This is a genomic window from Mesorhizobium sp. M0522 (assembly GCF_040321085.1).
In the GTDB taxonomy this organism is placed as follows: Bacteria; Pseudomonadota; Alphaproteobacteria; order Rhizobiales; family Rhizobiaceae; genus Mesorhizobium.
This window is the reverse complement of sequence record NZ_JAMYQW010000024.1, coordinates 1-57671: the sequence shown is the minus strand read 5'-3', so window position 1 is coordinate 57671 and position 57671 is coordinate 1. Positions and strand designations below refer to the sequence as shown.

General features: G+C 61.9%; 52 protein-coding genes and 1 pseudogene (1 of these 53 running past the window's edge). 16 read left to right on the top strand and 37 right to left on the bottom strand.

Features of this window, described 5'->3' with window-relative positions; translation table 11 throughout:
- From NKI58_RS23150 to NKI58_RS23140, 3 genes are all read right to left on the bottom strand, one after another.
- A protein-coding gene (locus tag NKI58_RS23150) for an LPS glycosyltransferase (protein WP_023674987.1) crosses the window boundary here: on the bottom strand, positions 1–181 show its 5' end (the start). Its footprint begins 542 nt before the window's first position; only the first 181 of its 723 coding nucleotides appear in the window; its start codon is at positions 179–181; its stop codon lies off the left edge, out of view.
- A 108-nt stretch (positions 182–289) separates the two neighbouring features.
- Positions 290–1063, bottom strand: coding sequence for a glycosyltransferase family 2 protein (locus NKI58_RS23145; protein ID WP_023674986.1), 774 nt, complete (start codon positions 1061–1063; stop codon positions 290–292).
- Positions 1064–1176: 113 nt separating this feature from the next.
- Complete coding sequence (locus tag NKI58_RS23140; RefSeq protein ID WP_210164203.1) at positions 1177–2232, bottom strand: glycosyltransferase family 4 protein; 1056 nt, start codon at positions 2230–2232, stop codon at positions 1177–1179.
- Here NKI58_RS23140 and NKI58_RS23135 point away from each other — a divergent pair.
- A complete protein-coding gene (locus NKI58_RS23135; RefSeq protein WP_156937290.1) occupies positions 2149–3546 on the top strand; it encodes a glycosyltransferase family 2 protein in 1398 nt (465 codons plus the stop codon). The genes NKI58_RS23140 and NKI58_RS23135 overlap by 84 nt on opposite strands.
- A 30-nt stretch (positions 3547–3576) precedes the next feature.
- Here NKI58_RS23135 and NKI58_RS23130 read toward each other — a convergent pair whose 3' ends face one another.
- From NKI58_RS23130 to NKI58_RS23075, 12 genes are all read right to left on the bottom strand, one after another.
- Positions 3577–4272, bottom strand: a complete 696-nt coding sequence (locus NKI58_RS23130) for a sulfotransferase family protein (protein ID WP_352785155.1) — start codon at positions 4270–4272, stop codon at positions 3577–3579.
- 14 nt (positions 4273–4286) lie between these two features.
- The gene (locus NKI58_RS23125) at positions 4287–5081 is read right to left on the bottom strand and encodes a sulfotransferase domain-containing protein (RefSeq protein WP_084640957.1); all 795 of its coding nucleotides are present in this window, start codon (positions 5079–5081) and stop codon (positions 4287–4289) included.
- A 301-nt stretch (positions 5082–5382) separates the two neighbouring features.
- Entirely contained in the window at positions 5383–6561 is a 1179-nt protein-coding gene (locus tag NKI58_RS23120) for a glycosyltransferase family 9 protein (protein ID WP_352466247.1), read from the bottom strand.
- Complete coding sequence (locus NKI58_RS23115) at positions 6551–7738, bottom strand: glycosyltransferase family 9 protein (RefSeq protein ID WP_352785160.1); 1188 nt, start codon at positions 7736–7738, stop codon at positions 6551–6553. The genes NKI58_RS23120 and NKI58_RS23115 overlap by 11 nt, the downstream gene beginning before the upstream one ends.
- Before the next feature lie 9 nt (positions 7739–7747).
- Complete coding sequence (locus NKI58_RS23110; RefSeq protein WP_352785163.1) at positions 7748–8929, bottom strand: glycosyltransferase family 9 protein; 1182 nt, start codon at positions 8927–8929, stop codon at positions 7748–7750.
- Between the two features lie 6 nt (positions 8930–8935).
- Positions 8936–10723, bottom strand: a complete 1788-nt coding sequence (locus NKI58_RS23105) for an ABC transporter ATP-binding protein (RefSeq protein WP_352785166.1) — start codon at positions 10721–10723, stop codon at positions 8936–8938.
- A gap of 237 nt (positions 10724–10960) precedes the next feature.
- Positions 10961–11503 carry a class I SAM-dependent methyltransferase gene (locus NKI58_RS23100; RefSeq protein ID WP_352785169.1) on the bottom strand — a complete coding sequence of 181 codons (543 nt, stop codon included), beginning with the start codon at positions 11501–11503 and terminating at the stop codon, positions 10961–10963.
- Between the two features lie 466 nt (positions 11504–11969).
- Entirely contained in the window at positions 11970–12224 is a 255-nt protein-coding gene (locus tag NKI58_RS23095) for a DUF6894 family protein (RefSeq protein ID WP_023674976.1), read from the bottom strand.
- Positions 12225–12337: 113 nt separating this feature from the next.
- A complete protein-coding gene (locus NKI58_RS23090) occupies positions 12338–12562 on the bottom strand; it encodes a hypothetical protein (protein ID WP_023674975.1) in 225 nt (74 codons plus the stop codon).
- A gap of 263 nt (positions 12563–12825) precedes the next feature.
- Positions 12826–13353, bottom strand: coding sequence for a hypothetical protein (locus NKI58_RS23085; protein WP_352826627.1), 528 nt, complete (start codon positions 13351–13353; stop codon positions 12826–12828).
- A gap of 27 nt (positions 13354–13380) precedes the next feature.
- Positions 13381–13629 carry a hypothetical protein gene (locus NKI58_RS23080; protein WP_352681174.1) on the bottom strand — a complete coding sequence of 83 codons (249 nt, stop codon included), beginning with the start codon at positions 13627–13629 and terminating at the stop codon, positions 13381–13383.
- 535 nt (positions 13630–14164) lie between these two features.
- On the bottom strand, positions 14165–14467 hold the full coding sequence (locus tag NKI58_RS23075; protein ID WP_084640966.1) for a DUF982 domain-containing protein: 303 nt from the start codon (positions 14465–14467) through the stop codon (positions 14165–14167).
- A gap of 255 nt (positions 14468–14722) precedes the next feature.
- Here NKI58_RS23075 and NKI58_RS23070 point away from each other — a divergent pair, with 255 nt between their 5' ends.
- The 4 genes from NKI58_RS23070 to otsB all read left to right on the top strand — a co-directional run bounded on the left by NKI58_RS23070 (position 14723) and on the right by otsB (position 20708).
- Positions 14723–15784 carry a glycosyltransferase family 4 protein gene (locus NKI58_RS23070; protein ID WP_352616111.1) on the top strand — a complete coding sequence of 354 codons (1062 nt, stop codon included), beginning with the start codon at positions 14723–14725 and terminating at the stop codon, positions 15782–15784.
- A gap of 47 nt (positions 15785–15831) precedes the next feature.
- A complete protein-coding gene (locus NKI58_RS23065; protein ID WP_352785178.1) occupies positions 15832–17994 on the top strand; it encodes an amylo-alpha-1,6-glucosidase in 2163 nt (720 codons plus the stop codon).
- A 174-nt stretch (positions 17995–18168) separates the two neighbouring features.
- Complete coding sequence (locus NKI58_RS23060) at positions 18169–19950, top strand: alpha,alpha-trehalose-phosphate synthase (UDP-forming) (protein ID WP_023674969.1); 1782 nt, start codon at positions 18169–18171, stop codon at positions 19948–19950.
- Positions 19947–20708 carry a trehalose-phosphatase gene (gene otsB, locus NKI58_RS23055; protein WP_352785182.1) on the top strand — a complete coding sequence of 254 codons (762 nt, stop codon included), beginning with the start codon at positions 19947–19949 and terminating at the stop codon, positions 20706–20708. Before NKI58_RS23060 ends, otsB begins: the two co-directional genes overlap by 4 nt.
- Positions 20709–20725: 17 nt before the next feature.
- Here the strand turns inward: otsB and NKI58_RS23050 are convergent, their stop codons facing one another.
- From NKI58_RS23050 to NKI58_RS23040, 3 genes are read right to left on the bottom strand one after another with little or no spacing between them, the layout of a single operon-like run.
- Positions 20726–21397 carry an ABC transporter ATP-binding protein gene (locus tag NKI58_RS23050; protein ID WP_352616120.1) on the bottom strand — a complete coding sequence of 224 codons (672 nt, stop codon included), beginning with the start codon at positions 21395–21397 and terminating at the stop codon, positions 20726–20728.
- Positions 21394–22635: an ABC transporter permease gene (locus NKI58_RS23045; RefSeq protein ID WP_352825204.1), complete on the bottom strand. Its 1242-nt coding sequence runs from the start codon at positions 22633–22635 to the stop codon at positions 21394–21396. The genes NKI58_RS23050 and NKI58_RS23045 overlap by 4 nt, the downstream gene beginning before the upstream one ends.
- 6 nt (positions 22636–22641) lie before the next feature.
- Complete coding sequence (locus NKI58_RS23040; RefSeq protein ID WP_502896933.1) at positions 22642–23652, bottom strand: efflux RND transporter periplasmic adaptor subunit; 1011 nt, start codon at positions 23650–23652, stop codon at positions 22642–22644.
- 135 nt (positions 23653–23787) lie between these two features.
- On the opposite strand from NKI58_RS23040, the gene NKI58_RS23035 reads away from it, so the two are divergent.
- The 3 genes and pseudogenes from NKI58_RS23035 (at position 23788) to NKI58_RS23025 (ending at position 26527) form a co-directional block, all read left to right on the top strand.
- Positions 23788–24480, top strand: a complete 693-nt coding sequence (locus tag NKI58_RS23035; protein WP_352621803.1) for a TetR/AcrR family transcriptional regulator — start codon at positions 23788–23790, stop codon at positions 24478–24480.
- Positions 24481–24507: 27 nt separating this feature from the next.
- The gene (locus NKI58_RS23030) at positions 24508–24900 is read left to right on the top strand and encodes an MmcQ/YjbR family DNA-binding protein (protein WP_352474256.1); all 393 of its coding nucleotides are present in this window, start codon (positions 24508–24510) and stop codon (positions 24898–24900) included.
- Between the two features lie 194 nt (positions 24901–25094).
- Positions 25095–26527, top strand: a pseudogene (locus NKI58_RS23025) (NCS1 family nucleobase:cation symporter-1).
- Positions 26528–26556: 29 nt separating this feature from the next.
- On the opposite strand, the gene NKI58_RS23020 reads toward NKI58_RS23025, so the two are convergent.
- The 5 genes from NKI58_RS23020 to tpiA form a co-directional block, all read right to left on the bottom strand.
- On the bottom strand, positions 26557–27096 hold the full coding sequence (locus NKI58_RS23020; protein ID WP_352458119.1) for a DUF1697 domain-containing protein: 540 nt from the start codon (positions 27094–27096) through the stop codon (positions 26557–26559).
- An 11-nt stretch (positions 27097–27107) separates the two neighbouring features.
- On the bottom strand, positions 27108–28736 hold the full coding sequence (gene pyrG / locus NKI58_RS23015; RefSeq protein ID WP_352458118.1) for a CTP synthase: 1629 nt from the start codon (positions 28734–28736) through the stop codon (positions 27108–27110).
- Between the two features lie 147 nt (positions 28737–28883).
- Positions 28884–30005 carry a L,D-transpeptidase gene (locus NKI58_RS23010; protein ID WP_352448838.1) on the bottom strand — a complete coding sequence of 374 codons (1122 nt, stop codon included), beginning with the start codon at positions 30003–30005 and terminating at the stop codon, positions 28884–28886.
- A 199-nt stretch (positions 30006–30204) separates the two neighbouring features.
- Complete coding sequence (gene secG / locus NKI58_RS23005; RefSeq protein WP_352853778.1) at positions 30205–30657, bottom strand: preprotein translocase subunit SecG; 453 nt, start codon at positions 30655–30657, stop codon at positions 30205–30207.
- 163 nt (positions 30658–30820) lie between these two features.
- A complete protein-coding gene (gene tpiA / locus NKI58_RS23000) occupies positions 30821–31588 on the bottom strand; it encodes a triose-phosphate isomerase (protein WP_352448837.1) in 768 nt (255 codons plus the stop codon).
- 142 nt (positions 31589–31730) lie between these two features.
- On the opposite strand from tpiA, the gene NKI58_RS22995 reads away from it, so the two are divergent.
- The 5 genes from NKI58_RS22995 to NKI58_RS22975 are packed head-to-tail and all read left to right on the top strand — an operon-like array spanning position 31731 to position 37161.
- A complete protein-coding gene (locus NKI58_RS22995; protein WP_352785197.1) occupies positions 31731–33623 on the top strand; it encodes a peptidyl-prolyl cis-trans isomerase in 1893 nt (630 codons plus the stop codon).
- Positions 33620–34630 carry an anthranilate phosphoribosyltransferase gene (gene trpD, locus NKI58_RS22990; RefSeq protein ID WP_023674955.1) on the top strand — a complete coding sequence of 337 codons (1011 nt, stop codon included), beginning with the start codon at positions 33620–33622 and terminating at the stop codon, positions 34628–34630. The genes NKI58_RS22995 and trpD overlap by 4 nt, the downstream gene beginning before the upstream one ends.
- A gap of 4 nt (positions 34631–34634) precedes the next feature.
- On the top strand, positions 34635–35447 hold the full coding sequence (trpC, locus tag NKI58_RS22985) for an indole-3-glycerol phosphate synthase TrpC (protein WP_023674954.1): 813 nt from the start codon (positions 34635–34637) through the stop codon (positions 35445–35447).
- Positions 35448–35449: 2 nt separating this feature from the next.
- Positions 35450–35956: a cyclic pyranopterin monophosphate synthase MoaC gene (moaC, locus tag NKI58_RS22980; RefSeq protein ID WP_023674953.1), complete on the top strand. Its 507-nt coding sequence runs from the start codon at positions 35450–35452 to the stop codon at positions 35954–35956.
- Positions 35956–37161: a molybdopterin molybdotransferase MoeA gene (locus NKI58_RS22975; RefSeq protein WP_023674952.1), complete on the top strand. Its 1206-nt coding sequence runs from the start codon at positions 35956–35958 to the stop codon at positions 37159–37161. The genes moaC and NKI58_RS22975 overlap by 1 nt, the downstream gene beginning before the upstream one ends.
- A 7-nt stretch (positions 37162–37168) precedes the next feature.
- Here the strand turns inward: NKI58_RS22975 and NKI58_RS22970 are convergent, their stop codons facing one another.
- Together NKI58_RS22970 and kynU are read right to left on the bottom strand one after the other, a co-directional pair.
- A complete protein-coding gene (locus tag NKI58_RS22970) occupies positions 37169–37999 on the bottom strand; it encodes a hormone-sensitive lipase (RefSeq protein ID WP_023674951.1) in 831 nt (276 codons plus the stop codon).
- Positions 38000–38094: 95 nt separating this feature from the next.
- Positions 38095–39342, bottom strand: coding sequence for a kynureninase (gene kynU / locus NKI58_RS22965; RefSeq protein ID WP_023674950.1), 1248 nt, complete (start codon positions 39340–39342; stop codon positions 38095–38097).
- 448 nt (positions 39343–39790) lie between these two features.
- Between kynU and lexA the strand changes: the two genes are divergently transcribed.
- The gene (gene lexA / locus NKI58_RS22960) at positions 39791–40525 is read left to right on the top strand and encodes a transcriptional repressor LexA (protein ID WP_023674949.1); all 735 of its coding nucleotides are present in this window, start codon (positions 39791–39793) and stop codon (positions 40523–40525) included.
- On the opposite strand, the gene NKI58_RS22955 is transcribed toward lexA, so the two are convergent.
- Positions 40519–42984: a ComEC/Rec2 family competence protein gene (locus tag NKI58_RS22955; protein ID WP_352785205.1), complete on the bottom strand. Its 2466-nt coding sequence runs from the start codon at positions 42982–42984 to the stop codon at positions 40519–40521. The genes lexA and NKI58_RS22955 overlap by 7 nt on opposite strands.
- Positions 42985–43080: 96 nt before the next feature.
- Here NKI58_RS22955 and gltX point away from each other — a divergent pair, with 96 nt between their 5' ends.
- Together gltX and gltA are read left to right on the top strand one after the other, a co-directional pair.
- Positions 43081–44502 carry a glutamate--tRNA ligase gene (gene gltX, locus NKI58_RS22950; protein ID WP_352785208.1) on the top strand — a complete coding sequence of 474 codons (1422 nt, stop codon included), beginning with the start codon at positions 43081–43083 and terminating at the stop codon, positions 44500–44502.
- A gap of 179 nt (positions 44503–44681) precedes the next feature.
- Positions 44682–46010, top strand: coding sequence for a citrate synthase (gltA, locus tag NKI58_RS22945; protein ID WP_023674946.1), 1329 nt, complete (start codon positions 44682–44684; stop codon positions 46008–46010).
- 99 nt (positions 46011–46109) lie between these two features.
- Here gltA and lpxB read toward each other — a convergent pair whose 3' ends face one another.
- From lpxB to pyrH, 11 genes are all read right to left on the bottom strand, one after another.
- Positions 46110–47276, bottom strand: coding sequence for a lipid-A-disaccharide synthase (gene lpxB, locus NKI58_RS22940; protein ID WP_023674945.1), 1167 nt, complete (start codon positions 47274–47276; stop codon positions 46110–46112).
- Positions 47266–48165: an LpxI family protein gene (locus NKI58_RS22935; RefSeq protein WP_023674944.1), complete on the bottom strand. Its 900-nt coding sequence runs from the start codon at positions 48163–48165 to the stop codon at positions 47266–47268. Before NKI58_RS22935 ends, lpxB begins: the two co-directional genes overlap by 11 nt.
- 6 nt (positions 48166–48171) lie before the next feature.
- Positions 48172–49005: an acyl-ACP--UDP-N-acetylglucosamine O-acyltransferase gene (gene lpxA / locus NKI58_RS22930; protein WP_023674943.1), complete on the bottom strand. Its 834-nt coding sequence runs from the start codon at positions 49003–49005 to the stop codon at positions 48172–48174.
- 13 nt (positions 49006–49018) lie between these two features.
- Positions 49019–49483 (bottom strand): 3-hydroxyacyl-ACP dehydratase FabZ, encoded by a 465-nt coding sequence (fabZ, locus tag NKI58_RS22925; RefSeq protein WP_023674942.1) that lies wholly within the window; start codon positions 49481–49483, stop codon positions 49019–49021.
- A complete protein-coding gene (lpxD, locus tag NKI58_RS22920; protein WP_352448823.1) occupies positions 49476–50534 on the bottom strand; it encodes a UDP-3-O-(3-hydroxymyristoyl)glucosamine N-acyltransferase in 1059 nt (352 codons plus the stop codon). Before lpxD ends, fabZ begins: the two co-directional genes overlap by 8 nt.
- Positions 50535–50713: 179 nt before the next feature.
- Positions 50714–53068 (bottom strand): outer membrane protein assembly factor BamA, encoded by a 2355-nt coding sequence (bamA, locus tag NKI58_RS22915; RefSeq protein ID WP_352785216.1) that lies wholly within the window; start codon positions 53066–53068, stop codon positions 50714–50716.
- Between the two features lie 217 nt (positions 53069–53285).
- Positions 53286–54428, bottom strand: coding sequence for an RIP metalloprotease RseP (gene rseP, locus NKI58_RS22910; protein ID WP_023674938.1), 1143 nt, complete (start codon positions 54426–54428; stop codon positions 53286–53288).
- Positions 54429–54532: 104 nt separating this feature from the next.
- Positions 54533–55366 carry a phosphatidate cytidylyltransferase gene (locus NKI58_RS22905; RefSeq protein WP_023674937.1) on the bottom strand — a complete coding sequence of 278 codons (834 nt, stop codon included), beginning with the start codon at positions 55364–55366 and terminating at the stop codon, positions 54533–54535.
- 3 nt (positions 55367–55369) lie between these two features.
- Complete coding sequence (locus NKI58_RS22900; RefSeq protein ID WP_023674936.1) at positions 55370–56092, bottom strand: isoprenyl transferase; 723 nt, start codon at positions 56090–56092, stop codon at positions 55370–55372.
- Positions 56093–56124: 32 nt separating this feature from the next.
- Complete coding sequence (gene frr, locus NKI58_RS22895) at positions 56125–56679, bottom strand: ribosome recycling factor (RefSeq protein WP_084640965.1); 555 nt, start codon at positions 56677–56679, stop codon at positions 56125–56127.
- A gap of 91 nt (positions 56680–56770) precedes the next feature.
- Positions 56771–57493, bottom strand: a complete 723-nt coding sequence (gene pyrH, locus NKI58_RS22890) for a UMP kinase (protein ID WP_352785221.1) — start codon at positions 57491–57493, stop codon at positions 56771–56773.
- Positions 57494–57671: the final 178 nt, after the last annotated feature.

Here is a 57671-nt window from a genome sequence, read left to right as displayed (position 1 = left end):
CCGTTGAGGCGAGCGGATCTTTTTCCCGCCAATATAGCCCGCGGGCACGCATCTCGTCCTGTTTGATCGGAATGACGGAGACAGGCGCCGACGCATGTTTGAGCAGGGAGTGTCGCGCGACGTCGTACGCGATCGGCTCACGGCTGTCCCATCCGATAAATACCCTAAACGCATCAGTCATATTCACTACCCTGGCTTTCGATTTTTACGGTCGTACACTAACTAGTTGGCGATGGCTCGGCAACAATTGCGGTCAACCAAGCCGGTTTCTCACAGATTTGTCCTGGCCTCAGCGTTGCTTTTTTGGGTGGACTGGGCCTCGCATTCCCAATGCGACACGGGCCCATTTCTGATAGGTGTAGCTGGCCGAATACGCGGCCACCATCGCACCAATGGAACCGTCCAGAAATCCCAGCCGGAAAATATAGCTGCGCACATAGGCCCAGACCGAGCGCAAAACCGCCTTGCCTATCGAGCTTTTTTTGCCCTCGGCAAGCAGTTGCGCGGCGGACGCTTCTGCGTACCGGCCGATCTTGTCGTGGGCATCTGCCAAGTCGGTAATGGAATCGTGCTCGATCGGCCGGGACAATCGGCTGACCTTCCCGTTCACCAATACCTTCTCGTGCACGGTGTCGTCGCTGAACCGCCCGGAGCGGCGACGGAAGAGCCTGAGCACCAGATCGGGCGACCAGCCGCTATGGCGGACAATGTGCCCGCAAAAGCGCGATCTTCTCGGTATTTCGAAGCCGTCATTGGCTTTTGGGTCGGCGATTGCGGCCCTTATTTCCGCGCCGAGCGGCGCCTCCACCCACTCATCGGCATCCAGCGAGAGGATCCAATCCCCCGTTGCCGCGGCCAGCGCACGGTTTTTTTGCGCACCAAAACCGGGCCAATCAACGGTCATCAGAACCTTTGCTCCCAGAGCACCGGCAATCTCCCTGGTTCTGTCGCTGCTGTTGTTGTCGAGAACGACGATCTCATCGGCAAAATGGACCGACCGAAGGCATTGCGCGATGGATGCCTCCTCGTTGCGGGTGATGATAATGACCGAGAGCGCCGGCACGGTCAGAATGCTCCGGCATCAAAGCTGCCACTGTCATTCGAATGCATCTGCAGCATCGGCTCCCGGCCCGTTAGCACACTGAGGGTACTAACCTAATTCAACAAAGTCGAAAATCATTTCAGATCAAGGCCTTCATACAGCGCCATCATTCGCTTGATCATGACATTGAAATCATAGTGTTCGGCCGCCGCTCTCACCCGGGCTGCGGTCTCAGGTCGTGACGACAACTGCAGCGCGTGCGCGAGCGCTGCAGCGAGGTCGCTTTCGCTGGCCGCATCGCAAACGAGCGTCGGCTCGAACCGCTCGACAAGCTCGCGCGCTCCACAGCCGGTGCTTACCACGGCGGGCAAGCCGCTGGCCATCGCTTCGATGACCACTGTGCCGAAAGGATCATAGATGGAAGGCAGCACGGCAATATCGGCCGCGCCGTACCACGGCAGCATGTCTTTCTGCGGCCCCAGCATCTTGAGCCGTGCGCCGAGACCGAGCCTGTCACCGGCCTGCCTGAAGGCGTTGGCGCGCGAATCATGGCCGATGACCCACAATTCAGGCTCGCCATCGAGCCTAGCGACCGCCTTCATCAGTGCAAGAAGTCCTTTTCGCGCAAAGCCCGAGCCGACAAACAGGACGACCGGCCTGTTTTCGTCGACGTCGAGCCGCGCGCGGATTGTCGCCCGATGCTGCTGGCGCAGCTGCGGGTTGAAGCGGTCGAGATCCACCCCGTTGGGAATATGGTGCACATTTTCCGCCGGATAATCGTAGTGACGGACAATGTCCTCTGCCACCATCTTCGAAATGGCAATGACAGCTTTGAGCCTCGGGCTGGCGTAGGTTGCACGTTCAAGGCGCAGCGTCTGGCGGTGAAAGGGGCTCAGCGCCATTGCCGCCCTGCCAAGCCGCGTCTCGAAACGCCGCCGCTCGGCAAGATAGGCGGCATGAACGCCCTCCCCGGCCCGGAAGACATCGCAGCACGGGAGGCGATCGTTGCTCTGCACCAGCGCCGGCGGCATCTCGGCGATCTTGCGGCAGGCAGCTTGAGCAAAGGACGTCGCCCGCAGCGAACGCGGAAACCGGCGGCCGGCACAATGGATGAACTCGATGCCTTCATAACGCGGCCAGTCGCCGGACAGCACGGCCACCCGCCGCTGACGCGCGGCGAATGCGGCCATGATGTTTTCCAACATGATCTCGCCGCCACCGAAAGGCGCATAACGCTGGCGCACGAACAGGAGCGGCCTGTCGAATTGAATTTCGGTGCCACGAATGCCGGCGTACATGGGGTCTGGGCTCCGGCCTTGTTGCCATCTGACGATGTCTATAGAGGCCAGCTCGCATCGGCAACACTTGGAAAGCTCACCCGCCGGAACTCAGAACAGGCCTGTGTCCATTGTCCGCAACTGCTTGCGATTTGCCTAACGGTGCTGCATGTAGAAATTAACTGCAAACAGCGGATCAGCGCCAGCTCCAGCCGGGCGGTGACCGCCATGAGGGGAATCGATGGCTTGAGCAAAGCAACCTGGCCCGCCATTGTCCGCCGGACGATTACCGACACCGCCATATATCGGCTGAGACACACCTTCGGAAGACGGGCAGAAGTGTCATCGCTGCGGCCGATAACGCCCCTTAAAGCGAATGACCTGCCTTTGATCCTCGTCATCCGCAACGAGGCGGACAGGCTACGCCCGTTCCTGAAGCACTATCGCGAACTCGGCGTCACCAGATTCGCCGTCCTCGATGACCGCTCGACAGACGGAACAGCTGAGCTTCTGGCCGAGCAGCCAGATGTCGATCTATTCAGCTCGCCGATCACCTATTCGCAGTCGGACCTGGGAAACCTTTGGCGTCAGCGGATTGTGCAGATCTATGGTCAGCCTCGCTGGTATCTGACCGTGGATGCGGACGAATATCTTGTCTATGACGGTATGGATCAGCATCCGCTCGGTGCGATGGCCGACTGGCTCAAGCGGCGCGGAATGACACGCCTGCTGGCGCCGATGATCGACATGTATCCGAGCGGAAACATCTGGGACGTACCCTTCGATCCCATCGTGCCGCCATGGCAAGTTGCGGACCATTTCGACGGCAGCGGCTATGAGGTGACGAGGAGCCCCCGGCATCTCAAGATCACAGGCGGCCCGAGAACCCGGCTTTTCGCCAGGCAGCACAAGTTGACCAAGTTTCCTCTGATATATGTTGATCGCCAGACGATTTTTACGTCGATTCACTCACCGCTGCCCTACTGGCGAAACTATATAAAGGGATTGGCTGGCCTGCTTCATTTCAAGTTCTTCGCCGATTTCAACGACAAGGCGCAGGTCGCGGTGGCGGAAGGTCAGTATTGGAACGGCGCTTCCAAATATCGCCAGTATCATGAGGTATCGAGCGGTAAAGCCGCTCTCAGCGCGATGAGCGAACAGTCAATGCTGTACGAAGGAGCTCACAGCCTGTTCAAAACGGGTTTGATCGACAAAATTGATTGGTAGACGGCATTTCAAGCAGATGCCGAACCGACATCATGCATAACCGAATGCTTTCATAAGCTGGGCACCTCGTCCTTGGACCAGGTCCTGTAGCTCGGCGTTTCCAAGTTCGGAGCGCCATCTTCCGCTCCCGTCATAGATCGGCTGATTGACCTGTTGGTTCCGGAGCACCGCATGCGGCGTCTCGCCGCTGGCGTCGGTCGGCTTGAACCACTGCTGCGGGTTCTTGTGATAGTCGAGGAGATCCGGGCTGAAGGTTACATCGAGAAAGCCGCATATCTGCTCGACGACTTTGGGGGGATTCTCGACCAGGTCCTCATAGCGATAGATCAGCACATCCGGCTTTCCCCGTTCCGCAAGAACCAGCGCATTGTCGTTGATCCAGCGGTCGAGAGCCTCCGTTGGGTCGCCAAGTCGTTTGATCAGGGACGCTACGACGTCGCGCCCATCTCGCACCGGCATGACGAAACGCGCGCCGGGCACGAGCCGGCGAATGCGGGCGACACGGCGGATATGCCGCGGTGTCTTTTCAAGCAGCACGTTCTTTCCAGCATCGAGCGCCGCCCGCTTCAGTTTCCAGAAGCGGAACATGGCCAGTGGCGTCCACTTGAAGAAAATGTTGGTTTCCTGGAGCGGCAGGTAGACGTTGGGATGCGACGCAAGGATCGTCGCAATCAACGTCGTCCCGCTATGGCCGCAGCCGCAAATGAATCCGGTCCGCATCACCATGTCGGCAATGCTCCCTAACCCAAGGCGACCCGGACGCGGTTATCGACGCGAGCGTAGCACAAGCCGTTCGTGCTAAAAACCTTGTCCAGCTTCTCCCAATATTCGAACTTAGCCAACTGCTCGTCACAATAGGCCACGTCGTCCTCGGAAAGATATTCGCCGTAACCGCCTATCTTGCCCTTGCGCACCTTGAAGCTTTCGGGATCATTCGCATCGCGCGGCTGTAATATCTTGCCGTATCGATCGGACAGATCACCGGTCGATTCACTCACTTTCATCTTGTCGAACGTTCGGTTGTTCGCCACCTCGACAAGCGTCCGATCGTCAGCCTGCTGGTTCAGGAATCCAAGGATCGCGCGAAGGACACCAGCCGTATCCCGATGCATATCTTCATATTGAAGATACCGGATTTCGCGCATCCGGGGCATGGCCGCGAACCAATGCAGATTAAATCTGATGATCTTTTCAATCCCATGATTGTCGCTTCTGATAAAATCGCTGAACGATCCCGCTGGAAGCATGTGGCGCTTCTGAACCTGAAAGTACCCTGAGACCACCGTATCTCTTGGATCGCGAACAAGCATTATTGTTCTTCTCTTCTTGTATCGAGATTTATTCTCCTTGAGGCCCGATATCGGTCGAAGTAACTTGTGGTCGGTTCCGTCGTGAATGTATTGAACTTCAACTCCGAGATCGTCCAGCATGACACGTAGCCAGGTGCGCCCCGATTTTGGAAAGGATACGATAAGAGGAAGAGGCGGCGCTTTGGCCTGGAAAAATTTTAGAAAGGACATGTTTAGAAAGGACATGGAGAGACCTCCTTTAGATTATCAGAGCTGGCGCCCGAACCGCTGCCGGCCAGACCAACCCCATTACTGGGCGCCTAAGCCTACGGCTAATTCGAACACAAGGCAGAAATGCCAGCAAGAATTGCGATCCTCTGCGGGGCGAATTGGCCTTTACTATATCCCGGTTCGGAATGCCTTATGTTTTTTGGCCTGTTGCGACGACTGTTCGACACGGGCGCTCCATTCCGCGGTCCGTCGGCCGAACTCCTTAATGCGCATCGCGTCGAAGCGTATTCAGTGACGCGCTTTTGGACGACATGCATTAGCCACTCACTTTTGTGAGCCATGGCGCCAGAATGGACTCGGCCTCGCCCATCACCACGGACCAGGGGCGTTCCCGTTTCGAGACCAGCACGGCCGATGGATAGTAGGGCGTGCGGTCGCCCTCGACCGGCCAGGAGCGCTTGAAGCCGTCGCCCAGAATGAAAACCGAGGGGATGCCGAGCGCGCCGGCCAGATGCGCTCCGGTATTGCTGATGGTCACCACGGCGTCCATCGCGGCAACCTGCGCGGCGAAAAGATCCATGTCGACGAGCTGATCGACCGATCTGTCATGAAGAATGCGCTCCGGCTCACCGTCGGTCAGGATCTTCAGATCGGTCTCGATCTGGCCGTACTGCAGCGAGACGAACCGGAGGTCCGGTCGGCCGATCAGGTTTCGCCAGGCGGCAAGCGGCGGCAGGTCTTTGCCGGGATTGGAGCTGCCCCATGCGATACCGACCAACGGCCATCCTTCCTTCCGGTAGCGGGCGCGAAGTTCAGCGACCCGGGCCGGATCCGGCTTAAGGGGCACGAAATGCTCGCGGATCGTCGCCTCGTCGGTTTCGAAAACGGCAGTCAGATGCTGGACGCCGGCGAAGGCCTGCGCCTCGGCATAGGCGGCCTTGCCGCCAGCGCCGACCGGCCGCACATCGGCGGTCGGAAAAGTGCGCTGAAAGAGCGGTACCAGGCGGCGCTCGACCAGCACGATCGAGCGGGCGGCGCGCGCCAGGGCACAGCCGACGGAACTCGCATGATGGATCGCGGTGGCCAGACCCTGCTTTTCGGTTTCCATCAGATCAATCAGCAGTGTCTGGCCAGAAATATCCTGGCCCAGCCACTCGCCATCGACGCGGCCGTTGACGATGTGGCGTCGGGCGATCCTGAGTTCGGCGGCTGCGCCATAAGCGCCCATCCGCATCAGCGCCTTGCTGAGCTCGTCGATCAGGTGGACCTCGCCCCTCGACTTCGCAATGGATCCAAGAGCCAGGGCTTTCGGCAGTGCCGCCGGCCAATCGCGGGACTCGACGCTTCGCCGATAATCCGCCATCTGATCGGCAATGTCGCCGTCGCGCCAGCGAAGAAAGAGCTGCCGCCGGTGACGTCGGAACCAGACCTTGTATTTGTAGCCTGCAAGCGCGACAGCGCGGCGCAACCGGCCGAGAAGTAGGCTACCTTCCATCGCCAGCTCCGCCGATGATTTGCATGACCCGTCCGCCTGCTTCCTGCACTGCCGACGCCCAGGCTCGGCCGCCTTTTCTGACCAGTCGAACGCTCGGATATGCGGCGACGGTCTCGCCGAAGGCAGGCCAGGACAGTCGAAACCCGTCGTCGAGCATGATAATCGTCGGCACGCCGAGCGCTCCGGCCAGGTTGGCGCCGGTATTGCTGATCGTCACCACCGCGTCCAGCGCCGCAATTTGGGCGGCAAAGCGGTCCATATCCGTCAACTGGTCGACGGAAGCGTCATGGATGATGCGCCCCGGCGCGTGGCGCTCGAACTCGGAGAGGGCCGGCCCGACATCGCCATATTGCAAGCTGACGAGGCGCCCCGGCAGGCTGCTGAACAGCGTCCGCCAATCGTCCAAGGCCGGCAGATCCTTGCTCTTGTTGAGGCTTCCCCAGGCAAATCCGATCAGGGGACCTGGGCCGCCATCGAGATAGGTGCCGCGCAGCTCGGCAACCAGTCGGCGGTCCGGCTCCAGCGGAACGAAGGGCGCGCGTGCCGCCGGGTCGTCCGGCCAGAAATGCTTTGCGAGTGTCTCGAAACCGGCAACGACATCGGCGTCCACCGCCGCCATGTCCTCTTCCCCTTCAATCCTGACATCGAGCGCAGGATATGTTCTGCGATAAAGCGGTGCCAGTCGGGGCTCGACGAAAACGATGCATCGACCGGCAGCCGCAGCTGCTGGACCAAGCAAAGACGCGAACTGGAAAAAGATCGCTAGGTCGCCTTCGCGACGATCGACGAGAAGCGTGCGACCCGCAAGATCACTGCCATCCCAATCGGGCCTGCCGCGCAGCTGCTTGCTCGCCGCCATCAACTGCCAGATGCGATTTCCTCCGTCGAGACGCCTCAGTCCACGCCCCGCTTTCTTGATCAGGCCGAGATCGCCAAGCTGCTCACCAAGCACGCCAAGCGCCAGTGCATGGTCGCGAGCAGTTTGCCAGTCACCACGCTGCACGCTTTCCTCCATCAGCCTCATATGCCTTTCGGCACTTTCGTCGGCGTGGCGCGAAGGACGTCTAAGAAGTTCCTTTGCCCGCTCGAGAACCTTCTGCAGCCGCTTGCCGACGGCGCCTTGCGGGCGCAGATCGGCGGTTTTTGCCTTCTGAAGGATGGTTCGTCTGTTCTGCACGGCGATGTTCTATCGTCCTCGGGGAGCGTCGGAAAGCGTCGTCAGGATCGACGAGAGCCGCCGGCCGGCCTCGTCGAGCACCAGCGACCAAGGGCGCCCCTCCTTGCGAATGACAATGCCCTTCGGATACCAAGGTGTCCGGTCGCCGGTCACCGGCCATGCCGTCTGAAAATTATCGTCGATGAGGAAAACAGTCGGCACGCCAAGAGCTCCGGCAAGATGGGCCGCCGTATTGCTGATCGTCAGGACAGCATCGAGTGCAGCGAGCTGTGCGGCGAAACGGTCCATGTCGACCATTTGGTCGACACTGTCGTCAAAGATCAGACGCGCGTCGTTGCCGTTGCGAAGGCGCCGCAACGCCGGCTTGATCTGTCCGTACTGGAGCGAAACGAATGTCGCTTGTGTCTGGGCGATGAACCGTGCCCATTCAGGAAAATCAGGCACGTCCTTGGTGTGGGACTTGCTGCCCCAGGAGAGACCGACCAGCGGCAGATCCGTCATCGAGCGATAGCGCTTGCGGAATGCCTCGACGAGTTCAGGATCTGCCCGCAGCGGTACGAAGTCGGCAGCAAGCTTTTCGGCGTCGCGTCCGAACACCCAGGCGAGATCTTCGAAAGTCGCGTGTTTGTCGCCGACCACATCCCGCTGCGCCGGGACCACGGTCGCCTTCGGGAACGTTCGCTGCAGAATTGATACCAGGCGCGGCTCGACCCGAATTGTTGCGCTTTGGGCATAGGCAGCGGCAGCGCCGGCCAGTCGCGCGTGGCGGATAACCCGGCCAAGGCTGCGCGGGTCATCCTCCACAAGATCGATCAGCAGTGTATCCGATCCGAGATTCTCGCCGGTCCACTCGTTGGCGCTCTTCCCTTTCCGCAGCCGGCGAGCGGAAAGCCGAAGCTCAGCTGCCCGCGCAAAGTTGCCAAGGCGTTCGAACGCCTGGCCCGCCTTCTGCATCAGCTCCGGGTCGCGATTATGATCGGCCGTGACAGCCATCTCATTGGTACCGGCTTCAAGGCCTTTCCAGTCCCTGCGCACGATCAGGGCCTCAACCTTGGCCTGTAGCTCAAGAATGGAACGAGGCTGCTTGGGACTGAAAAACAACCTGCGCACCGCCTTTTTGTACCGGCGCACCTGAAGGCCCAGTCCACCAATCACATACCGGACATAGGAACCGTGATAAAAGCTGGTCATCGGCCTTCAGCGCAATACGCTCTGCCGCAGCTTTTTGCCGCTTTCGACCATCGGATCGGGCGTCTCCAGGTGGAATATCGAACGATATATCTCGCTGTGCTTGGCAAGCTGGTCATGCGTTCCAGAATCGACGAGCTGTCCGGCGTCAAACACGAGAATACGATCGGCCGCCTTGATTGTAGACAGCCTGTGCGCAATGCAGATCACCGTGCGCTGAAATGTGTTGTCGAAGGCTGCCTCCATAACCGCCCGTTCGTTTTCACCGTCAAGCGCGGATGTCGCTTCGTCATAGACGATTACCGCAGCATTCTTGAGCAGGGCGCGCGCGATGGCAACGCGTTGTTTCTGGCCGCCGGACAGGTTGGTGCCGCTTGGCCCGACAAGCGTGTCGAGCCCGTTTTCGAGCGCCGAAGCAAAGCTGGTGACCCGGGCGAGGTTCGCAGCAGACTCGATTTCCTGATCCGTGGCATTCGGGCGGCCGTCGCGAATGTTGTCGCGGATCGAGCCTTCGAACAGGAAGACGTCCTGGGATACCAGTGCGATGTTATCGCGAACGTCGGCCAGGCTGATCTTCGAAATGTCCTTTCCGTCGATCAGGATCCTGCCCTTGTCCGGCTCCATCAGGCGCAGGATCAGATTGACGATGGTGGTCTTGCCGGCGCCGGAGCGGCCGACGATCGCCAGCTTCTCACGAGGTCGCACGTCGAAGGAAACACCCTCGAGCGCGGGGCTGTTGCCGTCATAGGAAAAGGCCACATCTTCAAAGCGGATACCACCATCGACGTCGGTCAGACGCTCGCCCGCAATCGCGAGTCGCCGTTGCTCGGGCGTGTCGATCAAATCATACATCTGCTCGACGGCGACCATTTGCTTCTGGATGTCGACATTGACCCGGGCCAACCGCTTGGCAGGCTCATAGGCAAGCAGGAACGCGGTAATGAAGGCCATGAATTCGCCGGGCGTCTTGCCGTTGCCGAGGGTCTGCCAGCTGGCGTACATAACGAAAAGCCCGATGATCACGCCGCCGCCGGTCTCCATCAATGGGCTCATCAATGCTGACGTCCGGTTGATCTGGATGCCACGTCTTTCCATCTTGCGGACGGCCTTTGCAAAGCTGGCAACGGCCTTGTCCTCGAGCTGGAAGGACTTGATGGTGCGGATGCCTTCGACGGCTTCCGTGCCGATCGACTGGACTTGTGCCGCCAATTCCGTCTCGCCCCTCGCCAGCGCCTTGAGCTTCCTTGTTATCGCGCCGACTGACAGGAACAGCATCGGCAGAACCGCCACGGATATCAGCGACATCACCGGGTCCTGCTTGACCATGACGCTGGCCAAGGCAATCAGGGTCAGCAGATCAGAGACGGCGCTGCTCGTGAGGGTGAGAATAACGGTCGCCCCGGCGCGCGCGTTGAACATGATTTTGGAGATGAATTTTGCCGGATGCTGGTTCGCGAAACGGCTGATGTCGAAATACACCATTCGGGAAAATTGCCGGTTTTGCAGGTCCGAAACGATAGCCCGGCGAATCTTTCCCGTCGTGATGGTCTGGCAGTAGGCAGCTATGCCCTTGACCAAGAAAATGCCGATGATGACGGCGCTGATACCCGATACAGCGGCGGCGTCTCGCTCGACATAGATGGTGTTGATCATGACTTTCATGATCCAGGCCGCCGCGCCGGTCGCCGCAGCGGCGGCGATCGAGCACAGCAAACCTGTCACATACAGCATCTTGTGCGGCGGCAGATTTTCGCCAATCAGACGCTTGATCAGCGGATATGCTGGGGCCGTTGACACTCGTTTCTTTGTAATCATCTCGTCGCCGCCCGTTGCGATCCCGTCCGGTCTTCGCGTTATCTTGAAGCGCGAGACGGTTTCGATCACCTGTCTGTGGCTTCGTTCCCGACCGCAGTCAATGCCGAACCGGATCCTTGCACGTCATCGGCCTATGACCGTCGGTTCCTCGCATCCGAGCATAGCGGACCCCAGCCACGCGGCTCTTGCGCCATTCGTCGTCGGCCGCGCTATGCCTGGTCAGTGTTTCGCGAGGACCATGAGATGGCTTCCAAGAGGCGATGTGTGATTGCTTTTGATTGAAAAGCCCACATCCGAAAGCACCGCGATCATCTCCTTATCCTTGCCAGGAGGGACGCGGGCAACGATCGTTTGAGCACGCCCGGCGATATCGCACAGCACGCTTCGCGCCTTGTCCGCGCCGAGGCTCCACTGCATGTGGTGGTAGACTGCCAGCAGCATGACGATGTCGTATTGCGGTTGGAGAACATTTTGCAGCTTCCGGCTGCCAAGATCGAGACAATCGAACCGGCTTTGGACCGGACAACCCAGGAAGATCATCCTGGCCGTCTCGATATGCGGCTTGAGAATGTCGATCCCATGGATCGAACTCGGTCCTAGCTTGGATATCTCATAGGCGACAACACCCATGTTGCAGCCAACATCGAGAATGGATTTCCCGGCGTAGTCGACCTCTGCTGAGAATAGGCCGTCCAGTCGGTCGTCCCACGTTCCCTTGAATCTCTTTTGCTTATTTGACCACCACAAATCATTGTTCTCCAAAAACGGCGCCGGACTGGTTACCTTGACGGAGGGGGACTGTGCGCCCGGCCTAACTCGGTCCAGTTGCTGGCGCGCAAACGACACTGTCCTGAGCGTCCTGTAAACGCAACCGCGGGAGAAAGGAACTCCTGATCACAGCATCCTGCGAAGACGTTTCGGTAAGTTGACGAACACCCGGCCCGACAAATCGACATATGGGTTGGAAATGGCAACGTCGCTTGGCGCCCCCTACCCGTGCCTGCCCTCGAGTTCCTGAAACGCACGATAGCCCGGGCCGGCACCACGCAGGGACATAAGTAATGCCCCCGTCGGCAAGGCAAGCCATATTTGTTCTTGCTTTGTGCCGGCAGCTATGCTACTAATTTGCCTATGGTGCTGATTTGCACCAACGACCGTCTTGCCGCGACATGCGGTTTTTCAGCCAGGCTCGATCAAAGCTCGCCCGCATCGCGGGGCCTTCGGCGAATCACGGCCGAGTGCCAGCCTTTTCGGCAGCTTCCGAGAATGGAAATCGGAAAAGCAGGTTCCGGTTCTCGTCGCAGATTTCGAAGGAAAGACCTGTCAGGACCGGGCTGCCGCTGAGCAGACCCTCGGCCAGGATTTCCTTGGCCGAAGCCATGGCGTTGTCCTGGGCGGCAGACAGGCCATCCAGCTCCTGCCCCTCGAAATCTTCCGTCAAGCGGCCGTCATTGTTTCGGAAATGAAAAAAATATCTCGGCATGCCTGCTCCGGTTGGTTGGTTTATCTAGTCGCAAGCGGTCTCAGGAACAGCGTCGGATTTGTGCACGACAGCACCGTGCGATTTTGGCGTTGGGATTCATGGCGTTTAGGCCTTCATGCGTCAGGTCGATCGAACAGTACCCCCAGCCCGTGTTCGAACGCACATGCCGCAATCATGTCGTCCAGGGCTTTTCCGGAGGCCGGGCAATTCGGCATGACGGCCCTGATCGCGATCTCAGCCGCTGCGGTGGAAACCGCATCGTGGCGCCTCTTGCTGGTCTCCATGTACTGCTCGAGCAGAATTTTCAGGCGCCGCGCGGCAATCTCGTCAACGACCATCGTTCTCCCTCGATTCGGCACAATGTCCGTCTTCCGGGTCTGTCCTCCGGATGAAGGTCCGCTGCCATTGGGTAGCAGCGGACCACTCGGCTGGGTGAGCCAATGACCCGAGGCGGGGGTGTCTCGGACCGCCACCACAATAGCTTCGGCAGGCCACTCGTTCCACAGAACGCTGTCGTTGGTAATTTTCGTACACTGAGCATTGCCACAGACAGTCTGCGACCGTGGGATTTTTGCGCTATGCCCGTAGCCTGATAACCGGATCAGCTTCGGCTTCGATCGACATAGGTGTAGATGCCCGCGCCGATCGCGACCGCTCCTACAGTGATCAGAATCGATGGCACCCCCATCGACGTGGCGACGATCCCCCAGACAATGGCGACGGCAATTGCGCCGACCGTTCCCAGCACCAGTCTAAGCCGTTTCGACATTATCCATTCCCCCAAAAGTGCATCTTTGGCCTTTTCCGGTCGAAATACCGCAATGCGGCACCATTGTCTGCGCTTCGTCCAACTTTTTATGCCGCCCCTGAGCCCCGATCGCTGAGGCGTAAGCGATCCGTGTGCGGCCTTGTTGCAAACACCCACTCGACAATCAGGAAGCTTGGGCGCGGGCCCGAGAAGCGAGGCGTCAGAAAGCGAGGTATCTATGCAAAATTTTCGGAATTTACTCCGGTTCTCGATCATGGCCATGGCGGCCACGACAACCGCAATAGTCATCACCGGGCTTACCCCCGAGACAACCGAAGCGACTTTGATTTGCCATGGGTTGGTCTGCCAGAAGGCGAGCAATGAAGGCAGTGCCTTCGGCGCCAAATATCAGCGCAAATGCACATGCGAAAATGTAAGCGAGGGCGCTAACAACCATCCCTCCCCGCACAATGTCAACAAGGGGCCCATCGGCGGCTCAAGCAGCAGCAGCGGATCGAGCGGCGCCAGCAGCTCAAGCGGCACCACCAGTTCGAGCGGCAGCAGCGGTTCGAGCGGCAGCAGCGGATCCAGTGGCGGCAACGACGGAACAAGCAGCGGCGGGTCTAACGGCAGCGGCGGAGTGTAGCGGCTGCTCAAGCGGCTCCGGTGGCGGCGCCACTCGAGTTGAACCGTGGCGGCGACCACGCGGCCGGCAACGACGATCGATCCTCACGACAACGGGAGTAGTAGTATGACGCTCCGACCGAAATCGGCGACCGCGCCCCTCACCGACCTTGCAGGATTGCTTGGTCTTACGCTCACCGTCGCGATGCTCGCCGACAGAAGCTGGCCTGTGCATTTGCAGGCCATGACTGTCATTGCAGCTACTACTGCAGCAATGATCGCGGTCGACACGGCTTATTTCCAGACGTTTCGAAGGCGTTCAACGGGATTGCAGGCGAAGCCGATGCGAGCGCTTGAAGTCGAGCGTGTCGTGCGCAAGCTCATCGGCTTCATCGTTACGCTCACGACCATTGCCGCAGTCTACTGGATAGTGCCGGAATACCGGCGTGAGTTTTACGCCCCCTACTGGGCAGCGCTCTACGACACCTTGCCGGCGCTGCTCGTCGGTCGCCGATCGGGCGCTCCGGCTGAATGCCACCCTTGCTCGGACCATCTGCGGCAGTCGGCGCTATCGCCTCAAGGCGTGATCGCGATGCCGATCCTCGCCGCTCATCGGCAACGGCCGATCGCCCTCGAGCAGGCGGGTGATCCGGGCGAAGCCGGCAAAAGCCTTTCTCGCTTCCTCGGCCGACATCCGGCCGGCCATGGCCGCAGCGCAGCAATTCACGGCGCACTGGTAAACCGGCCCGCGCCGCCCCGCCGGCCATTTTCGCAAGAATGCCATTGCTTCGGCAACGCTGTCGATCTCCTCCACAGGCTGTCCCTGTCCGCGCAAAACCCGCACGGGCGAAAAGAATTGCAAGCGGTCCATCATTTCCTCCCCGTCGACCGGATGCGTGCGATCGAACCCCACTAAACTCGCGAACCCGACTTTGGTTCCCGGCAAAAGAGGGCTTGGCCTGAAAAATGTTGGCTGCACGAGACGAGCAGCGGTGGACGCGCCCGGCAGCTCCAATTGGGTGACATCTTGCCCCAATTGGGTGACATCTTGCCATTGTACGGGAACGTTAGCGCGGCTGATGCATTTCGATGCCACGAGCAGTCTTTTTGAGGGAAATGCCAAAACATGAGAATAGCCCATGTGGCGCCGCTCCATGAATCCGTGCCACCCCGGTTCTATGGAGGGACGGAGCGCATCGTCTCCTATCTGACCGAAGGATTGGTCGAGCTTGGCCATGACGTGACCCTGTTCGCCAGTGGCGATACCAAGACGTCGGCGAAATTGGTGGCGTGTCGCGAGCGTGCGCTCCGTCTCGATCCGCGCCCGCACAAATCCGAAACCGCGGCGCATCTCTCGATGCTCGCCGAGGTGAGGAGCCGTGCGCAACAGTTCGACATCATCCATTTCCATCTCAGCCACTTCCTGCATTTTCCTTTCTTCGAACACATGCCCGACCGGACGGTGACGACACCGCATGGCAGGCTCGACTATGTCGACCTGGCCCCGGCCTACGAACATTTTCCGCGCTTTCCGATGATCTCGATTTCGCGCAGCCAGAGAACCGGGCTACCCAGGGCCAATTGGCTGGCGACCATCCATCACGGGCTACCGATCAACATGTACAAGCCGACTTTCGAGACGGAGGTGGACGAGCCGTATCTGGCCTTTCTGGGCCGGCTGTCGCGCGACAAGCGCCCGGAGCGTGCCATTGAGATCGCCTTGCGCTCCGGGCTGAAACTGAAGCTCGCAGCAAAGATCGGCGACGACGACCGCCCTTTTTTCCACGACACGGTCGAGCCGCTGATCGACGGCGACCGTGTCGACTATATCGGCGAGATCGAAGAGGACAGAAAAGCGGAATTCCTCGGCAAGGCGGCCGGCCTGCTGTTTCCGATCGATTGGCCGGAGCCGTTCGGTCTTGCCGCGATAGAGGCTATGGCCTGTGGCACGCCGGTAATCGCCTGGAAATGCGGTGCCCTGCCGGAGATCATCGACCACGGTGTGACCGGTTTCCTTGTCGATACGGTCGATGCCGCAGTCACCTCGATACCGGAATTGCTGCGCCTCGACAGGCGACAGGTGAGAGCCGTGTTCGAAAACCGTTTTTCTGCCACGAGAATGGCCCACGACTATGTGGCTGCCTATGCGCGCCTGATCGGTACTCCCGGTGAAGCGAGAGCGTCCTGATCGGCGTTATTGTGGACGTTGGAACGAAACGACAGAGCTTGTGACGTATGAATCAACTCGACGAGCGTAAGCTTGATCCCGCCGTAGCCCTTGCCTCCCTCGACGAGGTTGCGCCCCGGGAGCCGCACCGGCTGTTCGCCCTCAAGCAAGCCGACTGCTTCGCGGTGGCCGACGCCTATGGCGACATCCGCGGCGCCGGCGATGGCTTTTTCCGAGACGACACGCGTGTGCTTTCGGAATTCCGGCTGACGGTCGGTGGCCGGCAAATGTCGTTGCTCGGCGCCTCGCTCAGCCAGGACAATGTGCTTTTCACCTCGAACCTGACCAATCTGCCGATCCAGAGTGTCGGTGGTCGCGACATTCCGCAGGGCGCGATCCACATAGAACGCGTCAGGCTGCTTTGGCAGGACCGGCTGTTCGAGCGCATCACCCTTTCCAACTACAGCCAGGAATCGTCGGCCATTCGGGTTTCCTTGCATTTCGCAGCAGATTTCCGCGACATGTTCGAGGTGCGCGGTTCGACCCGGCTCAAGCGCGGAATAGCCCACGCCGCCGAGACCAGTCCGACATCCGTGGTGCTTCGATATGACGGGCTGGACCAGCTCGTGCGCCTGTCGGCGATCTCGTTCTCGCAGGCGCCGGACAATTTGACCGCCAGCCGCGCGGATTTCCTGGTTGCGGTGACGAAGCGCAGCAGCGAGGTCCTCTATATCGAGGTCGGCCCGGAAGTGGCGGAGACACCCGACCGCGACCGTTTTCGGGCTGCCGCCGCCCGCGCTCGCTTCGGCATGCGCGCCAAACGCCGCCACGGCGCGACGGTGCACAGCTCCGGCCGCGTCTTCAACGACTGGATCGAACGCGCGCGCGCGGACGTGGCGTTGCTGACCACCGAGCTTTCAACCGGACCTTACCCCTATGCCGGCATACCCTGGTTCTCGACGGCATTTGGCCGTGACGGGGTGATTTCCGCACTGCAGATGCTGTGGTTGAATCCTGGGCTGGCGCGCGGCGTACTCGCCTTTCTCGCCCAGCATCAGGCGACCGAAACGTCGCCGTTCAGCGATTCGCAGCCGGGCAAGATCATGCACGAGACCCGCAAGGGCGAGATGGCGGCACTGCGGGAGCTCCCGTTCGGCCGCTATTACGGCGGCGTCGATACCACGCCGCTCTACATTCATCTCGCTTGCGCGTATGCGGATCGTACCGGCGACATGGCGTTCGTCGACAGCCTGTGGCCATCGCTCTGTGCAGCGGCCGAATGGACGGAGGAGACAAGCCGCGCGACCGGCTTCGTTACCTACCAGCGCGGCGCCGAGACCGGCCTTGCCAACCAGGGCTGGAAGGACAGTTTCGATTCCGTCTTCCATGCCGATGGCCGCATGCCCAAGGGGCCGATCGCCCTGGTCGAGGTGCAAGGCTACGTCTTTGCCGCGTTCCGTGGGCTGGCGGCGCTCGCCCGCCGCCGCGGCGAGGACGACAAGGCCGATCATTGGGAGGAACGCGCCGAAACCATGCGCGCCGCGGTGGAACGCCATTTCTGGATGGACGATCTCAATTTCTATGCACTGGCGATCGATGGTGCAGGCGAGCTCTGCAAGGTACGGACGTCGAATGCCGGCCATCTTCTCTTTGTCGGGCTGCCCGAGCCGGAACGGGCGCAGATGGTCGCCGATCAGCTGCTCTCTGCGTCGTTCCACTCTGGTTGGGGAGTGAGGACGCTGGCCGACGATGCGATATTCTTCAATCCGATGTCCTACCACAATGGTTCGATCTGGCCGCACGACACCGCCATATGCGGTGCCGGCCTGGCACGTTATGGGGTGCGCGAGAGCGTAGTCAGGCTGATGAGCGGCACGTTCGAATCGGCTGTCCATTTCAACATGCGGCTGCCGGAACTGTTCTGCGGCTTTACCCGGTCGCCGGGCGAAGCGCCCATCGCCTATCCCGTCGCGTGCCTGCCGCAGGCCTGGTCGGCGGGATCGGCCTTTATGCTGATGCAGGCCTGCCTTGGGCTCGAAATCGACGGCTGGAACAGCGAAATCCGGGTCACCCGCCCAAGGCTGCCGATCGGCATCGACACGCTGACATTGCGGCATCTAGGTGTCGGCTCGACAGTGGTCGACCTCACATTCCAGCGTGTCGGCGACCGGGTCGTCGCCTTTCTCGCCGATCGGTATGAGGGGATGGTGCCGCTCATCGTGCGCACTTGATACCGCCGCGCTGCGGCGCATCGAAAATGACGCGCGGCATTGCAATCGTCCGGAACCGATAGCCTCTTTGTGCGTTGCAAAAATGGGCGGCGGACGTTGTCGTTGTCATACGGCGGCGAACCAGAAAACAAATAAAAAACGGCTATCGGCCAGCCGGAGGCGAGATCACATTCCATGTCAGATTATACTGTAAACCTGCTCTGGGTTTTGCTGATTGCAAGTTTTGGCTTTTCCGCTTTTGCCATTCTCCTGTCGATATCCCGCCAGCGTCGCGGCCGCGCAACGGCGGCGGCATACACGCCGAGCGAGGATGTCGCGTCGGAAGCGGCACGCAAGGTGCTGCGCGAGTTCGAAAAGAACGGCCAGTCGGCCGATGCGGCACTGGTCACATGGTCGCCCGACACTTTGCGCAAGATCCTGGCCGACGACCTGCCGGACGCACAGGTCATCGTGGTGTCCAACCGCGAACCCTACATCCACAACATCAAGGATGACGGGGTCCAACTTTTGGTGCCGGCCAGCGGCCTGGTTTCGGCACTCGAGCCCATCACCCGCGCCTGTGCCGGCACCTGGATCGCCTATGGCGGCGGCACGGCAGACCGCCTCACCGTCGACAAGGACGACCGGGTGCAGGTGCCGCCAGGCAATCCGTCCTACACGCTGCGCAGGGTCTGGCTGACGGAGGAGGAATATCAGGGTTATTATCTGGGCTTCGCTAATGAGGGCCTATGGCCGCTTTGCCATATCGCCTTCACCCGCCCCGTGTTTCGCGCCTCGGACTGGGACGCCTACGAGGCCGTCAACCGCAAATTCGCCGATACGGTGGTTGCCGAAGCCCGCAACGAACGGCCGATCGTGCTGGTGCAGGACTACCATTTTGCGCTGCTGCCACGCATGATTCGCCAGCGCCTGCCGGACGCGATAGTCATTACCTTCTGGCACATCCCTTGGCCCAATTCGGAAGTGTTCAGCATCTGTCCGTGGCGTGAGCGGATCCTGGAAGGACTGCTCGGCAGTTCGATCATCGGCTTTCATACCCAATTCCATGCCAACAACTTCACCGAAAGTGTCGACCGCTTTCTGGAGAGCCGGATCGAACGGGCAGACGCGGCAATCTCCTATGGTGGGCAGACCACATTGGTCCACGCCTATCCCATTTCCATAGAATGGCCGGCCCAATTGCTGGCAAAACTGCCGTCTGTGGAGGAGTGCCGCGCCAGCGTGCGCGACAGATTCGGCCTGTCTGCGGATACCAAACTATGCGTTGGCGTCGAGCGCCTCGACTACACGAAAGGCATTCTCGATCGCTTCCATGCCTTGGACGAATTGTTCACGAGATATCCCGAATGGATAGGCAAGGTGGTTTTCCTGCAGATCGCCGCGCCGAGCCGGGGGACATTGCCCGCCTACCAGCAACTCCACGACGAATGCCGCCGCTGTGCCGAGGAGCTCAACCGGCGCTATGGCAGCGAGACATACAGCCCTATCCTGATGGTCGCCGAACATCATCGGCAGGAGCAGGTCTACGAGGTCTATCGCGCCGCCGACATCTGTATGGTCACCAGTCTGCATGACGGCATGAACCTTGTCGCCAAGGAATTCGTCGCAGCGCGCGACGACGAACAGGGCGTGCTTTTGCTCAGCACCTTCGCCGGTGCCTCGCGCGAACTGCTGGAGGCGCTGATCGTCAACCCCTACGATGCGGCCATGATGAGCGAGGCGCTGTTGCAGGCGCTGACGATGACGCCGGAAGAGCAGCGCGAACGTTTGCGGCCGATGCGCGAGATGGTCCGCGACAACAATGTCTACCGCTGGGCCGGCAGTATGCTGCTGGACGCCGCGCGCCTGCGCAAACGCGGCGATCTCGACAGGGTGACCGGAACCGGCGAGCGCCCGCCATCGAACACCAACAACGTCATCTCGATGTTCGAGCGGGCTCGGAAGGCAGCGTCGTGAAAAGCTTTGAACAACCGCCGGCGTTGAACCTGTCGGAAGGGCAATGGGCGCTCTTCCTCGACATCGACGGAACCCTGCTGGAACACGCTGCCCATCCCGACGTGGTGTTCGTCGGCGAGGAATTGCGCAATCTGCTCGAACGCATCGAGCGGCGGCTGGATGGTGCGGTCGCCTTCATCACCGGCCGATCGATTCCCGCCGTGGACAAGCTGTTCCATCCGCTGAAGCTGCGGATCGCCGGACTGTATGGGCTGGAGCACCGGCTGACGCCGAGCGGTCCGATCGATGCCGCCGACGCGCCGGCCGACATCGCCGCCCTTGCGGACGAGATCGAGGCCGAACTGGGCAGCGGCAAGGTCTATGTCGAGCGCAAGGGGCCGGTCCTTGCCGTTCATACAAGAGCAGCACCGCAACTGCTTGCACCCGCAATCCAGCTCGTCGAACAGGCATTGGCCCGGCTTCCGAAGGGGTATCGGGTGCTTCCGGGAAACGCCGGCGTCGAGCTCATGCCTTTGGAAGCCGTCAAAGGTGCTGCCATCCGGCGTTTCATGGACATTCCGCCGTTTGTCGGCCGGCGGTCGATATTCCTCGGAGACGATACGTCGGACGAACACGGTTTCGAGGCGATCAATGAAATTGGCGGCATCTCCATCCGCGTGAAGCCGAACGGACCGACGGCCGCAAACTATGCCCTCGACGACGTGACCGGCGCAATAGCCTGGCTCGAGGCCAGTTTCGAGACGTCGGCGGTGGCCTGATCGCGCCGTGGCCCGGTTCAGCTGATCTTCCCGTCCACCATGTGAATGCGGCGATCCATGCGTGCGGCCATGTCGAGGTCATGCGTGACTGCCACGACCGTCTTGCCGCGTTCGCGCACCAGATTCTGCAGGATTGTGAACACCTGCTCCGAGCTCTTGCTGTCGAGGCTCCCCGTCGGCTCGTCTGCCAGGATAAGCGGCGGGTCGTTGGCGAGCGAGCGTGCCACCGCGACGCGCTGACGCTGGCCTCCCGAAAGCTGGTCCGGCCGCTTGTCGAGATGTTCGCCGAGCCCCAGCGATGACAGCAACTCGCCAGCCCGTTCGCGCATCACGGGTCGGGCCAGCCGACCAAGCTTGCGCATTGGAATTTCTACATTTTCGCGCGCCGTGAATTCCGGCAGAAGGAAATGAAACTGGAAGACGAAGCCCAGCGTCGAAAGCCGTGTCTGCGCCCGCTCCCTTTCATTCATAGGCTCGCTATCGCGTCCGCCTATCCTCAAGGTCCCGCCTGTCGGCCGGTCGAGCAACCCAAGCAGATAGAGCAACGAGGACTTACCGGAGCCGGAGGGACCGGTCACGGCGACGAATTCGTTGTCGTTGATCGTGAGCGTGATGTCCTTGACCAGCGTAACGGGGACCGTCTCTGGCAAGATGCGGGTCAGTCTCTCGGTCTCGATGAGTGCGCTCATGTCGCGCCTCTTATTATGTCGACCGGATTCAGGCGCGCTGCACGGCGCGCCGGCAGGTAGCCAGCCACCGCCGCCGAGCCCAGTGCGAAGGCCGAGGCGATGATATAGTGGGTCAGGCTCCAGGCTATCGGCAGCCGGGTCATCTCCTGGCCGGTCGCGGCGATCTCGAAACGCACCAGCGACAGTGCATAGGTCATGGAGAAGCCAAGCAGCCCGCCGAGAGCGGAACCGGCAGCGCCGATCACCAGGCCTTCGAGCAGAAAGAGCCGGCGCATGTCGGACTCTGGGAAGCCGAGCGATTTCATGATGGCGATGTCGCGCGCCTTCTCATGCGTGATGGTGGAGATGATGTTGTAGATGCCGAAGCCAGCAACCAGCATGATCGCGCCGACCACCGTGTACATGATGACGTTGCGCACAACGAGCGCTTCGAGAATCGATTCGTTGGCTTCTTGCCACGCCACGGCCTTGTAGCCCAGTTCAGCCTCGGCACGGCGCGCCACCGCTGGGGCGCGATTTGGATCGTCGAGCTTGATGCGTATCTCGTTGATGGCGTTTGGCCGCGCTGAGAGAATCTGCGCGTTCTTCAAAAGCACATAAGCTTCGCCTTCGTCGCGCGCGGTGGTGCCGGTGTGGAAAAGGCCGGCGATCTTGAAATTGCGCGTCAGCCCTTCCGAGGAGACCGCCGTTATCGTATCGCCGAACCCGGCACCGAGCCGGCTCGCCATCGTGTTGCCGATCAGCACGTTGTTGCCGCCCGCGGCAAGTGCCGAAAAGCTGCCTTCGACGAACTCTCCGACGATCGGTGAAACGCCGGTCTCGCGCTGCGGATCGACCCCTATGATAGCTGCGCCCACTTCGCGGCTGGAATAGCGGATCACGCCCTGCGTCTTTAGGCTTGCCGCGAAGCGGCCGGGAACCCAGCTCTCGAGCCAGGAGGTCGCGGCCGTCGGGTTGATGATGCCGCGCCGATCGTCGCGTGGCCGGAGCCCCGAGATGGCGGCGGTCTCGAAGTAGTCCTCGGCCGGCTGCCGGCGGGCGGTGCGCTGCTCGTCGGTGATGTCGACATGCGGCATCGTGTCGACGAGCTGCCTGACGAAATCGTTCTGCCCGCCCTGCATCAGCGCCGCCATCGCAATTGAGAAGCCGACACCCACCGCGACGCCGACTATGGCGACCAGCGTCTGGCGGCCGCGGCCGGCGATATGCGTTACGGCAATGTCGACGATCAGCGCCATCGTTGCCTATCTCTCCTGCGCGGCGGCGATGCTCACGCGCGCACCGTCGCCGAGGTCAGCGGGATAGGGCGAGACGATGCTGGCCTTCTCGTCGATGCCTGACCGTACCTCGACGCCATTGGTGCCACGAATGCCCGTGCGGATTTCACGCCGCCAGGCCTTGTCGCCTTCGACTACGAACACCTTGTTCCCATCCACCGCAACCGACGGGATCAACAGCGCATTTTTCGAAACGCGGATGACGATGTTCACGTCGGTCGACATGCCTATACGAAGCGGCGTATTGTCCGGCAGGCGGAAGCGGACGCGATAGGTCTTCGTCACCGGATCTCCCTTGGGCGTGATGCTGTCGACCACCGCTTCCAGATTCTGCCGAGGGAACGCATCGGATTTAAGCAGCGCGCGCTGGCCGATCTCGACCCGTGGAATGTCCTCCTCGTTCACCTCGGCGACCACCAGTAGCGGCTTCGGCTCGCCGACCCAGAACAACACGGCGCCGAGTTCGGCGATCTCACCCACCTCGCCGTCCTGCCTGAGCACGATACCGGCGCTCGGCGCTCGTAAGACGTAGGTGTCGAGCCGCGCTTTCTGTCCGGCAACCAGCGCTTCGATCTGGCCAAGCTCGCTTTGCGCGCGATCGAGCGCCTGCTGGCTTGCCGCACGCCTTTCGGCAAGCACGGTCAGCCTCCGGAGCTCTTCCTGGGCAAGTGCTTGACGCGCTTCGATCTCGCCAAGCACGGCCCGGGCCTCGCTGTCGTCGAGCTTGGCGAGCACATCGCCTTGTGCAACCCTCGACCCTTCGCAATTACACTGCTCGACGATCCTCTCACGGACAACGGGAGTCACCTTGGCCCAGGTTCGCGGCTCGACCGAGCCACTCGCGTAAACGATCTCCGCCGCGTCGCCGCGTTGTGGCGTCACGACCGAAACCTTGGCCGGCTGCAACACATACCAAGCGCCGAAAGCAGCAGTCGCCGCGACAAGAACGATGCCGACAGTCCAACGTATCCGTCGCAAGAAGCTCTCCTTCCACCATCGAATGCGAACGTCGGAGCGGTGGCAGACATAGCATTAGACCGACCGTCGGTCTATAAAAGTTGCATAAAGAAACGGTTCGTGCTCCTCTTGCCCCTGTACTTTGCGAGGTTGATTTTGCCCCGAGTGATAAAGCCGCCGGAGATACGATCCGCCGAGCTCCTCGACTGTGCCCAGCGGCTTTTCTTCGAGCATGGCTACGACAACACGACGGTGAACGACATCATCCGCGAGGCCGGCTTGTCGAAGGGTGCGTTCTATCACTATTTCGCGTCGAAGGAGGCCCTGCTGGAGGCGCTCGCCAGACGTCTCGCACGTGACAGCCTTGCCGAGCTGCAACCTCTCCTCGACGACCCGTCACTCGATGGGATTGGCCGGCTCAATGCACTCTTTGCCGGCTCGCGACGGCTGAACATCGAGCTTGCCCCGCAATTGCGAAAAACGTTCTTCGTCGTGTTCCGGCCCGAGAACCTTGCCCTCTTCCATCGGGTCGACCAGGCGGCCAGGGAACTGGCCGAGCCGATAATCACAAATCTGCTCAGGAAGGGAAGCGAGGAAGGCATTCTCGACGTGCCCGACCCGGAAGCTTTTGCCGAGATGTTCCTGCAACTCCGGCTGACCTTTCGGGACGTGATGCACCGCGCCCTGCTACAGGCCGAACAGGGTAATATAGACGAAGCAGCGCGGCTGCTCGAGGGCCGATTGCGGCTCTACGGCATCGCAATCGACCGGCTTTTGAAGTTGCCCGATGGAACGATAGAAGCCGTGCAGCCCGGTTTTGCCCGGGCTTTTCTCGAAGCCGGACCGTAAGCCGCTGACAGCGATGGAGGAGAGTTGATGAGTAGGAAATCGCGCGCTTCGACCGATGCCGTTCTCAAGGAACTGCGCGCCTTCGGCCTTACCTATCCAGGCGCAGAGACAAAGAGTCCGTGGCCTGGTCACGACGATCTCGCGGTGAAAGGCAAGACCTTTGCTTATTTGAGCCTGGAAGGCGAACCGTTCAGCATCTCCCTCAAACTCCCCTACAGCGGCGACGAGGCGAGAAAGCTCCACTATGCGTCGCCGACGGAGTACGGCCTTGGCAAGAGCGGATGGGTGACGTTCGAACCAGCACCGGACGAACTGCCACCGATGGGACAACTGAAGTCATGGCTCGATGAGAGTTATCGCGCACAAGCGCCCAAAAAGCTTGCCGCCCTGATCACGCACAAGGTGGACTCTGGAGCTTAGGTCGAGCGATCGGTGTCACCCCACGAATCGTCGGCGCTAGAAGCTCAACGACGCCACGCCGATAAGCGCGTTTCTCATTGAATGACTTTTAAGCCCAAAGCCGGCAAATCGTCTGCTGGCCGGTTCCCCTGCGTCAGGCTTAACCTGCGTGCCATGCGTGGAGGCGCGTGCGGTAACAAGGGGAGGACATAGCAATGACCATACAAGGCGCATCACCGGACCTGTACAATGAGGATCTCGCACCGGCGAAGGTTCGAAACTGGGGACCGTTCTCGATCTTCAACGTCTGGACGTCGGACGTCCACAGCCTGTGGGGCTGTTCTGCGGCGGCTTCGTCAACTTCATCATCGCCATCGGTATCGGCTCGCTGATCATCTATGCGTTAATGAACATGGTCGGCTATGCCGGCGTGAAGACCGGGGTGCCCTACCCTGTCCTGGCGCGTGCCTCCTTCGGCATCTGGGGCGCCAACATACCGGCGCTGGTGCGCGCCATCGTCGCCTGCTTCTGGTACGGCGCGCAGACGGCGGCGGCCTCCGGGGCGATCGTAGCCCTGCTGATCCGCTCGCAATGGTTCGCCGACTTCAACCAGAGCACCCATTTCCTCGGCCACTCCGGGCTCGAGGTGATCTGCTTCGCCGTCATCTGGGCGCTGCAGCTCCTGATCATCCAGAGGGGCATGGAAACGGTGCGCCGCTTCCAGGATTGGGCCGGACCGGCGGTGTGGGTGATGATGCTGATCCTGGCGATCTATCTTTGCATCAAGGCAGGCACCTTCGCTTTCACCAGCGACATCCCGATGGATGTGCTGCTGGAAAAGACAAAGGACGCGGGCGTGCCGGGCACGCCGGGCTCCTGGACCTCGCTGTTTGCGGTGGCCGCGATCTGGGTGACCTATTTCTCCGCGCTCTATCTCAACTTCTGCGATTTCGCGCGCTACGCCCCGGACAAGGCATCGCTGCGCAAGGGCAACATCTGGGGCCTGCCGGTCAATCTTATCCTGTTCTCGCTGGTCGCCGGCGTGACCACGATCGCCGCCTTCGACGTCTATGGCGAGGTGCTGCTGCATCCCGACCAGATTTCGGCGAAATTCGACAGCTGGTTCCTGGCGGCGCTCGCAGCCCTGACCTTTGCGGTGGCGACGCTCGGCATCAATGTGGTGGCGAACTTCGTGTCGCCGGCCTTCGACTTCTCCAATGTCTTTCCACGCCAGATCGACTTCAAGAAGGGCGGCTACATCGCGGCGCTGATCGCGCTGGTGCTCTATCCATTCGCGCCCTGGGAAGGCAGTGCCGCCTCCTTCGTCAACATCATTGGCGCGACGATGGGGCCTATCTTCGGCGTGATGATGGTCGACTATTACCTGATCCGGAAGGGCGAGGTCGACGTCGAGGCACTCTACAGGGAGAATGGCGAATTCCGCTTTCAGGGCGGCTGGCATGTCAATGCCTTCATCGCCGCCGGTATCGGCGCGGTCTTCTCCTCGATCCTGCCCAACTTCACCAGCCTGCTGCCGTCATGGTGGGGCGTCTATGGCTGGTTCTTCGGCGTGGCAATTGCCGGCGTCATCTACTACGTGCTGCGCACGATGGCACTCGGTGCCGGAGCCAGGATAGCCAAGGCCTGAACAGACTCGGGCGGCGCGAGCCGCCCCGTTCATTCTGCGATCATTTCGGCCAGGCGGCGCACGGTGTTCCAGTTGCGCGACGTGCCAATGCCGAGGCGTTTGTGGCTCACCGCCGCAAGCAGCCGCGAACTCGGCATCTCGCGGGAAAAGACGATCCAGATGTCGCCGCCGACAATCCGCAGCTTCTCGTCCTTGCCGGCATATGCCTCAAGCGCCGCGGCGGTCTCGGCGGGAACGGGCGCTCGCATCACGCGCACCGCCACCTGGTCCGCGGCCTCGGCCGATTCAGCTGGGAACGGATTGCCGGCCGCCAGCCTTAGCCAGCCGTCGGCGCGGCGCACGATGATGTCGACGTGGCGGCCGAAAATCTTTGCGAACGCCGCCTCCAGCCGCTGCTCCAACGCCGCAAGTTCTGTTTCTTGCGCCTCGAAGACCAGATTGCCGGTCGCTACCAGCGTGCGCGGCTTATTCAGACCCAGGCCTTCGGCCATCGCCTTCAGATCGGACATGACGACCCGCCGCCCCTCGCCCAGGACAATGCTGTAGAGCAGCGCGACGTAAGTTTGCATGGGCGGTTAGTCTAGACCAGCCGCGACTGCTCTACCGCCGCCTCGATGAAGCTGGCAAACAGCGGGTGCGGATCGAGCGGCCGGCTTTTCAACTCGGGATGGTACTGCACGCCGATGAACCAGGGGTGGCCGGGATATTCGACCGTTTCCGGTAGCACGCCGTCCGGCGACATGCCGGCAAACACCAGGCCGCAATCCTCGAGCCGCTCCTTGTAGTCGACATTGACCTCGTAGCGGTGGCGATGGCGTTCGGAAATCTGGGTATCGCCATAGATCTCGGCGATCTTCGATCCCTTGGCGAGGTCGGCCTGGTAGGCACCGAGCCGCATGGTACCACCAAGGTCGCCGGTTTCCCTGCGCTTTTCCAGCATGTTGCCCTTCAGCCATTCGGTCATCAAGCCGACGACCGGCTCCTCGGTTGGACCGAACTCGGTCGATGATGCGCGCTCGACGCCGGCCAGCGAACGCGCCGCCTCGATGCAGGCCATCTGCATGCCGAAGCAGATGCCGAAATACGGCACCTTGCGTTCGCGCGCGAACTTCGCCGCCAGGATCTTGCCCTCAGAGCCGCGCTCGCCAAAACCGCCGGGGACGAGAATGCCATGGACCTTCTCCAGCCACGGCGCCGGGTCTTCCTTCTCGAATATCTCGCTTTCGATCCAGTCGAGCTTGACCTTGACCCGGTTGGCGAGGCCGCCATGCGACAGCGCCTCGATCAGCGATTTGTAGGCGTCCTTGAGGCCGGTATATTTGCCGACGACGGCAATGGTCACTTCGCCTTCCGGATTGTGGATGCGGTTGGACACCGCTTGCCACCGTTCCATGCGCGGCTTCGGCGCCGGATCGATGCCGAAGGCGGCCAGCACTTCCGAATCCAGCCCTTCATTGTGATAGGCCATCGGCACGTCGTAGATATGCGGGACGTCGAGCGCCTGGATGACGGCGCTTTCGCGGACATTGCAGAACAGCGACAGCTTTCTGCGCTCTTCCTTGGGGATCGGCCGGTCGGCGCGGACCAGCAGTATGTCGGGTGCAATGCCGATGCCGCGCAACTCCTTGACCGAATGCTGCGTCGGCTTGGTCTTCAGTTCGCCTGCCGTCGGAATGTAAGGCATCAAGGTCAGGTGGACGTAGACGGCGTTGTTGCGCGGCAGGTCGTTGCCGAGCTGGCGGATCGCCTCCAGGAACGGCATCGCTTCGATGTCGCCGACGGTGCCGCCGATCTCGCACAGCACGAAATCGTAATCGTCATTGCCGTTGAGGACGAAATTCTTGATCTCGTCGGTGACGTGCGGAATGACCTGCACGGTAGCGCCGAGATAGTCGCCGCGCCGCTCGCGCTCGATGATGTTCTTATAGATCCGGCCGGTGGTGATGTTGTCTTGCTGGTTGGCCGAGCGGCCGGTGAAGCGCTCATAATGGCCAAGATCGAGATCGGTCTCGGCCCCGTCATCGGTCACGAAGACTTCGCCGTGCTGATAGGGCGACATCGTGCCGGGATCGACATTGAGATAGGGATCGAGCTTTTTGATGCGTGCGCGATAGCCCCGCGCCTGCAAGAGAGCCCCAAGGGCCGCTGCAGCAATGCCTTTTCCAAGTGAGGAAACCACGCCGCCTGTGATGAATACATATCGCGCCATGGGAGTCATCGCTTAACGCGGCCGAATTGATTCCGCCAGAGAAAAAACCGCCGCGAAGGCTTTTTCCCAAGAAGGCGCTCTGGTCGTTGGCGTATCAAAACAAAAGGGCCGGCGAGGCCGGCCCTTTTGGCACGATCTGTCAAAGCGTCAGATGATGACGACTTTGGTGCCTACTTTCACCCGGCGGTAAAGGTCCATGACGTGCTCGTTGATCATGCGGAAGCAGCCATTGGAGGCGCTGGTTCCGATCGACTGCGGCGCGATGGTGCCGTGAATGCGCAGGTGGGTATCTTTCTTGCCGTCGTAAAGATAGATGGCGCGCGCACCGAGCGGATTGTCGCCGCCGCCGGGCATGCCGTCCTTGTACTGGCCATAGTGCTTGGGTTCGCGCTTTTGCATATCCAGCGTCGGAATCCAGCGCGGCCATTCCTGCTTGTCGCCGACGGCAACCGTACCCTTGAACTGCAGGCCTTCCCGGCCGACCGCGATGGCATAACGGCGGGCGGTTGACGATGATTCGACGAGGTAGAGACGACGGGCGCTGGTATCGATGACGATGGTGCCGGGGTTGTAGCCGGTGAATTCGACCTCCTGCGGCACGAATTCCGCCTTGACCTTGAACTGCCGCTTGGCCTGCTTCCTTTCGAGCGCGGCGTCGAGCGCGCGTGTTTCCGGAAGCAGCGACATCGACGAAGAGGATGTGCCGCCGAACAGTCCCGCGAACAGCCCGACGCTCTGCGGCTTCTGCCCGACCGGTTCGCTGCGCAACTCGCCATTGTTGCCGGTCAGCGCAACGTTCATGGCCTCGGCCGGGATCGGCTCGGCCGACTGGATCGGCGCAATGGGCGTAATCGGTTCGATGATGTTGACGGTCTTCTTCTTGGCCGGCGTGGCGTCAGCCACCTTGGCCGTTGCGAGCGGCTGGCTCTTCTTGGCAAGGAACGCCTGCCGTTCCGCATCGGCTTTGGCTTTCGCCGCCTCACGCATCGCCAGCTTCCTGGCTTCGAGTGCCTTGGCGCGAGCGGCTTCCTTGTCGGCTGCGATCTTGGCTTCGATCTTGCGGATCTGCGCAAGGTCGTCCGGCGTCGGATCTTTCTTCTTCTTGAGAAGCTTCAATTGCGCTGCATCGCTTTTGGCAGCGACCTTGACGACGTCGGTTGTTGTTGCGGCTTTGTGGGCCGAGTTTGCCGTCGGCATGGCCGCGTAAGCGGGCGCACCTAGGCTGAGCACGGCACAAAGGCCGGCAAAAATGAAGCTGCGAAGCTGCATGGGGAAGATCCGATCGTTCAATGCTTGTTGCCCACGGCGTCGCCCGGCGCCCCCCAAGGACGCCGAGAATGCCGCGTGCAACCTATAATCGATTAGCCGGAAGCGCCTCAAGCGTGAGGCGCAGTCGAATCTTCGTGATCGTGCGGCATTTGCCGCGACTGTGTTCAAACGACAACAGATCGCGGCATAAGTTGCCCTATTACTGGTTGGGGACCTGCGGCGTGGCCGGCGCGGTGGCGCCGTTTGTCGCTGGCGGCGTCGCCGGAGCGGTTGCCGGCGGCGTCGTTGCCGCGCCTTTGCCGGACGGCGGGGTCGGCGCCGTGGTGCCCGAAGGCGGCGTCGGCGTCGTGGTTCCAGGCAATTGGTTGAGTACGCCCTTGCCTGCTCCGTCCGAGGTCGCCGGCACGCGATCGAGAATGTCGATCGGCTTCTCGCCATAGCGCGCAACGATCGACAGTGTCAGCGACGTGACGAAGAAAGCGGCAGCCAGGATCGCCGTCGCCCGCGTCAGCGCATTGGCGGCGCCACGCGCGGTCATGAAGCCCGATCCGCCGCCGATGCCGAGGCCGCCGCCTTCGGAGCGCTGCAGCAGCACCACGCCGACAAGCGCGAGCACGACCATGAGGTGGACGACGATCAGTACGGTTTCCATAATTTACCCTGGCAAGGCCTTGTGCGGCCGCTGATTTGGAGGCGGCTCAATACAATGCTTTGACGGCATTTCCAAGCCCGTGGCCGGAATATGGGAAGCAATGCGTCCTTTGCAACGATTTCGGCGCCGGCCGTCCGCTCAAATGCAGCAAGCAGCCCTTGTATCAAGCAATGTTTCGATAGGCTTCCGCGATGCCGAGGAAGTCCGCCGCCTTTAGGCTGGCGCCGCCGACCAGCGCGCCATCGACATTCCTGACGCCGAGCAACTCGACGGCGTTGGACGGCTTGACCGAGCCGCCGTAGAGAATGCGCATCTTGGCCGCCGTATTGCCGAGCTTCCGTGCCAGTTCTTCGCGGATATGCGCATGTGCCTCGGCGACGTCGGCGGCGGTCGGGGTCAAGCCGGTCCCAATCGCCCATATTGGCTCATAGGCAATGACGGTGTTGGAACCCGTGGCGTTTGGCGGGACCGAGCCAGCGACCTGGCGCGACAGCACGTCGAGCGTGGCTCCTGCTTCTCGTTCGGCTCTTGTCTCACCAATGCAGATGATGGCCACCAGCCCGGCGCGCCATGCGGCGGAGGCCTTGGCCTGGACCAAGGCATCGTCCTCCTTGCGATCGGCGCGGCATTCGGAATGGCCGACGATGACATGGCTGGCACCTGCATCCTTCAGCATCTCGGCCGAAATGCAGCCGGTATAGGCGCCGCTTTCCTCGGTGTGGCAATCCTCTCCGCCGGCCCGCACCGGCGTGCGCGACAGAATCTCAGCGGCGTGCGCAAGCAAGGTCGCCGGCACGCAGACCACCGCTTCGGTCTCGGCGTCGAGCCCACTCATGAAGCCGTTGCCGATCATCCTGAGCTCGTTGAGCGAGGCGCTAGTGCCGTTCATTTTCCAGTTGCCGGCGACGAGCGGGCGGATTCCAGGCGTCATGGGATTTGTTTCTCCGGGCAATTTCCAGCTGGCCCTCACTATCAAAATCAGGCCACAAAGCAATCGACAGTGGGCAGGAAGGGCGCTATTGCGCTTGTTTCAGACTCGGCGCATGCGAAATGCGCAAAAATCGGAAGTACTCATGCTTGGTATGTTGAGAAGCGCGGCGGGGACCTGGGTCGCTAAACTGCTGCTGTCATTGTTGGTGTTGAGCTTCGCCGTCTGGGGCATCTCGGGCCGCCTGATGGGCGGTCTTGCCGGCCATGATGCCGTGATCACGGCCGGAGGCACCAAGGTCTCGATCAACGAATACCGCCTCGCCTACGATCGCCAGCTCAGCGTCATGTCGCAGCAATTCGGCCAGCGCATCAGCCGTGAGCAAGCGACGGCGCTCGGCATCGACAACCAGGTGCTGGCGCAACTCATGTCGGGCGCTGTCCTCGACGAGCAGGCCCGCAAGCTCGGACTCGGCCTGTCAAAGGACCGGCTCGCCGAACTGACGCGTGAAGACCCGGCGTTCAAAGGGCCTGCCGGAAGCTTCGACAGGAGAACCTTCGAGTACCTGCTTCGGCAGATCGGCATGCGGCCGGAAGACTATTTGAAGAACCGCGCCCAGGTCGCGGTCCGCCAGCAGATCGTCGAGGCGGTTTCGGACGGCCTCAAGGCCCCGGATACATTCTTCAAGGCGGTCGCGCTCTATCGCGGCGAAGATCGCACCATCGACTACCTGACCTTGCCGAAATCGCTTGTCGAGCCGATAGAAGCGCCGTCCGACAGCGCGCTTTCGGCCTATTTCGAGGAAAACAAGAAAACCTACGCCGCGCCCGAATACCGTAAGTTCTCCTATGTCAGGCTCGAACCGGAAGACATCATGGATTTGAGCGCGGTGACCGACCAACAGGTCAGCGACGACTACAATAAGAACAAGGCGCGCTACACCACGCCGGAGATGCGCACCATCGAGCAGCTTGTGTTCAAGACACCTGATGCCGCAAAGGCGGCGCTCGATTCGCTCAGGACTGGCGCGACCTTCGACAAGATCGTCGCTGCCGAAGGCAAGACGCCGGCCGACACGCTGCTCGGCACGCTGGCCAAGGACAAGATCGCCGACAAGGCGGTCGCCGACGCTGCCTTCAAGCTCAACGTCAATGAGGTCAGCCCGGTCGTACAAGGCGCATTTGGTCCCGTTCTGCTGCGCGTCACCGAAATCAAGCCGGAAGTGGTGAAGCCGCTGGCCGAAGTATCCGAGCAGATCCGCAAGGACCTGGCACTGGGCGAGGCAAGCCGCATCTTGCTGGACGTGCACGACAATTACGAGGATACGCGCGCCTCGGGCAGTTCGCTCGCCGAGGCAGCCGCCAAATTGAAGCTGAAGGTCGTCACCATCGATGCCATCGATCGCACCGGCCAACGGCCGGATGGAAGCATCGTCAAAGACCTGCCGGAATCGCCGGCACTCATCAAGGCGGTGTTCGAATCCGAACCCGGAACCGACAATGAAGGCCTCACCACCGCCGATAACGGCTTCGTCTTCTACGACGTGAGCGCGATCACGCCTGCCCGCGACCGCACATTGGACGAAGTCCGCCAGAAGGTCGTGGCCGACTGGACCGCGGCGGAGACCACCAAACGGCTCACCGCAAAAGCACAGGAGCTCGAGAAGCGTCTCAAGGCTGGCGCCACGCTCGAGGTGATCGCCGGTGAGCTCAAGCTCGAAAAGCAGACCAAGCGCGGCGTCAAGCGCGATGCGGACGACGTCGATTTCGGCAAGGACGGCGCCGCCGCGATGTTCGGCGTCGGCGAAGGCGGCACCGGGCTGATCCCCTCACCTACGGGCGACGGACAGATCCTGTTCAAGGTTGCCGAGGTGTTCGAGCCTGCCGGGGCCGATGCCAGCTCAGTACCCGAGGACGCACAGAAGTCCTTCACCTCCGGCATGTCCGACGACCTGCTCGACCAGTTGGTGGCGCAGTTGCAGACGCAATATGACGTCCGCATCGATCAGACGGCCGTAACCCAAGCCCTGGCCAGATGAGCGCGCTGAAGATCCACATCGCCAAGGTCGCCGCCGGCAGCGCTCTTTCTTTCGAGGAGGCGCGCGAGGCCTTCGACATTATCATGTCGGGCGATGCTACCCCCGGCCAGATCGGCGGCTTCTTGATGGCATTGCGCGTGCGCGGTGAGACCGTCAGCGAGATCGCCGGCGCCGTCGCCACCATGCGCGCCAAGATGCTACGTGTCGAAGCCCCCGAGGGCGCCATCGACATTGTCGGCACCGGCGGCGACAATTCGCACAGCGTCAACATTTCGACCGCATCCGCTTTCGTCATCGCCGGCAGCGGCGTGCCCGTCGCCAAGCACGGCAATCGCGGACTGTCCTCGCTGACCGGCGCCGCCGATGTGCTGATCGCATTGGGCGTCAAGATCGACATCCCTCCGGAGACGATCGGCCGCTGCATCCACGAGGCCGGCGTCGGCTTCATGTTCGCGCCGGCGCATCACCCGGCGATGAAGCATGTCGGCCCGACCCGGGTCGAGCTCGGAACCCGCACCATCTTCAACCTGCTGGGCCCGCTTTCCAATCCGGCGAGTGTCAGACGGCAGATGGTCGGCGTGTTCCTGCCCGAATGGATCATGCCCGTGGCAGAAACGTTGAAGGAACTTGGTGCCGACCATGCCTGGATCGTCCATGGCGACGGCTATGACGAGATCACCACCACCGGCGAGACACTTGTCGCCGAACTGGCCGGCGGCGAGATCCGCAGCTTTACGCTGACCCCGGAAGCAGTCGGGCTGACGCGTCACACCAAGGACGAGTTGCGCGGCGGCGACGCCGCCCACAACGCCCAGGCACTGCGCGACATGCTGGGCGGCGCCGCCGGCGCCTTTCGCGATACGGTGCTGATGAATGCCGGCGCCGGGCTGGTGGTGGCCGGCAAAGCGACGACGCTTGCCGACGGCATGGTAACGGCGGCGCAGGCCATCGACAGCGGCCGCGCGCTGAAAGTGCTCGATAGGCTGATCGAGATTTCGAACGGTTAAAACCATGTCCGACATCCTGCGCAAGATCGAGGCTTACAAGCGCGACGAGATCACGGCGGCCAAGGCGCGCGTGCCGCTCGCCGAGATCAAGGCACGGGCGACTGATGCCGACGCGCCGCGCGGCTTTCTTTCCGCCCTTGAAGCAAAGCGCAAATCCGGCAGGTTCGCGCTGATTGCCGAAATCAAGAAGGCTAGCCCATCCAAAGGCCTGATCCGCGCCGATTTCGATCCGCCGACGCTGGCCAGTGCCTATGCGAAGGGCGGTGCCGTCTGCCTTTCGGTGCTGACCGACGCACCCTCCTTCCAAGGCGCGCCCGAATTCCTCACCACTGCGCGCGCTGCCGTCGAGCTGCCTGCATTGCGCAAGGATTTCCTGTTCGACCCCTATCAGGTCTACGAGGCCAGGGCATGGGGCGCCGATGCCATCCTGATCATCATGGCCAGCGTCGACGACGCGTTGGCAAGAGAACTCGAAGCGACAGCGTTCGGGCTCGGCATGGACGCGCTGGTCGAAGTGCATGACGAGGCTGAAATGGAACGCGCGCTGCAGCTGTCGTCGCGGCTGATCGGAATCAACAACCGCAATCTCCGGACCTTCGAAACCAGCCTACAGACCTCGGAGCGGCTGGTAGCGATGGTGCCGGCCGACCGCCATCTGGTCAGCGAGAGCGGTATCTTTTCGCACGACGATTGCCGCCGGCTGGAGCAGAGCGGCATTGCGACTTTCCTGGTCGGCGAGAGCCTGATGCGCCAGCAGGACGTGGCCGCGGCAACGCGCCTGCTGTTGACGGGCAAGGCGCCGGCAGAGGCCGTTTGAGGATGGCGGCCGCCCTCACCCATCTTGGCGCGCAGGGCGAAGCCAACATGGTCGATGTCGGCGACAAGGCTGAGACGGTGCGCACGGCAGTCGCAGAAGGTTTTGTCGCGATGCGGCCCGAGACGCTGGACATGATCCTCGCCGGCGACGCCAAGAAGGGCGACGTGCTGGGCACCGCGCGCATTGCCGGCATCATGGCGGCCAAGAAGACGCATGAACTGATCCCGCTTTGCCATCCGCTGCTGCTGACCAGGATATCTGTCGATATCGAGGCGGACGCCGCGCTGCCCGGCCTGAAGGTGACAGCATTGACCCGCGTCACCGGCAAGACCGGCGTTGAGATGGAGGCTCTGAGTGCCGTCTCGGTCGCTTGCCTGACCATCTACGACATGGCCAAGGCGGTCGACCGCGCCATGGTCATCTCCGGCATCAGGCTGGTTGAAAAGACCGGCGGCAAATCCGGCGACTATAAGGTCACCGGAGATCGGACCACCGGGGCCGGCCGATAATGGCGCTGGTCCCCGTTGCCGAGGCGCTCGAGCGCCTGCTGGATGGCGCAGCAGCGCTGCCGGGTGAACGCGTCGCACTGCTGGATGCCGCAGACCGCGTGTTGGCGGAGCCGGTCGTGGCGCTCCGCACCCAGCCGCCGTTCAATGCCTCCGCCATGGACGGCTATGCCGTGCGGGCCGCCGATATCGCGTCCATACCAGCAAAGCTTTCGGTGGTCGGCATGGCGCCAGCCGGACGCGGCTTTGCCGGGGTGGTGCAGCAAGGGCAAGCCGTACGCATCTTTACCGGCGCGCCGCTTCCCGAAGGCGCCGACACCATCGTCATCCAGGAGAACGTCCGCGACCACGGCGGCGGCAGCGTCGAAGTGACGGAGCCGACGGTGCAGGGGCGCAACATCCGCCGCCTCGGGCTCGATTTCGCCAAGGACGACGTCCTGCTGGGCGAGGGCCGCCTGCTCGATCCGGCGGCCTTGTCGCTGGCGGCATCGGCCAACCACCCCAAGGTCGGCGTGGTCAAGCGGCCGCTGGTCGCCATCATCGCCACCGGCGACGAATTGCTGCCGCCGGGCAGTGAGCTTGGCCCCGACCAGATCATCTCGTCAAACGCCTATGGCGTCGCCGCCGCCGCACAGTCGGTCGGCGCGCGCGCGCTCGATCTCGGCATTGCGCCGGACCGCAAGGAGGCGATCGCTGCGCTGGTGACAAAGGCGGTGAAGGCGGGCGCGAACGTCATCGTCACGCTGGGTGGTGCCTCGGTCGGAGACCACGACCTCGTTCATGACGTGCTGACCGGGGAAGGCATGGCTCTCGATTTCTGGAAGATCGCCATGCGGCCCGGCAAGCCGCTGATGTTCGGGCGGCTGGGCGACATCCGCTGCATCGGCCTGCCCGGCAATCCGGTGGCAAGCCTGGTCTGCACCCAGCTCTTCCTGAAGCCGTTGCTGGCGCAGCTCGGCGGCCGCGCCTTTCAGCAGGATATGCGTCGGGCGCGGCTCGGTACCGCCATGCCGGCCAATGATCTCAGGCAGGATTATGTGCGGGCTGTTGTCAGCACCAACGCCGGCGCGCTCGTGGCGACGCCGTTCGGCATCCAGGACTCCTCGATGCTGAAAATGCTGGCCGATGCCGACGGGCTGATCGTTCGCGCGCCGTTCGCTCCTGCCGCGGCGGCGGGCTCCCCCTGCGACGTGCTGATGCTACGCTGAACCTGCCTCACTCCGAAATCAAGGTCCGGGTCAGCGGATGGTCTGGATCGGCCAAACCGTCGATGATGTTGAAATGATGCCGGTCAGGTTCGACCACCGAGCTGGTCGCGGTACCCAGGCCGATCCAGATGTTGGCCAGCAACGCGCTCTGACGCAGGAATTCGGCGCGCTCGCCGCCGCCGGCCCAGCAGGTCAGGCGGGCCTTGTCCATCGGGCGCAGCAGCACCGGGCTTTCGGCCTGCGCCTCGGCCTCATCGATCGCGATCGTCTCGTTCATGCCGGTGCGCATGATCGGGCGCAAATCATGCACCCCCGAGATCGACACCACGTGACGAACGCGCCGGACCACTTCGGGCGCCAGCGGCGTCGTCGCCGTAACCATCCGGCTAACAAGATGGCCGCCGGCCGAGTGTCCGGTCAGCATCAGCGGCCCTGGGACCATCGCCGCCGCCTTGCCGATCGCCGCGCCGACTTCCTTGACGATGCCGCCAATGCGTATCTGCGGACAGAGCGTGTAGGACGGCATCGCCACCGCATAGCCGCGATCAACAGGGCCAGTGGCAAGATGCGACCAGAAATTTTTGTCGAATGCCATCCAGTAGCCGCCATGAACGAACACCACGAGTCCCTTGGGCTTGATGGCCGGCAGGAAAAGATCGAGCCGGTTGCGTGGGTTGTCGCCATAGGCCATGTCGAGCCGCGCCCTGCCCTCGGTCGAAAGCACGTCGCGGAAAACCCGCGCGGGCTCGATCCAGGCCGCCGGCCAGCGATCGCTGCCGGCTACGTTGGCGCCGTTGGCATAGGCGTTGTCCCAATCGGCAATGTGACGTTCGAACACCCTGCGCCCTCCCTGGCATATGGCCTTGCAACGTAGCCGTGAGCATCGCGCGGCGCGTCGTCGCCAGCCTCACGATTCCAGCTCTCGCATCAATCTCAAGTGACAGCCGCCTTGATGGCGAAGCGCGCTTCCTTCCACGCACCGGTGCGCAGGATGTCCTCAAGCACTTCGACGGCCTGCCAGACATCGGCATAGCCGACATAGAGCGGCGTAAAGCCGAAGCGCATGGTCGATGGCGCGCGAAAATCGCCGATCACGCCACGTTCGATCAGCGCGCGCATGATCTGGTAGCCATGCTCATGCATGAATGAAATCTGGCTGCCGCGTTTTTCCCCATCGCGCGTGCTCTCGAGCGTGAGCCCGTAAGTGCCGCACTTTGCCTCGACAAGCTCAATGAACAGATCCGCCAGCGCGATGCTCTTCTTGCGCACCGCCGTCATGTCGACATCGTTCCAGATGTCAAGCGCGCCCTTCAGCGTGCGCATCGACAGGACCGGCTGGGTGCCGCACAGAAACCGGCGGATGCCGGTGCCGGCCGCATAGCCTGGCTCGAAGGCGAAGGGCCGTGCATGGCCCCACCAGCCGGTGAGCGGCTGCTGGATGTCGGAAAGATGCCGCTCAGCCGCATAGATGAAGGCAGGCGCGCCCGGGCCGCCATTCAGATATTTGTAGGTGCAGCCAACGGCAAAATCGGCGTTTGCCTTGTCGAGCTCGACTGACATCGCGCCGGCGGTGTGGCAGAGATCCCAGACGATCATCGCCCCGGCTTCCTGAGCCCTGCGCGTCAGCGCCGGCATGTCGCGCAGTTCGCCCGACTTGTAGTTGACGTGGTTGACCAGCACCACGGCGGTGCGTTCGTCGATCAGCTCTTCGATGGTCGGCGCGTCGATCCCCGAGAGGCGCAGCAGCGTATCTTTTCGCGTCGAAACCACACCCTCAGCCATGTAGAGGTCCGTCGGAAAACTATCGCCCTCGGCGACGATGACCTGCCGCTCCGGTCGCATGGCCATGGCGGCGTGCAGCAGCTTGTAGATGTTGACCGATGTCGTGTCGCAGACCACCGTCTGGCCGGCCGCGGCACCGATCAGGCGCCCGAGCTGGTCGCCAAGTTCAAGCGGCATGTTGAACCAGCCGGCCGTGTTCCATGCGCGGATGAGATCATGCGACCATTCTTCGGTCGCGGCCTTGTGCAGTTCATCGAAAGCGGCACGTGAAGCAGCTCCTAGCGAATTGCCGTCGAGATAGATCACTCCTTGCGGCAACACGAAGCGGTCGCGCATCGCGCGCAGCGGATCTGCGGCATCCATCGCCTTTATGGCGGCGAGATCGGGAATTCCTGTCATGATGTGCCTGCTCCCCCCAAAAATTCAACGCAACGCCGGACACGCATCGACTGTTCTTCCATCACCTGGTTGCGCGCAGCAAGGCTCCACCGGCGAGAAGCAGCCTGACCAGGCGACTGGAAACCAGGAGTTAACCCGAGGTTGGCGTTTTGAGTTCGTTTCGTTCACGGTGCATTGACCGAACCGCGCAGTCGATACGGGTTCAATTCCGTGCCCTTTGCCGACCGACGGCCGATGTCAGTGCTGCCTTCTGGGAAGCCAGAAGGCGCAAACGAAAGCAGAATCAAGGGGATGACGCTCGCGACGGTGAAAATGCGGCATTCCGGTAGGGGCGTGGTTTGTTTCCCAAGCCTTAACGCATTCATTAAACTTTAAACAGTTGCGGAACACAACTGGAACAGATAGTGTTTGTTCTGGGTTTGTTTTTCTGATTCTGTTGGGGGTCGCTATGCTGACACGCAAACAACACGAACTGCTTATGTTCATCCACGAAAGGTTGAAGGAAAGCGGTATTCCGCCCTCCTTCGACGAGATGAAGGAGGCGCTCGACCTGGCTTCCAAATCGGGAATCCATCGGCTGATTACGGCGCTGGAGGAGCGCGGCTTCATTCGCCGTTTGCCCAACCGGGCCCGTGCGCTGGAGGTGCTGCGCCTGCCTGACTCGATCGCCCCCGGCCTCAATGCGGCACGCAAGTTCTCGCCGAGTGTCATCCAGGGTAGTCTTGGGCAAGGCGCCCCTCGGCAGGGCAAGCCGACATCGTCGCGCGTCCCTGCAGCCGGCAATGACGACGATGTCGTCGCCGCCGTTTCGATCCCGGTGATGGGCCGCATCGCCGCCGGTGTGCCGATCGACGCCATCCAGCACCAGACGCATTCGATTTCGGTGCCGCCGGATATGATCATGGGCGGCGAGCATTATGCGCTCGAGGTCAAAGGCGATTCGATGATCGAGGCCGGCATTTTCGACGGCGACACGGTGATCATCCGCAATGCCGATACGGCGAGCCCCGGTGAGATCGTGGTGGCACTGGTCGACGAGGAGGAAGCGACGCTGAAGCGGTTCCGCCGCAAGGGCGCCTCGATCGCCCTGGAAGCCGCCAATCCGGCCTACGAGACGCGCATCTTCGGACCAGACAGGGTCAAGGTGCAGGGCAAGCTCGTCGGACTGATCCGCCGCTACTGAGCTCCGCCCTTGGCGCCGGCTTTGGGGTTGTCGGCCCTGCGGTATGGCGGCAGGCCCCGTGCCGCGCGTGAAAATTTCCGCTGCACGTGCCAGGGCCGGTATGATTTTTCGACCGCGAAACGGATTTCGGCGCGCGTTGCCGCTTGTGGATCGAAGTAGACGGCGGCACTTCCCGCGCGCGCCAGTTGCCGTTTGGTGACGACGAGGACCAGCCGGTCGTGGTAGCAGGGGTTATGGGCGGTGGCGTCGTCGATGACGATCAAGCTGGCAAAGGCGCAGGCTGGCCGCGCAGTATCGCGGTCCTTGGCTTGCGCGATGATCGCGCCGGATGGATGCCTGGCAAGGCAGAGGCCGTCCGTGCAAATGAACGGCATGCCCGGCGGTAGGTCGGCCGGATCGGCAATGTCGAATTGCGGGTCGTTCTTTCCAGGTGTTTCCGGCGCGACGATAGCCTCTGATGTGAGCGCGCGTTTCCAGTTGTCGATGGTGAACTCATTCGGGCGTGCCCGGTTGACCGCGAGTTCACCGCTGCCGATCGGCAGCGCGACCAGCCGTGCGTCCTCCGAGACCAATACGTCGGGTATGCGTGTCTGCGTTGTCGTCAGCAAGCCGGCGAGCGCAAAAGGAAGTGCCGCCAGCCGCAACCAGGTCGTCGCCATGCTGGCAATGACGAGGGCGATCGTCACCAGAAGGACGGATCTCAGCGAAATCAGCCCGACCGCATCGATCGGCGAGCGCTCCGAGATCCACCCGGACAGGGCGATCATCGCCGTCAGCCCCTTGCCCATGACATAGAGGAAAGGGCCATCCGCACCGAACGGCATCGCCAGCGCGCTGAGAACGGCGAAGGGCATGACGACCAGTGAGACGATGGGCATGATGGCCAGATTGGCGAACAGGCTGAGCGGCGCCACGCGCTGGAAATGCCATATGGCGAAAAGCGCCGTGGCGCTCCCTGCAATGATCGAGGTCATCGCCAGACCGCACATGCCCAGCAGGACCTTTCGAGTGGCAAAGCGTAGCGGCGACAGCCGCGGCAGCGGCGTGGTGGCCCTGCCGGCGCGGTAATCGGACCAGCCTGCATAGGCGCCGACAAGGGCCGCCGTCGCGGCGAAGGACATCTGGAAACTCGGACCGACCACCTCGTGCGGCGACACCAGGATGACCGCGATGGCCGAGATCGCCAGGTTGCGCATGGTGAGCGCGGCCCGGTCGAACAGCACGGCGATAAGCATCACCGCCAGCATGATGAAGCTGCGTTCGGCCGCCACGACAATGCCGGAAAAGACGAGGTAGGCCGCAATCGAAAAAAGCGCGGCGGCCGCGGCATATTTCTTGACCGGCCGTCGCGATGAGAAATCGGGAAACAGCGCAAAGGCACCCCGCAGCAGCGCCATGATGGTGCCGGCGACCAACGCCATATGCAGCCCCGAGATGGAGATGATGTGGTAGATGCCGGTGCGCCGCATCGCTTCGTTGATCTCCTCGGGAATGCCGGCGCGCACGCCGACGATCAGCGCAGCAGCAATCTCGCCCTCGGCACCGCCGATGCGGCTGCGGATATGGTCGGCGATAGATTCGCGCGCGTCTTCGATCGCGGAAGAAAGCTGCGCGCCAAGCGGCATGCTGCCCGACGACACGACTTTCGGATTGCCGAGAAAAAAGCCGCTGCCGCCGATACCGGCGAAATAGCTGTCGAAGGAGAAATCATAGCTGTCGGGCCGCACCGGGCCGGTCGGCGGCAGCAGCCGCACATAGCCGGTGATCTCGGAACCGGCGGTCAGCTCAGCCGGTATCTTCATCGCCGAAACGCGGACCCGTTCCGGCATGTAGCGCAGTGTCGGCCTGGCGGTTGAGGTCACATCGATTGTCAGCCTGATGCGGCCGCTCGCCATGGGCTCGTACGATACGACGCGACCCGTCAGCCGCGTCGAGATTTCGGAACCGAGCATATGCGTTCCGACACGCCATGTCTCGAACTTGGCGGCAAGTACGCCAAGCGCGCAGAGCAGCGCCACCATGAAGCACAGGCGCGTCCTGGGCCATGACCGCGAGACGACGGCACAAAGGGCCGCGAGGAGCGCGATTGCGATCGGCTGTGGAAAGGCCGGCTCCACCGACAGCCCGAAATATACGACCACCCCGCATGCGAGGAACACCGGCACCAGCAGGAAGGCGATGCCGCGGTCGAGTTCCAGGCCGGCTGCCGAGGTTATGCTGTTGCGGATACGGGACGGTGACGGGAGGCGGAAACGCCTGGGCAGGCGTACGATGGGCTCGCCCGCGGGCACGAGAACCGTTGCTGGGTCGCTGGCCGGCAGCGACGGAGCATCGAAGCGCGGAGCGGGTAGCAATGCCGGTGCCGGCAGGACAGGCGGGGGTGCGGCAAACAGCAAGCGTTCGCTGACGCCGCTGCCAACGTCCTCGCCCTCGCCCGCACCACGGCCTCGCACAGCCATCGGGTCTGCCCCTTGCGCCCTCGACCTCCTATGCTACATGAACGCGCGACGCGCGAAAGTCCGCAAACCCACTTCCTTCGCCCGCCTGAGAGTTCCATGCCCGATAAGGTCGTCACCCGTTTTGCCCCCTCGCCCACCGGCTATCTGCACATTGGCGGCGCGCGCACGGCGCTGTTCAACTGGCTGTATGCCAAGCACACAGGCGGCACGATGCTGCTGCGCATCGAGGACACCGACCGCGAGCGCTCCACCGATGCGGCAAGCGCGGCCATTCTCGACGGGCTTTCCTGGCTTGGCCTGACATGGGACGGCGAGCCGGTGTCGCAATTCGAGCGTGCGCCGCGCCATCGCGAGGTGGCCGAGGAGCTCGTTCGTATGGGCAAGGCCTATTATTGTTATGCGACGCCTGCCGAACTAGAGGCAATGCGCGAGAGCGCACGCGCCAAGGGGCTGCCTCCCCGCTATGATGGACGCTGGCGCGACCGCGACCCGTCGGAGGCGCCGCCCGGCGCCAAGGGGGCGATCCGCATCAAGGCGCCGACAGACGGCGAGACGGTGGTGCATGACCGCGTCCAGGGCGACGTGCGCTTTCCCAACAAGGATCTCGACGATTTCATTATTCTGCGCTCGGACGGCAATCCCACCTACATGCATGCCGTCGTCGTCGACGATCACGACATGGGCATCACCCACATCATCCGCGGCGACGATCATTTGACCAACGCCGCACGCCAGACCGTAATCTATCAGGCCATGGGCTGGGAGGTGCCATCGATGTCGCATATCCCGCTGATCCACGGTGCCGACGGCGCCAAGCTGTCGAAGCGGCACGGTGCGCTTGGCGTCGAAGCCTATCGCGCCATGGGCTACCTGCCGGATGCGCTGCTCAACTATCTGGCGAGGCTTGGCTGGAGCCACGGCGACGATGAGATCATGTCGATCGCCGACATGATTGCATGGTTCGACATTGGCGACGTCAACAAGGGCGCCGCCCGTTTCGACTTCGCCAAGCTCGAGGCGCTTAACGGCGTGCATATGCGCCGGATGAACGACGCGGCGCTGCTCGACATCTTCGTCGCCACTCTGCCGTATCTTGAAGGCGGCCCGGCAATCGCCGCGCGCCTCGACGACAGACGCAGGGCGCAACTGCTTGCCGCTTTGCCGGGCCTGAAGGAGCGCGCCAAGACGCTGGTCGAACTTGTTGAAGGGGCTGCATTCCTTTTCGTCGAGCGGCCGCTGCCGGTCGACGAAAAGGCGGCGGCGCTGCTCAGCGGTGAGGCGCGCACGATCCTGCGGGGCGCTCATGCGGCACTAGCCACGGTTTCGGAGTGGTCTGCCGCCTCAGCCGAAGCCGCGATCCGCGACTATGCGCAGGCCGCCGGCCATAAACTCGGCGCCGTGGCCCAACCTTTGCGCGCCGCGCTCACCGGCAAAAGTACCTCGCCAGGTGTCTTTGATGTGCTTGCCGTGCTTGGCCGCGAGGAAAGCCTGGCGCGGATCGCTGATCAAATCGATTAGCAAACTGGCCCAAGAAGATTGGCATTGAAAGGTGTGTTTCGCAGTGCAACATTGGGTCTTGGCCTAATCTGCCGCGCAGATTCAATTGCGGGCGCAAATGTGCGTATTCCGATGCTTTTGACGTGTTGGGTTCAGATATTTTGCCTTTGCCGGCCTGAGGAAACAAAAAGGAGTTTGCTATGACCGAACCTGCGACAAAAATGGAATTTGGCGGCAAAACCCAGGCATCGACGGCCAAGCTGGAACTCGGCGGCAAAACCCATGAATTCAAGATACGAAGTGGTTCGGTAGGACCTGACGTCATCGACATCGGTTCGCTCTACAACACCGCCGGCGTCTTTACCTACGATCCCGGTTTTACGTCGACGGCGAGCTGCGAATCGGAAATCACCTTCATCGATGGCGATGCCGGCATTCTTTTGCACCGCGGCTACCCGATCGACCAATTGGCCGAGCACGGCGACTTCCTCGAAGTCTGCTATCTCTTGCTCTATGGTGAACTACCGACCAAGGCGCAGAAGGACGATTTCGACTACCGGGTGACGCGCCACACCATGGTGCATGAGCAGATGTCGCGCTTTTTCACCGGCTTCCGCCGTGATGCGCATCCGATGGCGGTGATGTGCGGCGTGGTCGGCGCGCTGTCGGCCTTCTATCACGATTCCACCGATATCTCGGACCCCTATCAACGCATGGTCGCGTCAATGCGGCTGATCGCCAAGATGCCGACGATCGCGGCGATGGCCTATAAATACCACATCGGCCAGCCATTCATTTACCCGAAGAACGAGCTGAATTTCGCAGCCAATTTCCTGCATATGTGCTTCGCCGTGCCTTGCGAGGAATACAAGATCAATCCGGTGCTGGCCCGCGCGATGGAGCGCATCTTCATCCTGCACGCCGATCACGAACAGAACGCCTCGACTTCGACCGTCCGCCTGGCCGGCTCGTCGGGCGCCAATCCTTTTGCCTGTATCGCTGCCGGCATCGCCTGCCTGTGGGGTCCCGCACATGGCGGCGCCAACGAGGCAGCCCTGAACATGCTGGGCGAGATCGGTCATGTCGATCACATCCCGGAATTCATTGCGCGCGCCAAGGATAAGAACGATCCGTTCCGATTGATGGGATTTGGCCACCGCGTTTACAAGAATTACGATCCGCGCGCCAAGATCATGCAGAAGACCGCGCACGAGGTCCTGGGCGAGCTCGGCATCAAGGACGATCCACTGCTCGACATCGCCATGGAGCTGGAAAGGATCGCACTGACCGATTCCTATTTCATCGAGAAGAAGCTCTATCCGAACGTCGATTTCTATTCCGGCATCACGCTGAAGGCGCTGGGCTTTCCCACCACCATGTTCACCGTGCTGTTCGCGGTCGCCCGCACCGTCGGCTGGATCGCGCAGTGGAAGGAGATGATCGAGGACCCGCACCAGAAGATCGGTCGCCCGCGCCAGCTCTATACCGGCGCGCCGGAACGGGACTACGTGCCAATCGCGAAGCGGTGAAGGTGGTGAATGGTGAATGGTGAATGGTGAATGGGAGTAGCGAAGCGTCGCTCCCTGTCCATAGAAACCACTATTCACAATTCACTATTCACAATTCACTCACTTCCTCACCATCCCCATCACCACACCCGCGGCTATCTCGCCTGACGGCTCGTCGGTTGCCATACGCCTGGCGATTTCGGCAAAACCGTCCTTCTGCCAGGTGCGGTAGGCGGTATCGGAGAACAGCGCTTCCAACTGCCGCGCCAGATAATGCGGCCGCACATATTGATTGTAGTGTTCCGGCACAACCGGCCGGTCGGCAATGAGATTGGGCAAGGCTGCGCTCCATACTTTGATCAGCGGCTGCGCCATGCGCATGACCGGATCGAGCCGGTAGCAGGAGATCATCGGCACACTCGCCAGTGCCAGTTCCAGCGATACTGTCCCCGATGCGATCAGCGCCGCATCGGCCTTGCCGAAGGCCTGCCATTTGCGTTCGGCATCGAGTATGATCTCCGGCTTCTCGTCCCAGCTCGCGACCGAGGTCCTGACCAGGTCGGCGACGTGCGGCACCGTCGGCAACAGCAGGCGCAAGCGGTGCCCGCGCGCCCGCAGGATCGACACCGTCTCGCCGAACGGCCCGACCATGCGTCGCACCTCACCACGACGCGAACCAGGCAGTACAAGCAACGTTTTGACGTGATCTGCGGACAGGTCACGCGGCTGCGCCTGCGCCCTGGCGGCACTGATTATGCCCGGATCGTGTGCAAGGCGATGCCCGACATAGGTGCCGGGCGGCCCGCCCAGGCGAGCGAGTTCCTTCACCTCGAACGGCAGGACGCAAAGAATGTGATCGACATATGGCTTCATCGCCGCCGCCCTGCCCGGCCGCCACGCCCACACGCTCGGGCAGACATAGTGGACGATCGGGATAGTCGGATCGGCGGCACGCACCTTCTTGGCGACGCGCAGCGAGAAATCCGGACTGTCGATGGTGATAAGGCAATCGGGCTTTTCACCGGCAATCGCGTTTGCCGTCTGGCCGATCCGCCGCATCAGGCGCGGCAGGTCGCGCAGGATGGCGCTAAGCCCCATCAGTGCGATCTCGCTGCCGTCGAACAATGGCGCCAGGCCGAGCGCCTGCAAATGGCGGCCGCCGATGCCGACAAGCCGAACTTCGCGCCCGGTCATGCGCTTGAGCGCCTGCACAAGGTCGGCGCCAAGTAGGTCGCCGGACTCCTCGCCGGCGACGACGGCTATCTTCAACGGCCGCTCATTCGCCATGCGCCGGCTCCGCAGGCAGGCCAATCACGAACAGGCCGAGCGCATTGGCACGTCCGATGGTGGCGGGACCTTCGAGCACCAGCGAGCGACCGGCTTCGACGGCAATGCCGGCCAGTCCGGCGGCATGCGCCGCCTCGACGGTCAGCGGGCCGATGGAGGGCAGATCGGCACGCAGTTCCTGACCGGGCTTGGCGCATTTGACCAGAACACCGCGGCTCCCGCCGGCCAGCCTGCCGTGCCCGCGCAACTCCCTTGTCCGCTCGAGCAGCCCGTCGGTGCCTTCGACGCCTTCCAACGCAATGGCGCGGCCGCCGACCGCAACAGCCGCTTGGCCGATATCCAGCGCGCCGATGGCTTTTGCCGCCGCGTGCGCCGCCTTGATGTCGCGCCAGTCGGATCTGCGTGGCGCCGCCTTGGTCAGCAGGCCTTCGGCGGCGACCAGCTCCGGCACGATCTCGTCAGCGCCGACGACCTTGATGCCGCTGCGCTCGATCCTGCGCACGAACAGTTTCAGCACCGTATCGTCCCCCCGGGTTACACCGACGAAGAGGCTGGGTAGCCACGCGAGCAGGCCCAAATTGAGGCGCATGGCGCTCAACCTGGGGCGGCGCGTGATATGACCCGCGGTTACGAGATGCGTAACGTGATGCCGCTTAAGGATCGGCAGCAGCGAGCCGACGTCTTCCAGCCTCAAGGTTGCCTGCTCATAGGGCTCGAAATCGGCTATGCGATCGACCTCGCCGGCCGCCATCACGACGAAGGGCAATTTGCCTTGCCGGGCGAGCGCTCGGGCAATTTCGACCGGGAGACTGCCGCCGCCGGCGATGATGCCGACCTTGGCATCTGGCGCGAGATCAAGGCCCTTTCCGGCAGCCTCAATCTTCGTCATCTGCCCTCAGTCTTCATCATCGGTATCGTCGCCGTCGCTACCCTTGAGCGACGGCACGGCGTAGTGCCGCTTGCCGCGACCGGCGATGAAGTCGACGATCTTCATGGCAGTCGGCGACGAGGCGAATTCCGCCTTGGCGAATTCGATGTTCTCGCCGACGGTCCGGGAGCGATCGAAGATCGTCTTGTAGGCTTTGCGCAGCAAGTGGATCTCCGAACGCGGCAGGCCGGCGCGCTTCAGGCCAATGATGTTGAGGCCGCGAAGGCTGGCACGGTTGCCAACGGCGATGGCGTAAGGAATGACGTCGCCGACGATCGCCGAGCAACCGCCGAGAAAGGCGTTATCGCCGATGCGGACAAACTGATGAACCGCGGTAAGGCCGCCGATGTAGACATTGTCACCGACTTCGCAATGCCCGCCTAACGTCGCTTGATTGGCGAAGGTGGCGTTCTTGCCGACCACGCAGTCATGGGCAATATGGGCATAGGCAAGGAAATTGCCGTTGTTGCCGATCGTCGTCTCGCCGCGGCTGGAATCGGTGCCGACATGCATGGTGACACCTTCGCGGATCGTGCAGTTCTCGCCGATCACCAGCGTGGTACGGCCGCCCTTGTGCTTGGTGTTCTGCGGCGGCCCGCCCAGTATCGCCATCGGATAGACCTTGGTCGATGCACCGATGGTGGTCGCGCCAATCACCGAGACATGGCTGACCAGTTCGACGCGGTCGCCGATCACGGTGTCGGGGCCGACGTGACAGAAGGGCCCGATGCGGGCGCCTTCGCCGATTTGGGCGCCTGCCTCGATGACCGAGGATGGATGGATGACTGTCTGGATTTTCATTAGCATTCGTTTGTCAGCCGCTTGCGACCATCATCGCCGATATCTCGGCTTCCGCCGCCTTGGCGCCATCGACGAGGGCCTCGCAAGCGAATTTGAGAAGATTGCCGCGTTTCTTGATTTTCTTCACATGAATTTTCAGCTGGTCGCCTGGAACGACCGGCTTGCGGAACTTGGCATTGTCGATGGTCAGGAAATAAACCAGCGACGGCTTTTCCGTACCAAGGCTGCGGATGCAGATGGCGCCGGCCGTCTGCGCCATCGCCTCGATGATCAGCACGCCGGGCATGACCGGCTGGTCGGGGAAATGACCTTGGAAATGCGGCTCGTTTATGGTGACGTTCTTGATGCCGATGGCGGATTCGTCGCCATCTATGTCGACAATACGGTCGATCATCAAGAACGGATAGCGGTGCGGCAGGAGCTTCATCAGCCGCATTATGTCAACCGCTTCGAGCGTCGCCGCTGCGATGTCAGCCATTTCCCCCCTCACCCTGTTTGCGCGTCCGTGCAAGTCTGCGCAAGGCCGCTATCTCGCGCATGGCTTCCGCCATCGGCTGCGCCGGATATCCTCCCCAAATCTCACCGGCAGGCACATTGCTCATAAACCCGCTTCTTGCCGCAAGCTTGGCCCCGGACCCGATGGTCAAATGATCCGCAAGGCCGACACCGCCACCCATGGTGACGTTGTCGCCTACCGTCACGGAACCGGAAATACCCGAAAGCCCGGCTATTATGCAATTGCGGCCGATGCGAACGTTGTGCGCGATCTGCACCAGATTGTCGATCTTGGTGCCCTGGCCGATGATCGTGTCGGACATGGCGCCGCGATCGACGGTCGTATTCGACCCGATCTCGACGTCGTCCTGGATGATGACGCGGCCGATCTGCGGAACCCGCTCCGGACCCTTGGCGCCGGCCACGAAACCGAAGCCATCCTGGCCGATCCTGGCACCGCCATGGATGATGACGCGATTGCCAATCAACGCATATTGCACGCTGGCACCTGGACCGACATAGCCGTCGCGGCCAATCTGCGAAGACGGACCGATGACCGCATGCGGGGCAATGACGGTCCCGCTGCCGATGGCAGCGCGAGGTCCGATGATCGCACCCGCTTCGATGATCGCGCCGGCCTCGACATGGGCGGTCGCATCGATATGGGCATGCGGCGAGATACCGGTTTCGCCGGTCATCGGTCCAGGCGTTGCAGCCGCCGGAAAAAGCAGACGCCCGACCATTGCGAAGGCCTGCTGCGGGCGCGGATGCACCAGCACCGCGATGCCCGCCGGCGCCTTGCCGGCAAATTCGGCAGGGCAGAGAACCGCCGCCGCCCGCAGTGACTGCATCAGGGCGAAATTGCGCCTGCCATCGACGAAGACAAGGGCGTTCTCGCCGCCTTCGTTGGCGGGCGCCAGAGCCTCGATCGATACATCGGAGAGACCGGAATCAACAAGCGTCGAGCCAGTCAGATTCGCGACTTCGCCGGCCGTATACCGGCGTGAGGGCGCGAAGAACACCGGATCGGTCATTCCAGAAGCAATATCCAGCTAGCGCATGACCCGAAAATCGGAAATCGACCCTCGGAAAGGATCATGCGCAAATCAAAGTGCTACACCGTCCTTTGCGCGTCCGATAGGACGCGCTGCGCTGTAGTGTCGGATCACTGCCATCCGGATCCAAACGAGCCGGAAGCATCATTGCCCGCACATCAGAAGCGGGTCGATATGCCGAAGTTGAATTCCTGCACGTCGTCGGTCTTTTCCTTCTTGACCGGGATCGCATAGTCGATGCGGATCGGGCCGAAAGGCGATGCCCACATCAAACCGACACCGACGGAAGCGCGCCATTCCATGCCGGTTGTCGAAGAATTGACAAGGCCACTTGCGATTTTGCTGCCGTAGAGCGTTGCCGCATCGGCGAACACAGCGCCACGCAAACCGAAGCTTTCGGGGATGACCGGCAGCGGGAACTGCGCTTCCGCCGAGGCATTGAAGTAGGTGGTGCCGCCGAGATGGTCATTGCTGTTGTCCGAAGCAACCGGGCCGATGCCGCCATATTCGAAACCGCGGATCATACGGTCGCTGCTCTGGAAATGGTCGAAGACGCGCAGATCGCCGTTGCCATAGCCTTGGACATGGCCGGCGCCGCCCGAAATGAGGCCCACCAGGTCCAATTGTTCGGACAGCGTCTGATAAATGCTGCCGCGCGCCGTGACCTTGATGAATTTGGCATCGCCGCCGAGGCCGGCCACTTCGGTGCCGACATTGGCATAAATGCCATCATGCGGGTTCTTCATGTCGTCGATCGTATTGTAGATCAGGCCGAGACTGACCGAAGACTTGAGCCATGGGCTCTCGTTAACGCCGTTTTGGATCGCCTGGGACACGTCGCAACCGGCCGATGGGTCGCAGCCCTCGTCGAACTCGTACTTCTCTTGCGCAATATTATAAGCGAGTTGCGTCGAGATATTGTCTGTGATCGGCAGGCCGAAGCGAACGGTCGCGCCTGTCGTGTCGCTGTCGTAATGGTCGTAGTTTCGGCTCTGTTTGTAGATGTCGAAGCCGGCCGCGATGCGGCGTCCGAGGAAATAGGGTTCGGTGAAAGAGAAGCTGTAGTCGCGCGAGTTCTTGCCACCGCCCGCCGCCACCTTGATGAATTGGCCTCGACCGAGGAAGTTGCGCTCACTGATGGAGCCTTCGACGGACGGACCTGACGTTTCACCGCCGCTCGAATAACCGGCGCCGACCGTGAACTCACCGGTCGATTTCTCGACCACATCCACCACCAGCACAACCTGGTCCGGCTCAGAACCCGGAACAGTGGAAATTTCGACTTTTTCAAAATAATCGAGCGCTTCCAGCCGCCTCTTCGCGCGCTGGATGAGCACCTGATTGAAAGCATCGCCTTCGCTGACATCGAACTCGCGGCGAATGACGTAGTCGCGCGTCCGATCGTTGCCGCGAATCTCGATGCGCTCGATATAGGCCTTGGTCCCCTGATCGACCGTATAGACGACCGAGATCGTGTGGTTCTCGAAGTTGCGGTCGCCGCGCGGCGTCACCTGGGCGAAGGCATAGCCGGATCCAGCGACCTTTTCGGTCAAGGCGATGATCGTGTCCTCGACGTTCTTGGCGTTGTAGACATCGCCCTTGTGGGTCTCGACCACCGATTCAAGCGACTTGGCGTCGACCTCGGGGATCGTGCTTTCGACGCTGACATCCCCGAACGTATAACGCTCGCCCTCCTGCACCGTGATGGTGACGGTGTATTTGTTGGTTGTGTCGTCGAGTTCGCCGACAGCCGCGACGACCTGGAAGTCGGCATAGCCGTGATTATAATAGAAGCGGCGCAGCAGCTCCTGGTCGGCGCGCAGCTTGTCCTCGTCATAAACATCGTCGCGCAGCACGAACGACAGGAAGGACGAGCGCTTGGTGGAGATGATGTCCGACAGACGGCGGCTCGAATAGGCGCTGTTGCCGACGAAATTGATCGCGGCGATCTGGGTGCGGCCGCCTTCGTTGATGTTGAAGACCACGTTTACCCGGTTGTCGCCGAGATCCATGATCTGGGTGGTCACGGCGGCATCGTCGCGGCCGATACGCCGGTATGCGGCCTTGACCGCCTCGACATCGGCATCGAGCTGCTGTTGCGAGAAGGTGCCGCGCGGCTTCAATTGCACCGCGGCCTCAAGCGCGTTGTCCTTGAGCTTCTTGTTGCCCTGGAACAGCACCTGGTTGACGACCTGGTATTCGGACACCTTGATGACCAGCGTCGATCCGACCTGGTTGATCTGCACATCCGAAAACAGCCCGGTGCCAAACAGCGCCTTGACCGCATCGTCGATATCCGAACTGGAAAACGCCTTGCCGGGCTTGATCGTCACGTAATTGCGGATGGTGTCCGCGTCGACACGCTGATTGCCGGTGACTTCGACTCTGGAGACGACAGCCGCCTCGGCGGCCGATGTGGCAACGAACTGCACTGCGAGCGCGGCTGGTACAACCAGAGCGGCGGACATAGCCACCGCGGACGCGGCGCTCAGAAACTTGGATGCTGCCTTCATCGGGCTTTTGTACCTTTTCTCGAAGTCCCCACGGCGAGAAAACCGGACGTGCGGTAATTTCCCCTACCGTATTAACCGGATTTTCCCTACACGCAAGGCTTCTGGTTAATTTGTATTTACTTAACCCTGCGGCGTGGCTTTCGCGTCACGCATATCCCCACGCATGGTAAACGGCGTCTCAACATTGCTCGTGCCGAAGCCAAATTCCTTCATGATTTCAGCACCCAAACAGATCGTTCCAGAAAACAAAGCCCATGAACCCGAGCACCAATATGAGGCCGCTTCGGTAAGCCATTTCCATCATGCGTTCGGACACCGGCCGCCGGATGACAGCCTCCACGCCGTAGAACAGAAGATGCCCTCCGTCGAGGGGGGGAATCGGCAAAAGGTTGAGAATCCCTATCCCGACTGACAGGAATGCAACAAGCTGCACGAGCCATTCAAAGCCGAGCTTTGCCGCCTGACCCGACATCTTGGCGATCTTGATGGGGCCGCCCAGCTGGCACTTGTCCTCGCGGCCGACAACGAAACGTTGCAGGAACTGGCCGGTACGCTGGATGACGTGTCCGGTTTCCTGGACCGCTGCCCCGACCGCCCCGGCCGGACTATAGGTGATCAGCCGTGGCTGGCCGAGTTCCTTGTTGTTGACGACGCCGATCACGGCCACCTGGACCTTATTGCCCAGTGCGTCTTGTTGTTCCATCAAGCGCGGCGTCGCCGTGACGGTGATTTCCTTGCCGGCGCGTAGCATGACGAAGGTGATGCTGTCGCCGGCGCGGCCAGAGACCAGACGCTGGACGTCGGCAAAGGTCTCGACCTTGCTGCCGTCGACGCTGACGAATCGGTCGCCGGGCATGATGCCGGCCGCGGCGGCCGGACTGCCGACGGTGACCTCAGCCACCATCGGCTCCAGCACGGGCCGGCCATGGACGGAAAACAGCACGGCAAAGACGGCGATCGTCAGCAGGAAGTTGAACAGCGGCCCCGCCACGACGGTCGCCGCCCGCTTCCAGATCGGCTGCGTGTGGAAGGCAACCTTGCGTTCTTCGTCGCTCAGCGCCTCGATCTCCTCCGAGCTGGGCTGGCTCGACGTCGCGTTCATGTCGCCGACGAACTTGACGTAGCCGCCGAGCGGTATGGCGCAAAGCTTCCAGCGCGTGCCGCGGCTATCGTTGAAGCCGATGATCTCTGGGCCGAAACCGATCGAAAAGGCTTTTGCGCCGATACCGCACCAACGCCCGACGAGGTAATGGCCCATTTCGTGGACAAAAACGACCACGGTCAGCACGAACAGGAAAGGCACCAGCGTGCCGAGGACAAAGCCCTCTGTGCTGAAAACCGCGTGAAAAATCTCGTTCAATTCATGCCCTCAAATTCATCCACGGCACAGATCACGCCGCGACTGTGACATCAATCCAGGCGAATCCATGACGCAGCCCCGCGTCGGCCCACCGACGATGCCGTTCAAACCGGAAACAGCCCCTGTGCCGGATGGTCGGCGGTCGCGGAAATCCAGCCGATGACGTATAGGGCGAAAGCCGCCGCGACAAGCCCATCTACCCGATCCATGATGCCGCCATGGCCGGGTATCAGCGTGCCGGAATCTTTACGGCCGTGGCGTCGCTTGACCCATGATTCGAACAGGTCGCCGGCCTGCGCGACAATCGAAAGCACCAGTGCGACCACGCCAAGCACGACGAGGTTGCCCGTTCCGGCTACGGCGGCCAGAAGCAGCCCGGCCACTACGCCGCCGACCACCCCACCGAGCGCCCCGCTCCGCGTCTTGCCCGGCGAGATCGACGGCGCCAGCCTTGGACCACCGATGGAGCGGCCGACGAAATAGGCAAAGATATCGGTCGCCCAAACCACGGCGAATAGGAACAGAATGGCCAGCAGCCCTGAATGGTCGCCGTCACGCAAGAAGGCCAGCGACAAGCCGGACACGGCCGCATAGGCAAGGCCGGATGCTTCCCACGGTCCTGCCCTGCGCATGGAAGAAGCGACGGCAGTGACAGCAACCAGAGCCGCGACGAGCGGCAGCAGCAAAGACGCAGGCAGGCCGGCGACGAGGGCACCAATAAAGACCACGATCAGCGCCTCGGGCAGAAAGCCGAGACCTGCCGTAGCACCAGCACCTGCCGGGGCAACGGGGCGGCTCATCCGCGTCCACTCGTAGAAGATGACCGCCGCCGTGGCAGCGCAAAGCAACCGGAAGGACAGTCCGCCGAGCCAGGTCAGGGCAAGCGTGACGATGGCAAGCACGACGGCCGAAATGACCCGGAGTTGGAGGTTGCTCATTCCTCAGCCTGAGGCGACATCTTGGGCGGCAAGTCCGCCGAAGCGGCGCTCGCGGCCGGCGAAATCGCGCAGTGCATCGGACAGGTGCTCGCGACTGAAGTCGGGCCAGTAGCAAGGCAGGAAAACGAGTTCGCTATAGGCGGCCTGCCATAACAGGAAGTTGGACAGCCGAAGCTCGCCGCTGGTGCGGATGACCAGTTCCGGGTCCGGAATGCCCTCTGTATCGAGCGAGCTGGCAAAGGAATCGGCCGTGATCGCCTCGCTCTCGATCTCACCGCGCGCCACCGCCGCTGCGAGCTTGCGCGCGGTGCGCACGATCTCGTCGCGCCCGCCGTAATTGAAGGCAATGACCAGTGTCAGCGCCTCGTTGCTGAGAGTGAGCGTTTCGGCTTCCTCGAGCAGCCCCCTTATGTCGGGCTGCAGCCCTGCCCTGTCACCGATGACCCTGATCCGCACCCCACTCTGGTGCAGCTCGGCAAGGTCACGTCGGATGAAAAGCTTCAGCAGGCCCATGAGGTCGCTGACTTCGGATTTCGGCCGTGACCAGTTTTCCGACGAAAAAGCGTAGACGGTCAGGAAGGAGATGCCTAGGCCGGGGGCGGCGCGCACTGTCTTGCGCAGCGCCTCAACGCCGGCGCGGTGACCGGCCAGCCGCGGCAAGCCGCGCGCCTTGGCCCAGCGTCCGTTTCCGTCCATGATGATCGCGACATGCGCGGGCGTTGCCATATTCTCGCTTCCGGGCCAGGCGTGGCCAGACCCTAGACCTGCATGATTTCCGCTTCCTTGTCGGAAAGCAGGTGGTCGATGGTGCTGATTGTCTCGTCGGTCAGTTTCTGAACCTGGTCGGCCCGTTTGCGATGGTCGTCCTCACTGATGTCGCCGTCCTTTTCCGCCTTTTTCAGAAAGTCCATGCCGTCCCGGCGAACGTGGCGTGCGGCGACGCGGGCATTCTCGGCATAACCGTGCGAGATCTTGACCAGCTCCTTGCGGCGCTGTTCGTTGAGCTCGGGCAGCGGAATCCTGAGATTGGTACCGTCGACGATAGGATTGAAGCCGAGATTGGCTTCACGGATGGCGCGGTCGACTGCGCTGACCATCGACTTGTCCCAGACCGAAACCGAAATCATGCGCGGTTCCGGCACCGACACTGTTGCCACCTGGTTGATCGGCATGGTGGTGCCATAGGCCTGCACCTGGACGGCATCGAGCAGGTTGCTCGACGCGCGGCCGGTGCGCAGCGAAGCCAGATCATGCTTGAACGCGGCGATCGCCCCGTCCATGCGCCGTTTGAGATCGTCGTACTCGCCACTCATCATCGTCTCCTCGACCCGTTAACCCGGGTTCACTGCTTAGGCCCTGTTCGAGCCTCATCCGCAACCGGTCCCTTTCGGGTTCATGGTCCGGTCAATCGTCTGCGACAACCGTGCAACGGCCGCCGCCCCTCAGGATATCGCCGAAGCCACCCTTCTCGTGGATCGAATAGACGATTATCGGAATGTTGTTTTCGCGCGCAAGTGCAATCGCCGCCGTATCCATGATCGAAAGCCCGCGTTTGATGACTTCGTCATGGCTGATCCGCTCGAAACGTGTCGCATGCGGGTCCTTCTTGGGATCAGCCGAATAGACACCATCGACCTGGGTGCCCTTGAACAGAGCATCGGCGCCGATCTCGGCGGCGCGAAGGGCCGCAGCCGAATCGGTGGTGAAGAACGGATTGCCGGTGCCGCCGGCGAAGATGACGACCTTGCCCTGGTTCATGTAGGCGGTCGCCTGACGCTGCGAAAAACTTTCGCAAAGCTCGGGCATGGCGATCGCCGACAGCACCACGGCGTCGACGCCGATCTTGTTGAGCGAGGTGCGCAGCGCCAGCGAATTGATAACCGTGGCAAGCATGCCCATATGGTCGCCGGTGACGCGGTCTCCGCCTTTTGACGCAACCGCGACGCCACGGAAGATGTTGCCGCCGCCTATGACGACACCGACTTCGATGCCCAATGCGCGGGCCTCGGCGAGGTCGGCGGCGATGCGGTCGACCACCGATACGTCGATGCCGAAATGCTGCTCGCCCATCAACGCTTCGCCCGACGCTTTCAGCAAGACACGTCGGTAGAGGGGCTTCACCGTCATCTGGTCCTCGTCATCGTGCGTGTGACGCGTTTCGGTGCGCCCCGAAACACTGGGCGTTCCGATACACGAAGGGCCCCGCCGGGTACCCCCGGCGCCCCCCCGCCAACGTTTAGACGAGGCACCGGGAAAGCGCCAGGGCGCCCCCCCAAAAATTCCCACGCGGGGCAGGACCCGCCGA

Excerpts from the sequence above, each read along its gene's own strand:
- NKI58_RS23135 (WP_156937290.1), top strand. The coding sequence starts at position 2,149 with ATGGATGAACTCGATGCCTTCATAACGCGGCCAGTCGCCGGACAGCAC.
- NKI58_RS23140 (WP_210164203.1), bottom strand. The coding sequence starts at position 2,232 with ATGGCCGCATTCGCCGCGCGTCAGCGGCGGGTGGCCGTGCTGTCCGGC.
- NKI58_RS23130 (WP_352785155.1), bottom strand. The coding sequence starts at position 4,272 with ATGGTGATGCGGACCGGATTCATTTGCGGCTGCGGCCATAGCGGGACG.
- NKI58_RS23125 (WP_084640957.1), bottom strand. The coding sequence starts at position 5,081 with ATGTCCTTTCTAAACATGTCCTTTCTAAAATTTTTCCAGGCCAAAGCG.
- NKI58_RS23120 (WP_352466247.1), bottom strand. The coding sequence starts at position 6,561 with ATGGAAGGTAGCCTACTTCTCGGCCGGTTGCGCCGCGCTGTCGCGCTT.
- NKI58_RS23110 (WP_352785163.1), bottom strand. The coding sequence starts at position 8,929 with ATGACCAGCTTTTATCACGGTTCCTATGTCCGGTATGTGATTGGTGGA.
- NKI58_RS23095 (WP_023674976.1), bottom strand. The coding sequence starts at position 12,224 with ATGCCGAGATATTTTTTTCATTTCCGAAACAATGACGGCCGCTTGACG.
- NKI58_RS23090 (WP_023674975.1), bottom strand. The coding sequence starts at position 12,562 with ATGGTCGTTGACGAGATTGCCGCGCGGCGCCTGAAAATTCTGCTCGAG.
- NKI58_RS23075 (WP_084640966.1), bottom strand. The coding sequence starts at position 14,467 with ATGGACCGCTTGCAATTCTTTTCGCCCGTGCGGGTTTTGCGCGGACAG.
- NKI58_RS23070 (WP_352616111.1), top strand. The coding sequence starts at position 14,723 with ATGAGAATAGCCCATGTGGCGCCGCTCCATGAATCCGTGCCACCCCGG.
- NKI58_RS23065 (WP_352785178.1), top strand. The coding sequence starts at position 15,832 with ATGAATCAACTCGACGAGCGTAAGCTTGATCCCGCCGTAGCCCTTGCC.
- NKI58_RS23060 (WP_023674969.1), top strand. The coding sequence starts at position 18,169 with ATGTCAGATTATACTGTAAACCTGCTCTGGGTTTTGCTGATTGCAAGT.
- NKI58_RS23050 (WP_352616120.1), bottom strand. The coding sequence starts at position 21,397 with ATGAGCGCACTCATCGAGACCGAGAGACTGACCCGCATCTTGCCAGAG.
- NKI58_RS23045 (WP_352825204.1), bottom strand. The coding sequence starts at position 22,635 with ATGGCGCTGATCGTCGACATTGCCGTAACGCATATCGCCGGCCGCGGC.
- NKI58_RS23030 (WP_352474256.1), top strand. The coding sequence starts at position 24,508 with ATGAGTAGGAAATCGCGCGCTTCGACCGATGCCGTTCTCAAGGAACTG.
- NKI58_RS23020 (WP_352458119.1), bottom strand. The coding sequence starts at position 27,096 with ATGCAAACTTACGTCGCGCTGCTCTACAGCATTGTCCTGGGCGAGGGG.
- pyrG (WP_352458118.1), bottom strand. The coding sequence starts at position 28,736 with ATGGCGCGATATGTATTCATCACAGGCGGCGTGGTTTCCTCACTTGGA.
- NKI58_RS23010 (WP_352448838.1), bottom strand. The coding sequence starts at position 30,005 with ATGCAGCTTCGCAGCTTCATTTTTGCCGGCCTTTGTGCCGTGCTCAGC.
- secG (WP_352853778.1), bottom strand. The coding sequence starts at position 30,657 with ATGGAAACCGTACTGATCGTCGTCCACCTCATGGTCGTGCTCGCGCTT.
- tpiA (WP_352448837.1), bottom strand. The coding sequence starts at position 31,588 with ATGACGCCTGGAATCCGCCCGCTCGTCGCCGGCAACTGGAAAATGAAC.
- NKI58_RS22995 (WP_352785197.1), top strand. The coding sequence starts at position 31,731 with ATGCTTGGTATGTTGAGAAGCGCGGCGGGGACCTGGGTCGCTAAACTG.
- trpD (WP_023674955.1), top strand. The coding sequence starts at position 33,620 with ATGAGCGCGCTGAAGATCCACATCGCCAAGGTCGCCGCCGGCAGCGCT.
- trpC (WP_023674954.1), top strand. The coding sequence starts at position 34,635 with ATGTCCGACATCCTGCGCAAGATCGAGGCTTACAAGCGCGACGAGATC.
- moaC (WP_023674953.1), top strand. The coding sequence starts at position 35,450 with ATGGCGGCCGCCCTCACCCATCTTGGCGCGCAGGGCGAAGCCAACATG.
- NKI58_RS22975 (WP_023674952.1), top strand. The coding sequence starts at position 35,956 with ATGGCGCTGGTCCCCGTTGCCGAGGCGCTCGAGCGCCTGCTGGATGGC.
- kynU (WP_023674950.1), bottom strand. The coding sequence starts at position 39,342 with ATGACAGGAATTCCCGATCTCGCCGCCATAAAGGCGATGGATGCCGCA.
- lexA (WP_023674949.1), top strand. The coding sequence starts at position 39,791 with ATGCTGACACGCAAACAACACGAACTGCTTATGTTCATCCACGAAAGG.
- NKI58_RS22955 (WP_352785205.1), bottom strand. The coding sequence starts at position 42,984 with ATGGCTGTGCGAGGCCGTGGTGCGGGCGAGGGCGAGGACGTTGGCAGC.
- gltX (WP_352785208.1), top strand. The coding sequence starts at position 43,081 with ATGCCCGATAAGGTCGTCACCCGTTTTGCCCCCTCGCCCACCGGCTAT.
- gltA (WP_023674946.1), top strand. The coding sequence starts at position 44,682 with ATGACCGAACCTGCGACAAAAATGGAATTTGGCGGCAAAACCCAGGCA.
- lpxB (WP_023674945.1), bottom strand. The coding sequence starts at position 47,276 with ATGGCGAATGAGCGGCCGTTGAAGATAGCCGTCGTCGCCGGCGAGGAG.
- NKI58_RS22935 (WP_023674944.1), bottom strand. The coding sequence starts at position 48,165 with ATGACGAAGATTGAGGCTGCCGGAAAGGGCCTTGATCTCGCGCCAGAT.
- lpxA (WP_023674943.1), bottom strand. The coding sequence starts at position 49,005 with ATGAAAATCCAGACAGTCATCCATCCATCCTCGGTCATCGAGGCAGGC.
- fabZ (WP_023674942.1), bottom strand. The coding sequence starts at position 49,483 with ATGGCTGACATCGCAGCGGCGACGCTCGAAGCGGTTGACATAATGCGG.
- lpxD (WP_352448823.1), bottom strand. The coding sequence starts at position 50,534 with ATGACCGATCCGGTGTTCTTCGCGCCCTCACGCCGGTATACGGCCGGC.
- bamA (WP_352785216.1), bottom strand. The coding sequence starts at position 53,068 with ATGAAGGCAGCATCCAAGTTTCTGAGCGCCGCGTCCGCGGTGGCTATG.
- NKI58_RS22905 (WP_023674937.1), bottom strand. The coding sequence starts at position 55,366 with ATGAGCAACCTCCAACTCCGGGTCATTTCGGCCGTCGTGCTTGCCATC.
- NKI58_RS22900 (WP_023674936.1), bottom strand. The coding sequence starts at position 56,092 with ATGGCAACGCCCGCGCATGTCGCGATCATCATGGACGGAAACGGACGC.
- frr (WP_084640965.1), bottom strand. The coding sequence starts at position 56,679 with ATGAGTGGCGAGTACGACGATCTCAAACGGCGCATGGACGGGGCGATC.
- pyrH (WP_352785221.1), bottom strand. The coding sequence starts at position 57,493 with ATGACGGTGAAGCCCCTCTACCGACGTGTCTTGCTGAAAGCGTCGGGC.